This is a genomic window from Streptacidiphilus sp. BW17 (assembly GCF_041262485.1).
In the GTDB taxonomy this organism is placed as follows: domain Bacteria; phylum Actinomycetota; class Actinomycetes; order Streptomycetales; family Streptomycetaceae; genus Streptacidiphilus.
This window is the reverse complement of the sequence record NZ_JBGCCR010000014.1, coordinates 1-57,671: the sequence shown is the minus strand read 5'-3', so window position 1 is coordinate 57,671 and position 57,671 is coordinate 1. Positions and strand designations below refer to the sequence as shown.

The following is a 57,671-nucleotide window of genomic DNA, read 5'->3' as shown; positions in this document are numbered from 1 at the left end:
GATCCAGCTCAACGACGGGCACGTCTTCTGCACCCCGGACCAGGTCGCCGACGAGGCCGCCGCCGCACTGGAGCTGATCCGCCGCGCGTATGCCGCACTCGGCATCACCCCGAGCCGCTACCGGCTGTCCCTGCCCGGCCCCGGCGGCAAGTACGTGGCCGCGCCCGAGTTGTGGGAGCGGTCGACCGCGCTGCTGCGCGAGGTGCTGGACCGCTCCGGGCTCCCGTACGAGGAGGCCGAGGGCGAGGCCGCCTTCTACGGCCCGAAGATCGACGTCCAGGTCGTCGACAACGCGGGCCGCGAGGCGACCCTCTCCACCGTCCAGGTGGACTTCCACCAGCCCGAGCGGTTCGACCTGCACTATGTCGGCGCGGACGGGGCCAAGCACCGCCCGGTGATGGTGCACCGGGCGATCATCGGCAGCGTCGAGCGGGCGGTGGCGCACCTGATCGAGCAGCACGGCGGGGCGTTCCCGGCCTGGTTGGCGCCGGTGCAGGTCGCCGTGCTGCCGGTCGCCGAGGACCAACTGCCGCAGGCGGAGGCGTTGGAGGCGCGCTGCCTGGACGCGGGACTGCGCGTGGAGCTGCTCGGGCCGGAGCGCGGCAGCCTCGGCGCGCGGATCCGCGAGGCCCGGCTCGCGCCGTACCAGGCGGTGATCGGCGCCAAGGAGGCGGCAGACGACCACGTCGCGCTGCGGCTGCGGGACGGGCGCCGGATCGACCCGCTGCCCGCCGACGAGGTGCTCGCCCGGATCGGGGCCCTCGTCGGCGCGCATCGCGTCGAGTTGTGGGAGTAGCGCCGACCGGCAGGTCAGCCCAGGCGGCTGACCTCGGTGACCCGGAGCACGGCCCGCCCCTCCTCGTCGGAGGAGTGCAGGTCGACCTCGGCGCTGATGCCCCAGTCGTGGTCGCCCGCCGGGTCGTCGAAGATCTGCCGGACCAGCCAGGCCCCCTGGACCGACTCGTCGTCGATGAGGAGCATCTTCGGTCCGCGCGCGTTCGGGCCGGTGAACAGGTCGTCGTGCTCGTCCCAGTAGGCGTCCATCGCGTCCGCCCAGCGGTCGCCGTCCCAGCCGCCGTCCTCGGCGTCGAGCTCGCCCAGTGCGTCGTAGTGCTCCAGCGCGGCGAGCTCGACCCGGCGGAAGAGGGCGTTGCGGACCAGCACCCGGAAGGCGCGCGTGTTGGCGGTGACGGGAGCGGTCCGCTCCTCCAGCGACACCTCCAGCTCCTCCTCGTCCTCGGGGTTGGCGAGCTGCTCCCACTCGTCGAGGAGCGAGGAGTCCACCTGGCGGACCAGCTCGCCCAGCCAGGAGATCAGGTCGCGCAGGTCCTCGGACTTGAGGTGGTCAGGGACGGTGTGCTCGACCGCCTTGTACGCGGAGGCCAGGTAGCGCAGCACCAGGCCCTCGGTGCGCGGGAGTTCGTAGAAGCCGACGTAGTCGGTGAAGGTCATCGCGCGCTCGTAGAGGTCGCGGGCGACGGTCTTCGGGCGCAGCGGGTGGTCGCTGATCCAGGGGTGCGAGCGCCGATAGACCTCGTACGCGTGCTCCAGCAGCTCCTCCAGCGGCTTGGGGTAGGAGATCTCCTGGAGCCGCTCCATCCGCTCCTCGTACTCGACGCCGTCGCGCTTCATCTCCGCGACGGCCTCGCCGCGCGCCTTGTTCTCCTGCGCGTGCAGGATCTGGCGCGGGTCGTCCAGCGTGGATTCGACGACGGAGAGCACGTCCAGCGCGTAGCTGGGGGAGGCCGGGTCCAGCAGCTCGAACGCGGCCAGCGCGAAGGTGGAGAGCGGCTGGGTGAGCGAGAAGTCGTCCTGCAGATCGACCGTCAGCCGGACGATGCGGCCGGTCTCGTCGGGGTGCGGCAGCCGCTCGACGACGCCGCCCGCCTCCAGCGAGCGGTAGATGGCGATGGCCTCGCGGATGTGGCGGCGACGGGTCTTCGGGTCGTCGTCGTTGTCGGTCAGCAGGTGCCGCATCGCCTCGAAGGCGTTGCCGGGACGGTTGATGACGGACAGCAGCATCAGGTGGCTGACCTTGAACCGGGAGACCAGCGGCTCCGGCGCGGCGTCGATCAGCTTGGTGAACGTCTCCTCGCCCCAGGAGACGAAGCCCTCGGGGGCCTTCTTCCGGACCACCTTGCGCTTCTTCTTCGGGTCGTCGCCCGCCTTGGCGACGGCCCGCTCGTTCTCGATGACGTGCTCGGGCGCCTGGGCGACGACGGTACCCACGGTGTCGAACCCGGCGCGCCCGGCGCGGCCCGCGATCTGGTGGAACTCACGGGCGCGCAGCATCCGCACCCGCTGGCCGTCGTACTTGGACAGCGCGGTGAACAGCACCGTACGGATCGGCACGTTGACGCCGACACCGAGCGTGTCCGTCCCGCAGATGACCTTGAGCAGACCGGCCTGCGCCAGCCGCTCCACCAGGCGCCGGTACTTGGGCAGCATGCCCGCGTGGTGGACGCCGATGCCGTGGCGGACGAAGCGCGACAGGTTGCGGCCGAACTTGGTGGTGAAGCGGAAGTTGCCGATCAGCGCGGCGATGGCGTCCTTCTCCGCCTTGGTGCACATGTTGATGCTCATCAGCGCCTGCGCGCGCTCCACGGCCTGCGCCTGGGTGAAGTGCACGACATAGACCGGCGCCTGACCGCTCTTGAGCAGGTCCTCCAGCGTGTCGTGGATGGGAGTGCGCTGGTACTCGTAGAAGAGCGGGACCGGCCGCGTCGCCGAGGAGACGGTGGTGGTGTCCCGGCCGGTGCGGCGCTTGAGGTCCGCCTCGAACCGGCGCACGTCGCCGAGGGTTGCCGACATCAGCAGGAACTGCGCCTGCGGCAGCTCGATCAGCGGCACCTGCCACGCCCAGCCGCGGTCCGGCTCGGCGTAGAAGTGGAACTCGTCCATGACGACCTGCTGGACGTCCGCCTCTGTGCCGTCGCGCAGCGCGATGGACGCCAGCACCTCGGCGGTGCAGCAGATGATCGGCGCGGTCGGGTTGACCGACGCGTCGCCGGTCATCATGCCGACCTTCTCGGTGCCGAACATCTTGACCAGGTCGAAGAACTTCTCCGAGACCAGCGCCTTGATCGGCGCGGTGTAGAAGGTCCGCTGCCCGTTCGCCAGCGCGGCGAAGTGCGCACCGGCCGCGACCAGGCTCTTTCCGGAGCCGGTCGGGGTGTTGAGGATGACGTTGTTGCCCGAGACGATCTCGATCAGCGCCTCTTCCTGGGCGGGGTAGAGGGTGATCCCGCGCTCCTCGGCCCACCCGGCGAATGCCGTGAAGAGGTCGTCGGGCTGGGGCGCGGCGGGGATGAGATCAGTCAGGGTCACCCGCCCATTCTGCCTGCTCCGGGGTCCGGTCGGTCCCCTCCATCCCGTGCGCGTGTGGCGGGTGGGTGCCCTCCTCGCGGGACGGCCACTCGGCATCCACCCGGGCCCACCAGTGGAAATCGCTCAGATAAACACCCGAAACCGCTCACATAAACCGAGGCGACGGATCCAGGGCGCAGCAAATTGGCCCAAGGAAGGCGATAGTGGAATGGAGGAGGCCAATCGGCCTATATGCCACCAGAATCCTCCCGGGTCCGACCGCGACGCAGCTCGCCGACCCGTATGTCTGTATTTACCCGCGTTGCTCGAAGTAATGGTTGCCGCAGTGCATATCCGTGCGGTATGAATATTCGGATCTTCGAGCCCCTGCAAAGGGGCCCGCGAAGACGGCCACACTGTCGAGTACGCAGGGAGGCGCATTGAGTGACGTTCCCGGGCTCGCGACCCGGGCCGTCCGTTCCACCCGAGTGCATTCATCGAATCAATGTCATAGAGCCACAAGCTCGCATGCTTTCAGGTCAGCCCGGCCTGCACACATATGACAGGGATCCGTTTCCCATGACCTCCGGCTTCAAGAACTTCCGCTATCTGGTGGCGGGCAACGCCATATCCGCCTACGGTAGCTATTTGAATCTCGTGGCGCTCAATCTCTATGCACTGAGCACCACCGGGAGCGCCGCGCAGACCGGCCTCATTATGGCCGTGCGCCTGACCGTCGCATTCTGCATGGGCTTCGTGTCCGGCTCGATTGTCTCCCACTTCAATCGCAAGTACGTGATGATCTTCGGCGACCTGTCGCAGGCCGTCGCACTGACGGCACTGCTCACGGTGCCGGCAGGTGCTCGGCCCGCCCTGCTCTACGTGGTGGCCGTGGTCGCCGGGGTCGGCGGGACGCTCTCGAGTGTCTCGCTGCGCAGCAGCGTCCCGGTGATCGTCGGGCAGGACCAGCGGGTACGTGCCAACGGGCTGCTGACCTCGGGACGCTCGCTGGCGATGGTGGCGGGATTCGCCTCGGCCGGCATCGTGGTGACCGCCTTCGGCTTCCGGGCGGCGTTCGCGATCGACGCGGCCACCTTCGTCGTCTCCGCCGCGAACATGGCCCGGTTGCCGCTGAAGCTGCGCATGTCCGAGTCCCGGGCGCCGTCCGCAGGCGGCGGGTCGATCTCGCCGATGATCGGGCTGCGGATCCTGCGCGCCACCCCCGTACTCCTCGTGATGATCGCGATCCGTGCGGTGGACGGCCTGGGCTCGGCTTCGCACAACGTCGGCCTGCCGGTGTACTCGACGGCACTCAATCCGGCGCATCCCGCGGAGTTCGTCAGCCGCTTCTGGGCGATCTGGGCCGTCGGCAACATCCTGATGCAGCGCGGCCTGGTCCGGTATCTGAAGAAGAGCGGGCGCTCGATCGGCGAGAACGCCTTCTCCGTCGGCACGATCCTGATGTCCGCCTCGTTCATCCTCGCCTTCACCGGCCCGCCCCTGGTCGTGGGCATCGTCGTCGCGCTGTGTGCCGGACTCGCGGACGGATTCACCGACAACGCGTACGCGTCGCGCCTGCAGACCGTGAGCGACGACGACCGCGGCTATGTCTTCGGCTTCTCGTCGATGGCCGAGAACCTCGGCTTCGGCTCCGGCATGGTGATCAGCGCCCTGTTGCTCGACCATCACAGCCCGCTGTGGGTGGTCGGCGTCTCCCATGGCGTCGCGATCGGCTGCGGTGTCGCGTTCCTGAGCTACGTGCTCGTCTCCAGGCGGCGCGAGGCGCGCAGGTCCGGCAGCGAAAAGGCGGCCGCGGAGCTCGATGCGGCGACAGTGGGCGGGGACATAAGATGACGGACCGGCGCATTGCGGTCGTCGGCATGGCCTTCCGCTTCCCCGGTGCTGACGACGAGCTCTCCTACTGGCGCAACATCCGCGACGGCGTATGCAGCGTGCAGCGCTTCACCGACGAACAACTCGCCGCAGCCGGGGTGCCTCCCGAGGAGTACCGCGAGGCCGACTTCATCGGCGCGAGCGCGTTGATTCCGGGGATCGCGGAGTTCGACGCCGGCTTCTTCGGCATGAGCGGAAACACGGCGCGTGCCACAGATCCGCAGCAGCGGCTGTTCCTCCAAGTCGCCTACCACGCCCTCGAGGACGCGGGCTACGCGGCGGTCCCGGACGGCGTGCGGGTCGGCGTCTTCGCGGGCCACGGCTATCACCTGTACGGGCACCGGACGTACTTGGTCAGTAACCTGATTCCGGAGGGCTGGCCCGACTGGGTCTCCGGATCGCTGGTCACGAACGGCAACCACCCCGACTTCATCGCCACCCGAACCTCGTTCGCGCTCGATCTGACCGGCCCCTCGCTGGGTGTGCAGAGCGCGTGCTCGACGGCGCTGACCGGGGTTCACATCGCAAGCCAGTCGCTGCTCGCGGGGGACACGGACGTTGCCGTGGCCGGGGCTGCTGCCGTGCACGTCCCGCAGGTCCTCGGCTTCAGGCACGTCAGGGGTTCCATCCTCTCGCGCACCGGCGTCTGCCGCGCTTTCGACGCGGCGGCCGACGGGACGGTCGGCGGCAACGGCGTCGCGGCCGTCATCCTCAAGCGTCTCGATGACGCACTGGCCGACGGCGACACGATTCACGCCGTGCTGCTCGGCAGCGGCATCGGCAACGACGGCGCGTCCAAGGCCGGTTACAGTGCGCCGAGTGCGGAGGGGCAGCGGCGGACGATCCGCCGCGCACTCGCGTCCGCCGGGGTCTCCGCGGAGTCGATCGGCTACCTCGAGTCGCACGGCACGGGCACGTTCAAGGGCGACCCGATCGAGTTCGAGGGCCTGACGACGGCGTTCCGCGAGGACACCGACCGGGTCGGCTACTGCGCGCTCGGCTCCACCAAGGCCAACCTCGGCCACCTGGACGCCTGCGCGGGCCTGGCGAGCCTGATCAAGACGATCCTCGTGCTCAAGAACAGGACCATCCCGCCGATGGCGAACTTCAGTTCGCCGAATCCCTTGCTGCCGTTGACGAGCAGCCCGTTCGACATCCCGGCGCAGGCGCGGCCGTGGCCCGCCGGGGACGGCCCGCGCCGCGCGGGGATCAACGCCCTCGGGGTCGGCGGGACCAATGTGCACCTGATCGTGGAGGAGGCACCCGAGCGCCGCCGTCCGACCGCCACGGTGCCACCGCTGCCGTTGACGCCCGTGCCGATGTCCGCGAAGTCGCCGCAGGCGCTCGGAGAGCTGCGCGAGAGCTACCTCAGTCATCTGCGCTCCGACGCCGGAGCGCAGGCGGGGGACGTGACGCTCAGCGCGGCGGCCGGGCGGCCGCACTACGCGCACCGGACGGTCGCGCTGGGCCGCGACCTCGGCGAGGTGGCTGCCCAGTTGGAGAAGGCCGACGGTCCGCTGCAGGGTGTTGCACCCCTCGGGGAGGGTGGCATCGCCTTCGTGTTCTCGGGCCAGGGCAGTGCCTATCGCGGTATGGCGCGCGCACTTTGGGATCACTTCCCGATCGTGCGCGCGACGCTCGAGGACTGCGATCGGTATCACCAGGAGCTGACCGGCGCCTCGTTGCTGCCCGCGATGCTCGGAACCGGCGGCGACGCGCCGCCGGACGGCACGGACGTGTGGCCGACCGAGCTCGCGCAGCCCGCGCTGTTCGCTTACCAGGTCGCCCAGTGCGCACTGTGGGAGTCGCTGGGCGTCCGGCCGCGCGTGGTCGCGGGCCACAGCGTCGGTGAATACGCGGCGCTGTATGCGGCGGGTGCACTCACCGTGGCCGAAGGCATGGGCCTGACCGTGGAGCGCGGGCGGCTGATGCGCGACGCGAGTGTCGAGGCCGGCATGGTCGCGGTCTTCGCGGAGCGCGCGGACGTCGACGAACTGCTCGCCTCGGTGCCGGACCTCGACCTCGCCGCCGTCAACGGCCTTGCGAACCACGTGCTCGCCGGGTCCGCCCCGGCGGTGCGCAAGCTGCGCGAGCTGTTGGATGCCGGGGGTGTCGACTACGCGCCGCTCGCGGTGGACCGTGCCTTCCACTCCCGGCTTCTCGATCCGACGCTCGAGGCGTGGCGCGCCCAGGCCGCCGAGGCGAGCATGGCAGAGCTCGACATCCGATTCGTCGCCGGCCCGGACGGCGCGGTGTGCGAGCCCGGTTGGCGCCCCGACGCCGACTACCTCGTCCGCCAGACCCGCCGGCCCGTGCGCTTCGACCTGGTCCTGGCCGGGCTCGCCGACGTCGGCGCCGTCGTCGAGATCGGTCCAGGAACGACCCTCACCGGCCTCGCCCGCCGCGCTCTGCCCGAGGAGTCCGCGCTCCTGCTGCCCACGCAGCGGCGCGGGCGCGAGACGGAGACGCTGCTCGAGTCGTTGAGCGCGCTCTACTGCGTCGGGGCCGACATCGACTGGAACGCCCTCACCGCGGGACGCGGCGGCGGCCGCGTGCCACTGCCCCGCTACCCCTATCAGCAGCGAACCTACTGGACCGGACCGCTGCCGGACCCGTCCGTCTTCGAACCACGGCCCGGCACCCAGCCCGAAGGGAACAGCATGAGCAGCACCAGTGCGGCCACCACTTACGAGCAGCAGGTGCTCGGTCGGATCGTCGACCTGACGGTCCGCCACTTCGGCTGCGAGCCCGCCGCGGTCGAGCCGGGCGTCGCGTTCGTCGAGTTCGGTGCCGACTCGCTCCAGATGATCAGCATGGTGCGCGAGTTGGAGAAGGAGTACTCGGTCCGGGTGGGACTGCGCGAGGTTTTCGAGGAGGCCGGCTCGCCCGCGCTGCTCGCGGCGATGATCGCGAAGCGCTCCGGCGGCACGGCGAAGGCGGCCGATCCGGTGGCGGCTGCCGCTCCGACGCCTGCCACCCCGGCGGTCCCCGCGCCATCGGCGGCACCGGCGGTCCCCGCGCCCGCGATGGTGGCACCGGCGATCCCCGCGCCCGCGACGGTGGTGGCCACCGCGGCAAGCCCGGCGGCAGTGGCGCCGACCGGGGCGCCGACCGCGGCGCCGAGTCTTGAGGCGCTCGCCGAGCAGGTCAGGGTGCTGCAGCAGGTCCAGCTGCAGATGATGGAGCAGCTGTCCCAGCTCGTGTCGCTTCAGCTTGCGGGAGGCCGCGGTGAGCGTTGAGGACGCATCGGCGCGGATGCTCGCGCTGAGCAAGCAGATCTCCGCCCAGCTCGCCGAGGTGACGGGCGCGGCGCCAGCCCCCGCGTCGGCCGCGGGCACACCGGCCGCGAGCTCGGCGCGTCCGCAGGAGCACGGCCCGCGGGTCAGCGTGGCGCGCGAGTCCGGAATGGCCGGTTCCGCCGACGCGGCGCAGCGCGCGCACGTGGCCGGGCTCATCAGCAGCCTGACCGCGAAGACCCCGTCCTCCAAGGACGCGGCACAGCGCTACCGCTCCGTGCTCGCCGACAGCCGCGCGGTCGTCGGTTTCCGCAGCGCGACCAAGGAGATGCAGTACCCGATCGCGGGTCGGCGCGCGGCCGGCTCCTGCCTCGAGGACGTCGACGGCAACAGCTACGTCGACATCACGATGGGCTTCGGCACGCTGCTTTTCGGGCACGAGCCCGCCTTCGTCACCGAGGCTGTGCGTGAGCACCTCTCGCGCGGCCTGCAGCTCGGCCCGCGCAACATCGAGACCGGCGAAGCGGCCCTGAAGCTCGCCGAGATCACCGGGACGGAGCGGGTCGCCTTCGCCAACTCGGGCACCGAGGCCAACAGTGCGGCGATCCGGCTCGCCCGCAACGCCACCGGACGCACGAAGATCGTCATGTTCCACGGTTCCTACCACGGCCACGCAGACAACGTCCTGGGCCGCTCGGTGCCGGCCCCGGACGGCCGCCAGACGGTGCCGGTCTCCTCAGGCATCCCGGGCTCGGCGGTGGCCGACCTCATCGTGCTCGACTACGGCTCGCCCGAGAGCCTGCGGGTCATCGACGAGCTCGGGCCGCAGCTCGCCGCCGTGCTGGTCGAGCCCGTCCAGAGCCGCAAGCCCGCCTTCCAGCCGGGCGAGTTCGTCCGCGAGCTGCGGGCGCTGACGACGCGGCACGGAATCGTCCTGGTCTTCGACGAGATGCTCACCGGCCTGCGCCCGTGCCCTGGCGGCGCCCAGGAGTTCTACGGCGTGACCGCCGACCTGGCCACCTACGGCAAGGCGCTCGGCGGCGGATTCCCGATCGGCGCCATCGCGGGCCGCGCCGACATCATGGACGGCATCGACGGCGGATTCTGGCGCTACGGCGACTCCAGCTACCCACCGCGCGACACCACGTTCTTCGGCGGTACCTACATCCAGCACCCGGTCTCGATGGTGGCGGCGAACGCCGTGCTGACCCACCTGCTCGCCGAGGGGCCCGGGCTGCAGCAGCGGCTCAACGCGCGCACCGACGCGTTCGTCGGCGAGCTCAACCGGTTCTTCACCGATGAGGAGTTCCCGCTCCGCATCAACCACTTCGGCTCCATGTTCCGGTTCGAACACCTCGCCGACATGGAACTCCTGTACCCCCACCTCCTGCTCAAGGGCGTGCTGGTCTGGGAGTGGCGCAACTTCTTCCTCTCGACCGCGCACTCCGACGCGGACCTCGAATTCGTGACGAACGCCGTCAAGACCTCGATGCGCGAGCTTCGTTCGGACGGCTTCTTCCCCTCGGCCAAGGCGCCGCACACGCCCTCGGCCATGGCGCCGCACACGCTCTCGGCCAAGGCGTTGGACGCGCCCACGGCCGGCGCGCCCTCGGCCGGCGCGCCCTCGGTCGGCGCGCCCTCGGCCGGCGCGCCCTCCGTCGGCGCGGCGTCCGTGGCCGTCACCGAGCGCCCGACCGCCGCGCCCGATCCCGCGCAGGGCCAGGCCCTCGACTTCAGCGTCTACTTCTTCGGCGACTACCCGCGCGAGACCCCGGAGGAGGAGCGCTACGACCTCGTCGTCGACACCGCGCGCTTCGCCGATAGGCACGGTTTCCACGCGCTGTGGCTGCCCGAACGCCACTTCCACTCCTTCGGCGGCATATCCCCGAACCCCTCGGTGCTCGCCGCCGCGCTCGCCCGGGAGACCTCGCAGATCCGGCTGCACGCGGGATCCGTGGTGCTCCCGCTGCACGACCCGATCCGCGTCGCCGAGGAGTGGGCGATGGTCGACGCGCTCTCCGGGGGACGGGCCGGGCTCGGATTCGCGCCCGGCTGGCGGCCCGACGACTTCGTCTTCCACCCCGAGCGCTTCGGCAGTCATCGCGATCTCATGTACGAACAGCTCGACGAGGTACGTCGGTTGTGGCGCGGCGAGCAGGTGGAGCGTGCGTGCGGCAGCGGTCGCACGACCACCGTGCAGCTGTTCCCGAAGCCGGTCCAGGCCGAGCCGCCGATGTTCGCGGCCGTCGTCGGCAACCCGGTGTCCTACCGGCGCGCGGCACGGAACAACCTCGGGATCATCACGAACCTGATGAGCCAGACGCCCGAGCAGCTGGCGGACAACATCGACCTCTACCGCAAGGAGCGCGCCGCCGCAGGGCTCGACCCGGACGGCGGGCGCGTCGTACTGCTCCTGCACACCTACCTCGGCCGGGAGCTCGCCCCGGCGCGACGCGAGGCCTTCACGCCGCTCAGCCGATACCTGCGCTCCTCCCTGTCGATGTTCGGGGACGTCGCCAACAGCCTCGGTTTCAACGTCGACCTCGACCAGATGACCGAGGACGACCTCGACTTCGTCTTCGAGCGCGCGTACGACCGGTACTGCGACCAGCGCTCGTTGATCGGGACCGTCGAGTCCTGCACCCCGTTGGTGCGGCGGCTGCAGGAGGCTGGCGTGGACGAGATCGCCGCCCTCGTCGACTTCGGCGTCCCGGCCCGCGGCGCGGCCGCGAGCATGGAGGAACTCGACGCCCTGCGCAGGGCCGCGCAGCAGCCGGAGACCGGATCCGTGACGCCGACGGCCGCCCCGCGGATCGCCCCGCGTGTCGCCGTGCGTACCGCGCCGGAGCCCGTCGTCGCCCCGGCCTCCGCCGGCCAGCAGCGCATGTGGTTCTCGGAGCAGCTCCTGGCCGGGCGCTCGGTGCACAACGAGGCCAAGGCGATCCGGTTGCACGGCGCCGTGGACGTCGACGCCCTGCGCGCCGCGCTCGGTGGCCTGATCGAGCGGCACGCCAGCCTGCGCACGGTCTTCCGCGAGATCGACGGCGAGCTGTGCCAGATCGTGCGGCCCGCGGCCGAGCTCGACTTCGCCTTCGTCGACCGATCCGGCGCCGACGAGGAGACGGTGGCTCGCGAGGCGCTCGACGAGGAGGGCCGCCGTCAGTTCGACCTGGCCGAGGGGCCGCTGTTCGTCGCGCGGCTGATCCGTCTGGCCCCGGACGCGCACGTGATGGTCTGGTCGATGCACCACATCGTCATCGACGCCCTGTCCACCATCATCATGTGCCGCGACGTCTCGGCGCTCTACCGTGCCGCGATCGGGGGCCGTCCCGCGGACCTGCCCGAACTGACCGCGAGCTACGCGGACTTCGCCCGCGGACAGGCCGAGTCGGGTGACTCGGACCTCGCGCGCGCGGACCTCGACTGGTGGGTGCGGCAGCTGGGCGATCGGCTGCCCGAACCGCAGCTGCCCGCGGACCGGCCCCGGCCTGAGGTGATGACGTCCCGCGGCCGCGCCGTGTTCACCACCTTCGACCTCGAACTCACCGCCGCTCTCAAGGACCTGAGCCGCGCGCACGGCGTCACCCTCTTCACGCCGTTGCTCGCCGCGTTCGCCGCCATGGTGCGGCAGGTCGGCGCGGGCGGGGACGAGGTGGTGCTCGGTACGCCGGCCTCGGTACGCCCCGAGGGCACCGAGGATCTGGTCGGCTTCCTGCTCAACCTCCTTGCCCTGCGCATCGATCTGTCCGGCGACCCGACCTTCGCCGAGCTGCTCGGGCGGGTGCGCGGTGTCGTGCTGGACGCGTACGACCGCTCGGACACGCCCTTCGAGCGGATCGTGCACGCACTTGCGCTGCCGCGCCGCACCGACCGCACGCCGGTCTTCCAGGTGATCGTCGAGTTCGAGAACGAGCAGGTCTTCGACCTGGACCTGCCGGGGATCGAGGCCTCGGTGCTGGAGTTCGCGACCAGCCGCGCCGTCACTGACCTCACGGTGAACATGACCAACGGCACCAACGGCGTCCTGTGCCAGCTCGAGTACAACACGGACCTCTTCGACGCCGCGACGGTCGAGGGCTTCCTTGCGGTGTGGCGCTCGATCCTGCGCGCCGGCTCGGTCGATCCTGGCCTGCGGCTGTCCGAGTTGGCGGCCTTGCACGGCCGCGACGTCGAGGCCCCGCGCACGACCGTGCGCCGGTTGGTCGACGAGCAGGCCGTGCGCCGTCCGGATGCCGTCGCCGTCGAGTCGTCGCAGGGCGCTGTCAGCTACGGCGAGCTCGTCGGGCGCGCCGACCGGATCGCCGGGGCGCTCGCCGCGCGCGGCGTCGGCGCAGGCGACGTCGTCGCGCTGTGGCTGCCGCGTTCGGCGGATCTGATCGCGGCGATGCTCGCGGTGCTCGGGCGGGGCGCGGCCTACCTGCCGCTCGACCCGGCGCTCGGGCGGCAGCGGGTCGACGTCGTGCTCGCCGAGAGCGGGGCGCGGGTGGTGCTGTCCGATTCCGCAACGCACTCTGTGCGCGCGCCCGGGATCGCCGTGCTCGACCTCGCCGAGGCGCTGCGGGCCGCGCCGATCGCGCCGGCCCCGGGCAGCGCGGACGACGCGTGCTATGTCATCTACACCTCGGGCTCGACCGGTCGGCCGAAGGGCGTGGCCGCCACCCACGCGGGCGTGGTCAACCTCTGCGGCTGGCACCGCACGCGCTTCGGCTTCGGCGAGGACTCGCGTGCGGCGATGGTGTGCGGCCAGAGTTTCGACGCCTCCGTGCTCGAGGTCTGGCCCGCCCTGACCGCGGGCGGCACGGTCGTCGTCGCCGACGAGGCCGACCGGCTGGACACCCGCTCGCTGGCGAAGTGGCTGGGGGACAAGGAGATCTCGGTCTCGATCGTGCCCACACAGCTGGGAGCGGAACTGCTGACGCTGGGCGACGAGCTGCAGCCGGCGTCGTTGCGTCATCTGCTGCTCGGTGGCGAGGAGATGCGACGTCGGCCTCGGGCCGGCCTGCCGTACGAGGTCCTCAACGTCTACGGGCCCACCGAGACCACGGTCCTGGTGACGACAGAGACGGTCGCCGACGCGAGCGCGGAGGCCGGGCCGATCGCACTCGGCCGGGCGATCGACAACACCGCGCTGCACGTCCTCGACGAGCGCGGCCGCCGCGTCGCCCCGGGCGCCGAGGGGGAGCTTTGCATCGGCGGTCCCGGGGTCGCGCAGGGCTACCTGGGCCGACCCGAGCTGACCGCGGAGCGGTTCGTGACCACCGAATGGGGCCGGCTGTACCGCACCGGCGACCTGGTCCGGCTGCGCCCCGACGGCCGCCTCGAGTTCCGCGGCCGTGCCGACGACCAGGCCAAGATCCGTGGCTACCGGGTCGAGCCGGGCGAGGCCACGCACGCGCTGATCGCGCTGGAGGAGGTCGCGGACGCCTATGTCACCGCGCGCCGCGACCACCAGGGCGACGCCTATCTCGCGGGGTACGTCGTTCCGAAGTCTCCGACGACACAGTCCGCCGATGTCATAAGACGGGTACGCGAGCAGCTCACCGGGCAACTCCCGGCCTACCTGGTGCCGACGCGCTGGGTCGTGCTCGGGTCGCTGCCGCTGAACCCGAACGGGAAGATCGACAGGTCCGCCCTGCCGGAGCCCGGGCAGCAGCCCGCCCCCGAGCCGGCCTCGGCACCGGGGCCTGAGCGGGAGCCGGTGCCCGCGCCCGCGCCTGACGCCGCCTCGGCGGATCGGATCGTCGAGCGTGTGCGTGCCCTGTGGTCCGCAGAGCTCGGGCAACCGGTCGGCGAGGAGGCCGGCGGTTCCTTCTTCGACCTCGGCGGTCACTCGATCAACGCGATGCGCCTCCTCAACCGGGTCCGTGACGAGTTCGACTGCGACTACTCGATGATGGATTTCTACAAGGAGCCGACCATCGAGGCCATGGTCGCCGGGCTCGAGCGGAACACCGCGGGGCCGGTCGGCGATGCTCCCGAGCCGTCCCGCGTCCGCGGCACGCTGTAACGGGAGGACCGACACTCCATGCGCCTGTTCTGCCTGCCCCACGCCGGGGGCACCTCGCGGGTCTTCAAGTCCTGGCCGCAGTTCCTCGGCGGCCAGATCCTCGGCGAGGACGTCGAGCTCGTCCCGCTCGACGTCGCCGGACGTGGTACTCGGCTGCGCGAGAAGGGGCCGGAGTCGTTCGCCGCCGCGGCGGACGACCTGGCCCGGATCGTCGCCGAGCGCTGCGTCGGCGACGACTACGCCCTGTACGGGCACAGCATGGGCGCCCTGCTCGCCTACGAGGTGGCCCACCGGCTCGCCGAGCGGGGATGCCAGAGCCCGGTCCTGCTGTTCGCGGCGGCGTGCCGGCCGCCCGGCTACCGGCGGCCGGGTCCGATGCTGCACTCCTTCCCGGATGCGGCGTTCCTCGGCGCCCTCGCCGCGTTCGGCGGCCTGCCGGTCGAGATCCTGCACGACCGCGAGCTGACCGAGTTCTACGCCGGGCTGGTCCGGGACGACTACCGGCTCTACGAGGAGCACGCCGCCGTCGTGGCGCCGCGCCGACTGGCCTGCCCGATCTCGGTCATCCTCGGCACCGAGGACCCGATCGCACCGGCAGCGGCGGCGGCGGACGGCTGGCGCGCGGCCGCCGGTGGACCGCTCGACGTGCTCGCGCTCGACGGCGCGGGGCACTTCTTCGACGACCGGATCAAGGAGATCGGCGAGTTCGTGGCGCGCTCGCTGGACGCCTTCCGCGCGCCCGCCGTGCGCCCGGAAGCGGCCGAGCTGCTCGGTCGGCTGCGGCTGGCCGATGTGCGGCTGACCCCGGGCCCGTCCGGACTCGAATTCGACGCGCCCGCCGGCGCGGTGGACGACGCCCTCGCGTCGCTCATGGCCGAGCACCGCGACGAGCTCGCCGCCCTCGTCGAGGCCGGCGGCCCGGTCGTGCGCAGCGGGCCGCTGACGAAGGGTCAGCGCCGCGCGGTCCTGCGAGCCGAGACGACCCAGGCGCCGTCCGCGCTCAACGTCGCGTTCCGGCTCTCCGTGTCCGGTGCCCTCGACGTGCCGCGCCTGGAGCGGGCGCTCACCGCGCTCACGGCCCGGCACGGCGCGCTGCGCACGCGTTTCGCGCGCTACGGCGGGCACCTCGTCCAGGAGCACCTCGCACCCGCCCCGCTGACGCTCGCCGTGACGGACTTCGCCGGGCTCGAAGGGGACCGGCTGCGCACGAGCCTCGAAGAATGGTGCCTGGCCGCCGCCCGCACGCCCTTCCGCCTCGGCCGGGAACCGCTCTTCCGCGCGAGTCTGGCCTGTGCCGGCCCGCGGGCCTGGGAGCTGATGATCGTCATCCAGCACACGGTCTCCGACGGATGGTCGCACGCGACCATCCTGGAAGACCTCTCCGCGTTCTACCAGGACGGCGGCGCGAGCCTTGCCCCGCTCACGGCGGACGTCATCGACTTCGCCCGCTGGGAGGAGAACCGCCTGAGCGGGCCGAATCTCCAGGCGCTGCAGGAGTACTGGCTCCGTCTGCTCGGCGACGCCCCGCTCACCTTCGACCTCCCCTCGGACCGGCCGCGGCCGAAGGCACTGAGCGGACGCGGTGGCTTCCACGACTTCCTCGTTCCCGCCCCGCTCGCCGAGTCGGTGCACGCGTTCGCTCTCCGCACCCGCGCCACGGAGTTCGCGGTGTTCTTCGCGGTGTTCATGCTCTGGCTCGGCGAGCTCACCGGGCAGTGTGACCTGACGGTGCCCACCAACTACGTCAACCGGCCGCGCCGCGAGTTCGAGGACGTCGTCGGCCTGTTCATCAGCAACGTGCCGATCCGGGTCCGGACGCGCGAGGGGGAGCCCTTGGGCGATCTCGTGCGCCGTGTCGGTGCGGCCCTGTTCGAGAACGCCGACCACTTCCTGCCGCTCGACATGCTGGGCGAGGAACTGCGCTCGGTCGGCAATCCGGGGGTCGGGACCTTCCCGCAGGTGGTGACGGCCGTGCTCAACACGCCGCCGCTGCGGGTCTCGTTCGGCGACCTCGACGTCGCCGTGACGCACGTGCCGCCCGGCGGCGCGCCCGGCGAGATGTGCCTCATCTTCGAACCCGAGGACGGCGGTTGGCGCGTGATGGTGCCGTACTCGGCGGACATGTTCGACGAGGGGACGGTCGTCGGCCTGTGCGCCCGCTACACCGAGCTGCTCGAACGCCTGATGACCGAGGAGGAGGTCCGGTGACCGGCGCCCAACAGGCCGAACAGGCCGAACAGTGGGCCGAGGCCGCCGAGTTGCTCGGCCGGCTGCGGCTGGCCGATGTGCGGATGTCCGTGACCGCGGCGGGGCTCGGCTACGACGCCCCGGTCGGCGTCATGGACGACGCGCTGCTCGGGCAGATGGCACGGCACAAGGCGGCACTGACCGCGCTGGTCGCCGAGGGCGGGCCGGTGGAGGCCTCGGGGCCGGTGGCCTGGGGCCAGCGCAGGTCGATCGGTCGGCTGGAGGCGACAACGGAGCCGGCGAGCTTCAACATAGCCATGGCCCTGTCCATCACCGGCGCCCTCGATGTTCCGGCCCTGCGACGCGCGCTGACGCTGCTCACGGCGCGGCACGCCGGCCTGCGCACCCGCCTCGTCCGGCGCGGCGGGCACCTGGTCCAGGAGGTGCTGCCGACGGACCGGATCCCGTTGCCGGTCACGGATCTCACCGATGTGGCTCCCGAGGAGAGGGACGCCGCGGTCGACGCCTGGCGGCGCGAGGGGGCCCGGGTGGCCTTCCCACTCGGTGAGGGGCCGCTGCTGCGCGCAGCGCTCGCCGAGATCGGTCCCGGGTGTTGGGACCTGCTGATCCTCGTGCAGCACACCGTCTCCGACGCCTGGTCGAACTCGACGATGCTGCGCGACCTGAACGAGCTGTACCGCGGCGGCGTGCTCGATCCCACGCGGGCCGACCTGCTCGGCTTCGCGCGCTGGGAATCCGAGCGCTATCAAGGCCCGCGCCTCACCGCTCTGCGCGAGTGGTGGACCGACCTCCTCTCGGACGCGCCGCTGACCTACCGGCTGCCCGCCGACCGGCCGAGGCCCCCCGTGCTCAGCGGCCGCGGCGGACTGCACGAGTTCCTCGTCCCCGCACGGCTCGCCGATCAGGTGCGGGCCTTCGCCGACACGGCGGGCGCGACCGAGTTCGCCGTGCTGTTCGCGGCCTTCCTGCAGTGGCTCGGCGGCCTGACCGGCCAGGGCGATCTGACGGTGCCGGTCAACTACGCCAACCGGCCGCGGAGCGAATACGAAGACGTCGTCGGCTTCTTCGTGGACAACGTCGCCATCCGGATCGTGCTGGACGACGCGGAGCCCTTCGAGGCCCTGGTGCGGCGCGTCGGGGCCTCGCTGTTCGAGAACGTCGACCGGTTCGTGCCCTTCGGCATGCTCAACGAGATGCTGCAGGAGGCCGGCAAGGACGGTATCGGGGTCTTCCCGCAGGTGCCCTTCGTCGTGTTGAACACACCGCCGATGGATCCGGCGCTCGGCGACCTCGACGTGACCCTCACCCTGGTCCCGACCGGCGGGGCGAAGTCGGAGTTCTCGTTCATCCTCGAGCCCGAGGACGAGGGCTGGCACGGCTTCATCCCCTACCAGTCCGACATGTTCGACGCCGGGACCCTGGCCGGCTGGTGCGCCGGATACGTCGAACTGCTCGAACGACGCACGGCCGGGGAGGCGGAGTGATGAGCGCGCCCGAGAGGTTTCTCGACGCGGACGGAACGCAGATCGGCGCGATCCCGGCCGATCTGCTCGACCCCGAAACCCTCGTCGAGACCCATCACGCACTCGTCCTGGCAAGGCGTTTCGACATGCAGGCGGGGGTACTCGCGCGGCAGGGCAGACTCGTGGTCTACCCCTCCGCCCTCGGGCAGGAGGCCTGCCAGGTCGGCGCCGTACTCGCGCTCGAACCGGAGGACTGGTTCTTCCCCACGTACCGCGACTCGATGGCCATGGTCGTGCGCGGCATCGACCCCGTGGAGGTGCTGACGCCGCAGCGCGGCGACCGGCACTGCGGCCACGACCCGTACGAGCACCGCACGGCCCCGCCCTGCACCCCGCTCGCGACGCAGCTCCCGCACGCCGTGGGGCTGGCGATGGCGGCGCGCAGTCGCGGCGACAGGCTCGCCGTGCTGGCATTCTGCGGCGACGGCGCGAGCAGCGAGGGCGACTTCCACGAGGCGCTCAACTTCGCCGCCGTCTACCAGGCCCCCGTCGTGTTCCTGGTGCAGAACAACCAGTACGCGATCTCGGTGCCCTTCCGGGAGCAGACGCGGGCCGCGTCGCTGGCCGCCAAGGCCGACGGATACGGCATGCCCGGACGTCGGATCGACGGCAACGACGTGCTGATGGTCCGCCACGCGGTCGGCGAGGCGCTCGCTGCGGCGCGCGCCGGGGCAGGCCCGGCGTTGATCGAGGCGGTCACCTATCGGATGGGTCCGCACACCACAGCTGACGACCCGTCGCGTTACCGGGATCCCGAGGAGGAGCGGCTCTGGGCGGCGCGCGACCCGCTCGCGCGTTTCGGCGCGTTCCTGCGCGAGCGCGGCACGCTGACCGAGATCGTGGAGAAGGCCGCGGAGGCCGACGCCGAGGCGCTCGCCGACGACCTGCGGGCACGGCTCGAGCAGGAGCCGGTGTTCGACCCGGCCGACCTGTTCGAGCACGTCTACGCCGAGCCCACGCAGCGCCTGCGCGCGCAGGCCGCGTACCTGCGCGCCCAGATGGACGCCGAGCATGCGGCCGCCGAGGCAGCCGCCGAGGGGGCCCGCCGATGACCGGCTCGACTCTGGCAGGCGCCGTCAACTCGGCGCTGCGCGACGCCATGGCCGCCGACGAACGCGTCGTGGTGTTCGGCGAGGACGTCGGACGGCTCGGCGGGGTGTTCCGGGTCACCGACGGCCTGCGCGCCGAATTCGGCGCGGAGCGCTGCTTCGACACGCCGCTCGCGGAGGCCGGCATCCTCGGTGCCGCGATCGGCATGGCGATGTACGGGCTGCGGCCGGTCGTCGAGCTCCAGTTCGACGCCTTCGCCTACCCGGCCTTCGAACAGGTCGTCAGCCACCTGGCCCGGATGGGCAATCGCACGCGCGGCCGGATGCGCCTGCCGGTCGTCGTCCGCATCCCCTACGGCGGCGGTATCGGAGCGGTCGAACACCACTCCGACTCCTCCGAGGCCTATGCGGTACACACCCCGGGGCTGCACGTCTTCACCCCGGCGACCGTCGGCGACGCCTACGGCATGCTCCGCGCTGCCATCGCGTCACCGGACCCGGTGCTCTTCTTCGAGCCGAAGCGGCTCTACCACGTGCGAGCCGAGACCGATCCGGCCAAGGAGACGGTCGCGCCGATCGGAACCGCGGTGCTGCGGCGCGAGGGCGCCGACGCGGTCCTGATCGCGTACGGCCCGGCCGTTCCGATCGCTCTCGAGGCAGCCGCGGCGGCCCGCACGGAGGGCTGGGATCTCGCCGTCCTCGACCTGCGCACCCTGGTGCCCCTGGACGAGGAGACGATCTGCGATGTCGTGTCGCGCATCGGCCGCGCGGTCGTGGTGCACGAGGCGGCGGGCTTCGGCGGCTTCGGCGCCGAGCTCGCGGCGCTGATCGGCGAACGTTGCTTCGCGCGGCTCGCGGCGCCGGTGCGCCGGGTCACCGGCCTGGACATCCCCTATCCGCCGCCGCGGTGGGAGCGTCACCATCTGCCGAACGTGGACCGCGTCCTGGACGCCGTCGCGACGCTGGGCATCCGGTGAGGCCGGGCATCCCGAGGCTGGGCATCCGGTGAGGCTGAGCATCCGGTGGCTGGGCATCCGGTGAAGACGTGGGCGGGGGAGACCTCGGCGAGTGGGACGACGAAGACGGCGAAGGAGCACGGATCCATGAGCACCGAAGGCGGCGAGTTCCGGCTGCCCGATCTCGGCGAGGGCCTGACCGAGGCGGAGATCGTCGCGTGGCTCGTCCGGCCGGGCGACATGGTGGACCAGGACCAGCCGGTCGTGGTCGTCGAGACGGCCAAGACGACCGTCGAACTGCCCAGCCCCTGCTCGGGCGTGGTGGCGCGGATACACGGAGAGGCCGGCGACGTGGTCGAGGTCGGCAGTGTTCTGCTCTCGGTCTCTTCGCCCGCCCCGGTGCCGGGCATCGAGGCGCGCGCCGCGGTCCTCGTCGGGTCCGGGGCCGCGCCGGCATCCGGCGCGGCAAAGCGTGCCAGGGTGCTGCCACCGGGTGCGGCGTCGCCCACGCCGCCCGGCGCGCGCGACGCCCGCCCCGCGCCGCCCCGCGCCTCGGCCCACCGCCGGTACATCGCCGAGAAGTTGACCCGCGCCCAGCGCGAGGTCCCGGCAGCGACCTGCTGGGTCGACGCGGACGCCACCGGACTGCTGGCCGCGCGGGACCAACTGCGCGACGCCGGCGTGGGACTGCTCGCACTGCTCGCCCGGATCACCGTTTCCGGCCTGCGCCGCTTTCCCGAACTCAACGGCCGCTACGACGACGAGCGGGGCATTGCGGTGCCCGCTCCCGCCGTCCACCTCGGCATCGCCGTCGACACACCGCGCGGCCTGCTCGTCCCGGTCGTGCGCGACGCCCAGGACCTCGGGCTGACGGGCCTCGACGCCGAGATCAGAAGGCTGACGCTGGAGGCGCGCGAGGGCCGGATCGAGCCCGCGGCGCTGACCGGATCGACGATGACGCTGAACAACTTCGGCGCCTTCGGCGTGGACGGCTCGACGCCGCTGCTCAACCACCCGGAGGCGGCGATGCTCGGCATCGGCCGGATCGCCCGCAAGCCCTGGGCCGTCGGCGACGAGCTCGCGGTGCGCCACGTCGTGCACCTGTCGGTCACCTTCGACCACCGGGTGTGCGACGGCTCCGCGCCGAGCGGCCTGCTGCGCCACGTCGCCGACTGCGTCGAGCAGCCGCTGCGACTACTGCTGGACGAGGCCTGAAGGCGGGGAGGTGTTCGGCGTGAGCCACGAGGAGAACCACGACGGGAACCAGGGCGGGAATCAGGGCGTGAACCACGACGGAAGCGCGACCGTCGACCTGAACCGTGTGAACCTGTTCGACCCCCGGTTCCACGCGACGGGAGACCCGCACCGCGTGTGGGCCGCGATGCGCGAACGAGCCCCGCTGCATCGCCAGGAGCTGCCCGACGGCCGCTCCTTCTGGTCGGTCACGCGCTACCACGACGTGTGCCGCGTCCTCGGCGAGCACCGGGAGTTCACCTCGGAGCGCGGCAGCCTGCTGCATCAGCTCGGCACCAACGACGCAGCCTCCGGGCTGCTGCTGGTGGCCACCGATCCGCCACGGCACACGGAATTGCGGCGCCCGCTCAATCGGATGTTCTCCGCCACCGGACTTGCCGCGACGCGCGAGCGGATCCGCGCCGCGGTGCGCGGCATCCTCGCGCCCGCGCTCGACGTCGGCGAGTGGGACCTCGCCGAGTGCGCCGCGAAGCTCCCGATGGCAGTGGCGGCGCAGGTCATGGACATTCCCGAGGAGTACTGGCCCGACCTCGTCGCCTGGAGTGCGATGGCCGCCTCGCCCGAGGATCCGGCGCACGCGGTGCCCGACGGTTCCGCACTCCTGGTCGCCCACCACGGCCTCTTCGACTACTTCTCGCGCGAGTTCGACCGACGCTCCGGCACGCCCGGAGACGACGCGATCAGGCTGCTGATGACGATGCGTGGGGGTGAGCTGAGCCGCGAGGAGGTCGTCGTCAACTGCTACAGCCTCCTACTCGGCGCGAACGCGACGACCCCGCACACGGTGACGGGCACACTGCTGGCCCTCGCGGAGCGGCCCTGGCTCTACCGGCGCGCGGCCGCCGAGCCGGCGGCGATCCCGGGACTGGTCGAGGAGGGCCTGCGTTGGTCCTCCGCGGCGAGCTGCTTCCTGCGGCACGCCGTGGACGACGTGGAGATCGCGGGGGGCGTCGTCCCGGCGGGCGACCCCGTCGCCGTGTGGATCGGCTCGGCGAACCGCGACGCGACGGTCTTCCGCGACCCCGAGCTCTTCGACCCGACCCGCGGCGACAACCGCCACATCGCCTTCGGCTTCGGCCCGCACTACTGCCTGGGCGCGACGATGGCCCGGATCACGCTGCGCATCTTCTTCGAGGAGTTCCTCGGCCTCTTCGAGGAGATTGAACCCGCCGGCGAGCCGGTCCGCCTTGCCTCGAACTTCGTGTCCGGATACACGCGGGTTCCGCTGCGGACGCGCGTCCGGCGCTCCCTCGCCCGGCGCGCCGATGAGCCGATCGAGGCGACGTGCTGAATTCCACGGCCCCGCGCCTCGCCGAGCAGTGCGCGGAACCCGCGACGCACAGCACCGCGGTGCCCGGCGCCGCCGCGGCCGGCAAACGCTTCCGCGCCGCGGCGGGGGAGTTCCCGACGGGTGTCACGGTCGTCACGGCCGTCGTGGAAGGAGCCGTCTCGGGGATGACGGCGAATTCGTTCATTACGGTGTCCGTCGACCCCTTGCTGGTCCTGGTCTCCCTGGCGAACAGGAGCCGGCTGGCCCGCGCGGCGCACGCCGGGATGAAACTCGCGATCAGCGTCCTGACGCAGGATCAGCAGGAGATCTCCCGCTTCTTCGCCGACTCCGGCCGCCCCGTCGGCCAGGGTGCACTCGGTCCGAGTAACTGGACCGTCCAACGCGGCGCCCGGCTGCCCGTCGTCACCGACGCGGCGGCCTACTTCGACGGCCACGTCGACGCACTCGTACCTGCGGGCGACCACACCCTGCTGGTCGCTGCGGTGAGCGCCTTCAGCATGCCGGATCCGCGCGTCACGCCGCTCGTCTTCTGGCGCGGTGGCTATCACGCGGTCTCCGCCTGCCCTGGATAGGGGTCGGGACCAGGCGGGGTCGTTCCGACGATCTGTCGGCGTGATCCGACCGGCGCTGACGCTCCTCGGCGGTCAGCCGCGCACGTGCAGCCCGAAACCCGTGCGCCCCGCGGGCTCAATGGAGATGCTGGTGCTGGCCGCAGCCCCCGGAAGCCCCGCCGAGGACGGGCTGCGCCTACTCGCGGCCCTGGGCGCGGAGGGCGGCGACGCGCGCCACCGGGACGGGCATCCGGGCGACGCGCATCCCGATCACTTGGACGGGCTCTCGACCGTTGAGGTGCAGGCTTGACCAGCCGGGGCGTTGCGACGGTGTCAGTAGCCGAGGAGCCGAGAGGTGTCGAGTGCGAAGTTGAAGGGTTCGGGAACGTGGATCGGTTGGCCGAAGTCGGCGTCTTCCCGCATGCGGTAGCGGTCCCCGTCGATCTCCTGGAACAAGGTGACGGTCTTCTGCCTGGCGTCCACGATCAGGTAGAGCGGGATCCGCATGAGCGGGTAGTCCCGTAGCTTCCCGGTCCAGTCGTTCTCCGGGTTCGTGGGTGAGACGACCTCGACGGCGATCAGCGCGAGCTCAGCGGGTGTGGTGTTTTTCCCCGTCGACGCGGCGACCGCCGTCGACCAGGAGGTCGGCGCCGGTGACCCAGGACGCCTCATGGAGCTGCTGGTGCTGTCCGCCGCGCCCGGCAGCTCCACCGAGGACGGGCTGCGCCTGCTCGCGTCCCTGGGCGGCGCGGAGGGCGGCGACGCGCGCCACCGGGACGGGCATCCGGGCGACGCGCGTCCCGATCACTTGGACGGGCTCTCGACCGTCGACGTGCAGGCCTGACCGGCCGGTTGGCTTCCGCAGACGCGCAGTGTCACACCGGCCCCCGCGGCCGGGACCATGGGGGAGTAGTTGTCGTATCCCCAGTGGATGAGCGCCGTCGCGCGCTGGCCGCTTCCAGCGGAGATGACGGCGGTGTCCCCGGGGCTGCCGTTGGTGATCTTGGCCCAGGCGGCCTCGCAGTGCGGGCTGTAGCGCACATAGACGACCACCTCGCCGTCGTTGGCGGTGGTCAGGGTGCGCGCGTCGCTGTCGCAGCCCGACTCCTGCGGGTCCTTGCCCAGGCACCCGACGCCCTGGCACAGGACGCCGCCGCCCGCAACCGGCGATGCCGGGGCCGCCGCGGTGGTACGGGCAGGCGCACGGCTGACGCTGCCGTGGAGGAGGAACCATGCCCCACCCAGCACAAGTGCGACGGCGGGCAGGAGCAGGGCCAGCAAGGCGGCCACGGATCGGGACGATCCGCTCGGTGCTGGTGCTGGTGCTGGTGCTGGTGCTGGTGCCGGTGCCGGGTCGGCTTGGGCGACAGCTGGCGCACCGTCGTCCGCGGTCTGCGCCGGGCTCTCGCTCTCGCTTTCGCTTTCGCTCCCGCTCTCGACCTCTCTTCTGACGCTGTCCAGGAGGGCCCGTACCGTGTCGCGATCGCTGGCCACCACCGCCGTGAACCGGTCCAGCGCTTCGGGGGTGATGACGCGTTTGCCGTTGAGCCAGCGCTCCCAGGACGCTCTGCTGTAGTGGGTCTTGGCGGCGATGTCCGCCAGTGAGAGACCGCTGGCGTTCTTGAGGGCGCGGAGATGCTCCGCTAACGAACGTGCTGCCGGGGGCAGATCTGGCGGCAGGGGCTTCCGGTTCATGAAATTCGTCAACCTTGTCAGACGGCCTCCACCCTCGATTTTCGAGGGGTGAGGCTCTCCAATGCAGGCCCTTGTGAAGTATCAAATACGTGGTCAGAGCTCTGAGACAGCAGGCAGTGTCTCATGTCGATGTTCTGTCATCGAACTTGCTTGTGGCAAGGCTCCATAGTTGCCGACAAGCAGGCGGCAAACGCCTGCACTGTCAGAAGGAGACCCTGATGCGAGCACGAGCTCTTGTTGCCACGTTGGGCCTGCTGGGCGCCGCCGGTGCCGGCATCCTGGCCGGCGCGCCGGCAGCGATGGCGAGCGACGCGTGCCCGTCCGGCGCGACCTGCGCCTACACGGCACCGAACTTCACCGGTGACATGGGGCCGATCTACGGCAACAACAGCAACCTCACCATGTACAGCACCTTCCAGAACGTCGAGTCCATCTCGAACAACGGCACGCAGTGCGAGGACTGGGTGTTCCAGAACGTGAACCTGGGCGGCGCCTCGTTCGGGATCCCGATCGGCTACGTCAACAGCAACCTGTCCGGCACCGTGTTCTGGCACCACATCGACTCCAACCAGTGGTGCAACCAGTAGTGACGTCACGACACCTGCTGCCACTGCTCCTCGTGGCGCTGCTTGCCGCTTCCGGTTGCTCTGCGACCGGAAGCGGCAAGGCCGGGGCCACGACCACCGCCGGCACGACGCCCGCAGCCGCCGCGCAGTCCGGCGGCCGTCCCGTCGAGCCATTCGACGGCCTCGTCGAACAGCCCGCCGCCCAGCAGGCGTTGCTGCAGTTGGCGCAGAGCACGCTGACCGCTCAGTGCATGCGTCGCCACGGGTTCAGCTACCAGGTCGCGCGCCCGCCCGCGCTGGTCGACGACGCCGCCAACGGCGCCTACGACCTGGTCACCCCGGCGACCGCCGCCGCGGAGGGCTACGGCATCACGGACAACGCCCTGATCCGCCGTGCCGACAACGCCGTCGGGACGAGCGCCCAACCGGACGGCGACCGACCCGGTTTCATGTCGGCACTGGTCGGCACGGCGGCCCACCGGACCGTGCTCACCCTGCCGGACGGCTCGGACGTCTCGTACAACACGGACGGCTGCGTGACCACCGCCATCGTGCAGCTCTACGGGAACGCCTGGAACCCGGCGTACTACACCCTGGCCGACGCGACCCAGCAGATCCAGAACCAGGTCGTTCAGTCGCCGCTGTGGACCTCGGGCGTCAGCGCCTGGAGTCGTTGCATGAAGACCACCTACCGCGAGGACCTGGCAAGCCCTCAGGCGGCGCGCGCCGAGGCCGCCGCCTCCGTGGCCAACGCGGTGGCGAAAGCTCCGGCCGACGCCGGTCCGGCCTTCCTCGCCGGGGAACGCAGCAAGGAGATCGCCCTGGCATCGCAGGATGCCGCCTGTCAGGCCCAGATCGGCCTGGCCTCGGCGGCGGCCCGCGCGCAGCTCTCTCCCGAGCAGGCCGCCCAGGCGTCGTACCGCACGGACATGGCCACGTTCGCCGCCGATCTCCATACTGCTGTGGCACGTGCGCAGCAGTTGGTCGGCCGTTAGGCAATTGACCGAAGTCTCTTGGCATCAAGATCAGTTGACCGAAAGGACCGGAACTGGATGTTCACTTCTGACCGGGGGAGTCGCGTCCCCCGCTTACGTACCTGGCTCGCTGCGGTCGCGACCGCGTCGGCGGCGGGAGCGGGACTGCTCGCCTCAGCGGGACCCGCGCCGGCGTCGACCCCGCCCGCGCCGATTCCGCTGACGTCCGCATCCTGCCCGGCCGACATGACGCAAGGTGAGATCGACGGCTGTGTGACCGAGTTGCAGGACCTGCTCGACAGCCACGGCGCGAGTGTGGGCGTTGACGGTGACTTCGGTCCGGCGACGTTCACGGCGGTGGAGAACTACCAGGCGGCGCACGGGCTGTCGCGTGACGGCATCGTCGGACCGCTGACGAAGACGTCGTTGGACGCCACGACCGTTCCCGCGGCCGTCGCGTTGACGTCGGCGTCGTGTCCGACGGACATCGTCGAGGGCGAGATCGACGGCTGCGTGACCAAGCTGCAGCAGCTGCTCGACAGCCACGGCGCGAGTGTGGGCGTGGACGGTGACTTCGGTCCGGCGACGCTCGCGGCGGTGGAAAACTACCAGGCGGCGCACGGGCTGGCCAAGGACGGGATCGTGGGTCCCAACACCAAGGCGTCCCTGGACGGTTCCAGCACGTCGGCGCCCACGCCGATCGCCTTGACGTCCGCGTCGTGTCCGACGGACATGTCGCAGGGTGAGATCGACGGCTGTGTGACCGAGTTGCAGCAGCTGCTCGACAGCCACGGCGCGAGTGTGGGCGTTGACGGTGACTTCGGTCCGGCGACGTTCACGGCGGTGGAGAACTACCAGTCCGACCACGGGTTGTCGCGTGACGGCGTCGTCGGCCCGCAGACCAAGGCGTCGCTGGACGGGACGACCACGCCACCGCCTCCGCCGCCCGGCGGTGGGGTGTTGGCGAGGATCGTCAGCTATGCGCAGGCCATCGAGAACGGCGACGCCGAGACCGGCTGGGGCGGCGGCTACATCCAGTACGTCTGGGGCGGCGGCCACGAGGCTGCCCCTGGCCCGTCGACGGGCACCTGCGTCGGCGACCCGCAGTCGCTGGCCTGCTCCGACCCGGGCGCGATCGGCCTGGACTGCTCGGGTTTCGCACGCTGGGTCTACGACCTGGCCTATGGCAGCGACGTGCTCGGCTCTGGCGCCACCGGCGACCAGATCGCCGAGATGACCCAGGTCAGCTCGCCGGTCCCGGGTGACCTGGTGTTCTTCGGGAGCAGCGCGTCCAACACCGAGCACGTGGGCGTCTACATCGGCAACGGCCAGATGATCAACGCCTACGACACCGGCACGAACGTCCAGACCAACAGCATCTCGGCGGGCGGCAACCTGGTGGGCTACTACCAGTACTGAGTGACGCCGTACTCAGCCACGCCGGAGCTCGGACCACGACACAGGGCCCATCCCACTGTCTCCCGGTGGGATGGGCCTTCTCGGACCCGTATCGTGAACGCTATGACGACCATGTCCGAGCTCTGGGAGAGCTTCGAGCCTCCGGACGGCTGCCGTGCTGAGTACGTCGGCGGCAGGATCGTCATCCAGGCCAATCCGACCACGCTCCATGACGCCATCGCCCGCAACATCGCACGCCAGGTCCCCGACGGCCGTGCTCTGGAGGCCTGGCAGGGGCGCGGCATCGAGCTCCACGCGGAGTCAAAGCCGCGTGCCGACGTGGTGATTGCCCGGAGCGAGGACATTCCGATGGATGCCCGGGACTGGCCCGCTCAGATCGTGGAGGTCGTGGTCGAGGTCGTCTCGGGAGGCAGGGATGCCTGGAAGGACGACTTCCTCATGAAGCGCAGCGCCTATCAGGAGGCGCGTATCCCGCGTTACCTGATCGTGGACCCGCGTGGGGGAAGCTGGCACCTGATGGAACTGGACTACAGCCAGGCCACGCCGGTGTACGAGGAGACCGGCAAGGGCGTCTTCGGAAAGCCGATTCCCCTGGGAGTGAGTGACGCGGACGGTGAGTTGGTGCTGCAGACCGACACGTGGCACCCATACCCGTCCAGTCAGCGCTGACGCCCTCCGTCCGCCGGAGCGCGCATCCCGGCGCGGACCCGGCGACCGCCGTCGACGAGCAGGTCGGCGCCGGTGACCCAGGACGCCTCGTCGGAGAGCAGCCAGACGATCGCGCGGGCGAGGTCCTCCGGCTCGCCGAGTCGGCCCAGCGGGGTCTGCCCGGCGAGGCCGGGCTCGTCGCGTTCCCAATAGAAGCGGGCCAGTTCGGTGCGGACCAGGCCGGGGGAGACAGCGTTGACCCGGACGTCCGGCGCGAGCTCGGCCGCGAGGTGGCGGGTGAGCTGCATGAGCGCTGCCTTGCTGGTCTCGTAGGCGGCCAACCCTGGGCCCACGCCGTGCACGCCCTCGGTGACGACGGTGACCACCGCGCCGCCGTGTTCGCGCATCCAGCCCTCCCAGGCCGCCCGGATCAGGGCCAGCGGGCCGTGGACGTTGACCGCGAAGGTCTCCTCCCAGGCGGCAGGGTCGCACTCGACGGCCAGGCAGCCCAGCGGCTGGTTGGCGCCCGCGTTGCAGACGACGTAGTCGAGCCGGCCGAAGGCCTCCAGCGCCAGGCCCGCCCAGCGCCGCACGTCCACCGGATCGCCCGCCGAGCCGACCGCTGCCAGCAGTCGGCCGGGGGCCGGGCCGAGGTCGTCCAGCGCCTCGTCCAGTCCGTCCTTGCCGCGCGCGCCGATCAGCACCGACGCCCCGGCCGCGAGCAACTCGCGCGCGACCGCGCGCCCGATACCGCGCGAGCCGCCGGTCACCACGGCGGCCTTGCCGTCCATCCGCATTCGGCCATGGTGCGCCCCGGCGCACGACTCGTCCATACGGAAAGAGTGTGACTGGAAGGGGAGTTGACGCTCCGGTAGGTTGACGGACGACGGGGGTGAAGCACGACAAGGGGGATGCCATGCCGCTTTCCGACGACTCGCCGCCAGTCGACGCACCGCTGGCCACCGCACCGCTGGTCAACGACGAGGCGTTCAAGGCCGACGCGCACGCCCGCTACGCGGAGCTGCGCACCCACGGCCCGGTCCAGCGGGTCCGGCAGCCCAACGGGCTGGACCTGTTCCTGATCCTCGACCACGACCTGGCCCGTGCCGCGCTGATGCACCCGGACCTGCGCAAGGACCCCGAGATCGCCCGCGCCGCGCTGGACGCCGCCGGTGTCACCTCCTACCAGGGCCGGGGACAGGGCCTCGGGGCCAACATGCTGATGGCCGACCCGCCCGACCACAGCCGGCTGCGCGGCCCGGTCGCGCGCACCTTCACCCCGCGTCGGGTGGAGGCGCTGCGCTCCCGGGTCCAGGAGATCACGGACGTGCTGATCGACGCGATCGAGGCCAAGGCGGCGGCGGGTGAACCGGTCGACCTGGTCGAGGACTTCACCGCGCCGCTGCCGGTCATGGTCATCTGCGAACTGCTGGGCGTCCCGATTGACCGCCGGGACGACTTCCGACGCTGGACGCTGGCCGCCGTGGCGGGCAGCTCCTCGATGCCGTCCCCGGCGCAGCGCGAGGGCGCTGAGGCGCTCAACCGCTACTTCGCCGAGCTGTTGGCCGAGAAGTCCAAGGATCCCAGCGGCGAGGACCTGCTCTGCGCGCTGATCCGGCTCAGCCGCGAGGAGGAGGGCTCGCTCTCGGACGAGGAGCTGCTCGGTACCGCCGTCATCCTGCTCATCGCGGGCCATGAGACGACGGTCAACCTGCTCGGCAACGCCATGGCCGCGCTGCTGGACCAGCCCGGGCAGGCGGCGCTGCTGCGCGACCGCCCCGAGCTGCTGCCCGGCGCGGTCGAGGAGTTCCTCCGCTTCGACGCCCCCGTCGAACAGACACCGCTGCGGTTCGCCGCCGAGGACGTCGAGCTCGGCGGGGTGGTGATCCCGCAGGGCACGCCGGTCGTCGTCTCGCTGGCCGCTGTCGGCCGCGACCCCGGCACCGGTTCGGGCGGAGACCGGCTCGACGTGACCCGGGCCGACGTCAAGCACCTCTCCTTCGGGCACGGCATCCACTACTGCGTGGGCGCGCCGCTGGCCCGGCTGGAGGCCGTGGTCGCGCTCGGCACGCTGCTGCGCCGTCTCCCGCGGCTGGCCCCGGCCGTCCCCTACACGGAACTGCGCTGGACCGAGCGCGGCATCATGCACGGCCCGATCGCCCTGCCGGCGCTCATCGAGGGCGCCGAGGCCGCCGCCGAAACTGGGAAGTCAGCCGCGAAAGCTTAGAGAAATGTGACGGCACCCGGTTCTCCCTGGTCACGCGGGCAGGGGAGTGCTGGGATGGAACCATGCAGGAGAGCGGTGGTCAGCGGGGTGCGGGCACGCCCGTCGGGCGGCGGGTCGTGCTCGGCGTGCTCGCGCTCGGCGCGGCCGGGGTGGCGTTCGGGGCGCGGATCCAGAACGGGCTCGACAACGTGCTGGCCAACGTCAGCAGTCACGACCCGACGGGGCTGACGGGTCTGCTGCCGGGCGGTGACGGCTTCCGGTTCTACTCGGTCGCCGACTCCATCCCGCACCGCAGCGCCACGGACTACCGGCTCACCGTCGGCGGCCTGGTCGACCGCCCGGCCACCTACACGCTGGCCGACCTGCAGGCGATGCAGCAGACCCGGCTGGTCAAGGACGTGCAGTGCGTGACCGGCTGGCGGGTGCCCAAGGTGGAGTTCAAGGGCGTGCTGCTGAGCGACCTGTTGGACCTGTCCGGCGTCCAGGCCCAGGGCACGGCGCTGCACTTCACCTGCTTCGACGGCGTCTACACCGAGAGCCTCACCCTGGCCGAGGCCCGGCGGAGCGACGTGCTGGTCGCCCACGAGATGAACGGCGCGCCCGTCACCGACGCCCACGGCGGACCGGTGCGGCTCTATGTCGCGCCCATGTACTTCTACAAGTCGGCCAAGTGGTTGTCCGGGATCACCGTGACCTCGCAGGTCGAGCCGGGCTATTGGGAGCAGTACGGATATGACGTCGAAGCATGGGTCGGCAACTCCAACGGACGCAACGACGCCCCCACCTCCACCGGCTGACCCGGGGAGCGCGCCGGATCCGGAGTTCCTGCGCCGCTTCACCGTCGCCGAGCGCTGGGTGCACCGGACGACCTCGACGCTGATGATGGTCGCCATCCTCAGCGCCGCCTTCCTCTACGTGCCGCAGCTCGCCGAACTCGTGGGCCGCAGACGGCTGCTGGTGATCATCCACGAGTGGAGCGGGGTGCTGCTGCCGCTGCCGCTCGCCGTCGGCCTCTTCTTCCGCTCGGTCCGCGCCGACCTGCGGAGGCTGAACCGTTTCGTCCCCCAGGACCGGGGCTGGACCTGGCGCGCCATGCGCCACGGCACCCGCCGCGCGGGCCCGGCGGGCAAGTTCAACGCCGGGCAGAAGATGTACGCGGCGCTGATCACGGGGGCGACGCTGGTGATGGTCGGCACCGGGCTGATCCTCTGGTTCCCCAACCTCGCGGCGCTGGACGTCCGTACCGGGGCGACCTTCGTCCACGACTGGCTGGCGCTGGTCATCGGCCTCCTGGTGCTCGGGCACATCCGGATGGCCGCCAAGGACCCGGAGGCCCGCCGCGGCATGCGCACCGGCCGCGTCGGCCGCCCCTGGGCCCGCCGCGAACACCCGCTCTGGGCGCAGGAGATGGACGAACAGCGCCGACAGCAGGCGCAGCCGGGGGAGCCGGGGGAGCACCAGGCGGAGCCGGAGCAGCCCCCCTCGGACGGCGCCGCCTAGGCCCTGTCGTCAAACTCCCGCCGGGCCCGGTTCGCCTGGCACGCCCTTCTGCTGCGTTGTCGGATCGCCCAAGTACGGCCCAGTACGAGGGCGATCCTCCGCCTTGCAGCTGGCCGCACCAGACAACCCGGGCTGATCCGGCGCGAGTTTGACGACAGGGCCTAGGGCCTCTCGGAAGAGAGGCCCTCACCCTGCCCGGCTCGTTCGATCTTCGCCGCGACGCCGTCGAGGAAGGTCGCCAGCGTCATCCGGAACACCTCCGCGTCGTCGCGGAACAGCGCGGTCAGCCGGGGCGCGCTCTCGTGCAGCAAGGGGTACTCGTCCTCGGGCAGCATGCCGTACCTGACCGCCCAGGCGGCCTCGTCCTTGGCCTGCGTCGCCTTGTCGAGGGCTGAGAACGCGGCGCTGTACTGGGTCATCGCCAAGGTCATGTCCAGCAGCGAACGACAGCACTCCGCGGACTCCACGACCGGCAGGCCCGCCCGGTGCAGGACCGAGATCAACAGCTCGACGCTGTGTGTCTCGGCGGGGGAGGCGGTGGTGCGGGCGGCGGCGAGGACCGCGAGGGCGGGGCGGGCCAGGTAGGAGGCCCGGATGCTCTCCGCCGTGACGGTCAGCCAGGCACGCCAGTCGTCCGACGGTCCGTCGGGCAGGGCGGCGCGGGCCAGTTCGACGCCCTCCTGGATGGTGATGTCGGCCATCGCCAGTACCAGTTCGTCCTTGTCACGGAAGTGCCGGTAGACCGCTGTAGGGTCGGCGCCGAGCTCCTTGCCGAGCCGACTGAAGGTCAACTGGCCACCGCTCTCGGGGGAGCAGAGCCGAAGGGCTGCCTCCAGGATCGACTCCCGGGTGAGCGCGACGCGTCGCTTCGCCGTCTCGCCGTCCGCCTCTGCGCGTGCCGCCACGCGGGCCTCACTTCCTCGTGCTCGTCGGTTCGTTCACTGCCATCGGTGACTGCCATCGATGACTGCCGCCGGTCACTGCTGCTGACTACTGCATCCGATCGTAACCATGGGTCATTGTCAATGCCATTGACAGCAGCGTTGTCACGGGCTTTGCTACTCCACACATCCGGCAGAGCTTCCCCCGGTTCTCCCCGTCCCTGCCCTGGAGTGCGCCCGTGCACCGTGATCACCTCCCCGCTGACCTGGTCTTTCTCGGCGGGCCCGTCTACACCGTCGACCCCGCCCGTTCCTGGGCCGGAGCCGTCGCCGTCCGCGACGGCCGCATCGTGGCCGTCGGCCAGGACCACGAAGTCCGCCCCCTGATCGGCCCCGACACCGAGGTCGTCGACCTGGCCGGCCGGCTGCTGCTGCCCGGCTTCCAGGACGCCCACGTCCACCCGGTCCTGGCCGGGACCACCCTGCGCAGCTGCGACCTGCACCAGCTGGAGACGGCCGACGCGTATGTCGCGGCCGTCGCCACCTACGCCGCCGCCCGCCCCGAGGTCGCCTGGATCACCGGCGGCGGCTGGAGCATGGAGGCGTTCCCCGGTGGGACCCCGCACCGCGCCCTGCTCGACGCGATCGGCGCCGTCGGCGACAGGCCGGTCGCGCTCCCCAACCGGGACGGCCACGGCCTGTGGGCCAACAGCCGCGCGCTGGAGATCGCCGGGATCACCGCGGACACCCCCGACCCGGCCGACGGCCGGATCGAGCGCGACGCCGACGGCAGCCCGACCGGCATGCTCCAGGAGGGCGCCGCCGAACTGGTGCTGCGTCACATCCCCCCGATCACCGAAGAGGACTTCTACCAGGGGCTGTTGGCCGGTCAGGCCTACCTGCACTCCTTCGGCATCACTGGCTGGCAGGACGCGGCGGTCGGCCCGGCCTTCGGCCCCGGCGACGTCTACGGCGCGTACCTGCGCGCCGACCGCGAGGGCACGCTCACCGCACGGGTGCGCGGCGCGCAGTGGTGGGACCGGGCAGGCGGGTTGGAGCAACTGCCCGGCTTCCAGGAGCGCCGCGCCGAGGCCGAGCGCAACGGCGAGCGGTTCCGCGCCGGGTCGGTCAAGATCATGCTCGACGGCGTCGCGGAGAACCACACCGCCGCCATGCTGGAGCCCTACCTCGACGGCTGCGGCTGCTCCTCCGGCAATGCCGGGCTCGACTTCGTCGACCCCGAGAAGCTCGGCGGGTACGTCGCCGAGCTCGACGCCGCCGGGTTCCAGGTGCACTTCCACGCGCTCGGCGACCGCGCCGTGCGCAACGCGCTGGACGCGGTCGAGGAGGCGCAGCGGCGCAACGGCGACCGCGGCAACCGGCACCACCTGGCGCACCTCCAGGTGGTCCACCCCGACGACGTCGCCCGCTTCCGGAGCCTCGGCGCGACCGCCAACATCCAGCCGCTCTGGGCCTGCCACGAGCCGCAGATGGACGAGTTGACCATCCCCTTCCTCGGTGAGCGGCGGGCCGGGTGGCAGTACCCGTTCGGCTCGCTGCTGCGTGCCGGCGTCATGCTCGCCGCCGGTTCCGACTGGTCGGTCTCCACGCCGGACGTGCTGGCCGGCGTGCACGTCGCGGTCAACCGCACGGGGGAAGAGGACCCGAACCGGGTCTTCGGACCCGAGGAGCGGATCGACCTCGGCTCCGCGCTCGCCGCCTACACCGCGGGCACCGCCCGGGTGAACCACCTCGACGACGTCACCGGTTCGATCCGGCCGGGCACCTACGCCGACCTGGTCGTGCTCGACCGCAACCCCTTCGACGGACCGTCCCAGGCCATCGCCGAGACCCGGGTGCTGCGCACCTACGTCCAGGGCGCCCTGGTCCACGCCGCCGACAGCCCAGCCGACGCCCCCTCGAACTGACCCGACCGCCGAGGAGACCCCCACCATGACCTCAAGGACCTCCAGAACCTCCGGACCGCTGCTCCGCGCCGTGCTCTCCGGTACCGCGGTCGCCCTGCTCGCCACCACCACGGCGTGCAGCTCGGGCGGCGGCAGCACCCCGGACGCGAAGAGCAACTTCTCCACCGCGCAGGTGACCACCGCGCCCGGGACCAAGGCGCTGTCCTCGCTCACCTGGTCCGGCGACTACCGCGCGCCCTACTCCGAGGACCCGATCAAGACGGCCGACTACCCCGAGGAGACCATCCTCGGCAACGTCTGCGAGCCGCTGATCCGGGTCGCCGCCGACTACTCGATGCATCCCGGCATCGCCAAGTCCTGGACCCAGCCCGACCCGGAGCACGTCGTGGTGAACCTGGACCCGCGTGCGAGGTTCAGCGACGGCAAGCCGGTCACCACCGCCGACGTGGTCTACAGCCTGGCCCGCAACATGGACCCCAACGAGGCCAGCAACTACGCCGACTCCTACAACGACGTCGCCTCGATCAAGGCGACCGGCCCGGAGCAGGTGACCGTCGCGCTCACCAAGCCGGACTACATCTTCACCCGTCAACTCGGGATCCTGGGCGCGGCGATCGTCGAGAAGGCATTCGCCGTCAAGGCCGGAGCGAACTTCGGCAACGCCAACGTCGGCGTGGTCTGCTCCGGCCCGTACACCATCGCCTCCTTCGACGGCACCAACGAGATGGTGCTGAAGAAGAACCCGGACTACTGGGACCCGAGCCACGCGGGCAAGGCGGACACGGTCACCTTCACATTCCTCTCCGACCCGTCCGCGCTGGCCAACGCGCTCTCCTCGGGCTCGCTCCAGGGCGCGTTCGACCTGGCCGCGTCGACCATCCCGCAGCTGAGCAAGGCCGCCGCGGGCAAGCTCTACATCGGCGGCGCGGGCTCGACGACGCAGAACATCGATCTGGTCGTCTCCAGCTTCAGCGGCGGCCTCGCCGACGCCCGCACCCGGCAGGCGCTGTCCATGGCCATCGACCGGCAAGGCATCGTCAAGGCGCTCTTCGACGGTGCGGCCGATCCGCTCTACTCCGTTGCCGGTCCCGGCTTCTGGCTGGGCAACCCGGCGCAGTCCACCTACCAGGCCGCCTACGACAAGCTGGTCAAGGGTCCGGACGTCGCCGGCGCCACCAAGCTGGTGCAGCAGGCGGGCGCGACCGGAAAGACCGTCACCATCGCCTACGCGGCCAGCACGCCGTCCCAGGCGCAGCTCGCCGAGGTGCTGCAGCAGACCGGCGAGCAGATCGGCCTCAAGGTCAAGCTGGCCGGCCTGCCGGACCAGCAGTACGGCAACCTCTTCACCGACCCCAAGGCGCGGTCCGGCTACGACGGCTTCCTGACCATCAACTACATGGAGTTCCCCGAGGCCGCGACCATGTACGCGAGCTACGCGGCCAAGACCGGGGTGCAGAACTTCAACGGCTACGCCAACCCGGCCGTCCAGGCCGCGCTCGACGCCGCCCAGGCCACGAACGACCCGACGGCCCGCGCCCAGGCCGTCATCAAGGCGCAGGACATCCTGGGCACCGATCTGCCCTGGATCCCGATCGTGGCACCGCGCGCCCTGCTCTTCCAGAACAACGGCGTCACCGGCGCCCCGCTGACGTTCTCCTACATGGACAACGCCTGGGTCAGCGCGATCGGGGCGCCCTGATGGGCCGGCTCCTGCTGCACCGCCTCGGTGGCCTGCTCACCACGCTCTTCCTGTCCAGCATCCTCATCTTCGGCAGCCTCTACCTCGCGCCCGGCAGCCCGGAGAACGTGCTCTTCGGCAACCGGATGCCGAGCCCCGCAGTCCGTGCGGCGGTCCGGCACCGGCTGCACCTGGACCAGCCGCTGCCCGTGCGCTACTGGGACTGGCTGACCGGTGTCGTCCACGGCGACCTCGGCACCTCGATGGTGACCGGCCAGCCGGTCGCCGACCGGATCGGCGCAGGGCTCGGCAACACGCTGCTGCTGGTGCTGATGACGATGGTGCTGGTCGTCGTGCTCGGCATGGGCATGGGTCTGGCCGCGGCGCTGCTGCCCGGCCGCGTCGACGGCGCGGTCAGCGCGCTCACCTCGGTCTCGGTCACCGTCCCGCCGTTCGTCGCGTCCGCGCTGCTGATCTCGGTCTTCGCGGTCAAGGCGGGCTGGTTCCCGGCCTCCGGGATCGGCGACGGCCTGGGCGGCAAGCTCGACGGGTTGGTGCTCCCGGCCGTGGCCATGGCCGTCATCTCCTGCGGCTTCCTGGCCCGGGTCACCCGCAACGCGGTCCGCGAGCAACTGGAGCGCGAGCACGTGCAGACCGCGTTGGTGCGCGGCCTGCCGCGGACGACCGTGCTCCGCAGCCACGTCCTGCGCAACGCCATGCCACCGATCATCACCGCGATCGGCCTGCTCACCGCCGGGACCTTCGCCTCGACGCTGGTCGTCGAGTCGGCGTTCGCGGTGCCCGGGATCGGGCAGCTGACCATCCAGTCGGTCGCGCAGAAGGACTTCCCGGTCGTCCAGGCCGTGGCGTTGATGCTGGTCGCCGCGTTCGTGCTGTGCAACGCGGCCAGTGACCTGATCCAGGCCCTCGTCGACCCGCGCCTGCGCGAGGCAGGGAGCAGCTCATGAAAGCCGGGCACCTCATGAAGGCCTTCTTCACGCGTACGTACGGCCAGTTGGGCCGCTCCGGCACGGTCGCCGCGGTCTTCCTGGCCGTGGTGCTGCTGGTGGCGCTCGCCGCGCCGCTGGTCGCCCCGGCCGACCCCAACCAGGCCAACCTGCTGGACGCCTACGCCGGTCCGTCCGGCAGCCATCTGCTGGGCGCGGACGGCATCGGCCGCGACATCCTCTCCCGGCTGATCTACGGCTCGCGGACGAGCCTGCTCGGCCCCGCGCTGGTCGTCGGCGTGGCCCTGCTGATCGGCATTCCGCTGGCGCTGGCGGCGAGTTGGTACGGCGGGCTGGTCGACGGCGTGGTGGCGCGGATCTTCGACCTGGTCTACGCGCTCCCCGGCCTGCTGCTCGCCGTGCTGACGGTGGCGCTGTTCGGGCCGGGGCTCACCCCGGCGGTGGTGGCGCTGTCCATCGCCTACATCCCCTTCCTGGCCCGGATCGTCCGAGCGGCGGCGCGGCAGCAGCGGGTCAGCCCGTACGTCGACGCGCTGGCGGTGCAGGGCTTCGGCGCGGTCCGGATCACGGTCCGTCACATTCTGCGCAACATCATGCCGGTGGTCGTCGGCCAGGCCGCCATCGCCTTCGGCTACGCGCTGCTGGACCTGGCGTCCCTGTCCTATCTGGGGTTGGCCGTCCAGGCGCCCACGCCCGACTGGGGCGTGATGGTCAGCGACAGCGACGCGCTGCTCAAGGGCTACTGGCTGCCGGTGATCGCGCCGGGCGTGCTGATCGTGCTGACGGTCCTCGCACTGACCGTGCTGGGCGCCCGGATCAGCGGCGAGAAGCCGCCGGGCTACCTGCGCCGGGCCAGGAGGCAGCGGACGGCTCCCGCCGCGGTGGGAGCCGCTGAGTCGAACGACAAGACCCCGGTGGGAGCCGCGAGATGAGTACACCCCTGCTGGAACTGTCCGGCCTGACCGTCGACTTCGCCACAGACGACGGCGGCTCGCGGACCCTGCTCGACGGCGTGGACCTGACCCTCGCGCCCGGCGAGGCGCTCGGCCTGGTCGGCGAGTCGGGCTCGGGCAAGTCGATGACGGTCCGCGCGGTCACCCGGCTGCTGCCGCCCGCCGCGACCGCCTCCGGGACCGTCCGCTTCGAGGGCCGCGACGTCGGAGCGATGGACGCCGCCGCACTGCGCGGTTACCGCGACGGCGGTGTCGGCATGGTCTTCCAGGACCCCCGCGCCCACATCAACCCGACCCGGCGGATCGGGGCCTTCCTGATCGAGGCGCTGATCAAGAACCGCGGCCTGAAGAAGAAGGAGGCGCTGGCCCGGGCCGAGGCGGTGCTCGCGGACGTCGGCATCGACGACCCCGCGCGGCGACTGCGCCAGTACCCGCACGAGGTCTCCGGCGGCATGCTCCAGCGCGTGATGATCGCGTCGGTGCTGCTCGCCGAGCCCCGGCTGATCCTGGCCGACGAGCCGACCACCGCGCTGGACGTCACCATCCAGCGCGAGGTCGTCGCGATCCTCGACCGGCTGCGCCGCGAGCGCGGCATGGGGATGGTCTTCATCACCCACGACCTCGATCTGGCCCTCGCCGTCTGCGGGCGCGTCGCGGTGATGTACGCGGGACGGATCGTCGAACTGCGCAGCGCCGAGACGCTGCACGAGCGCGCCGCGCACCCGTACACCTTGGGCCTGCTGGGCTCGCGTCCGGCGATCGACGAGCGGGCGGAGCGGCTGCGGGCCATCCCAGGCCGCCCGGTCTCGGCCTTCGAGGCGGGCCCCGGCTGCGCCTTCGCACCGCGCTGCGGCTACGCGGTGGAGGACTGCCACAGCACTCCGCAGCAGCTGACGGAGTTCGACGGCGGCCTGGTCCGCTGCGGTCGGCTCGCGGAGATCCACCCGGACCGCATCAGTGAGGAGGCGACCGCATGAACGCCGTTGAGGTGCGGGGCCTGAACAAGTTCTTCAAGGCCCACCACGCCGTCGTCGACGTCGACTTCACCATCCCGGCGGGCGGCTCGCTCGGGATCGTGGGGGAGTCGGGCTCCGGCAAGACCACTGTCGCCCGGATGCTGGTCGGCCTGGAGCGCCCGAGCAGCGGCACCATCGCGGTCATGGGCCGCGACCGGAGCCGTCCCGCGCGCGGCGGCGGCGAACGCAACGCCCGCGCGCGGGAGCTGCAGATCGTCTTCCAGGACCCCTACACCTCGCTGGACCCGAGCCAGAGCGCGCGGGCGGCGGTGGAGGAGGTGCTCCGTCACCACGGCGGCCTTTCCGCCGCCGAGCGTGCGGAGCGGCTGACCGAGCTGGTCGACCAGGTGGGCCTGACCGAGCGTCAGGCCCACGCCAGGCCACGCGACCTCTCCGGCGGCCAGCGTCAACGCGTGGCCATCGCACGAGCGTTGGCGGCCCGGCCGAAGGTGCTGGTGCTGGACGAGGCGGTCTCGGCGCTGGACGTGTCGATCCAGGCGCAGATCCTCAACCTCCTGGCGGACATCCGCCAGGAGACCGGGATCGCCTACCTGCTGATCTCGCACGACCTGGCCGTGGTCCGGCAGCTGTGCGACACCGCGCTGGTGCTGCGGCGCGGGCAGGTGGTCGAACAGGGCGACTGCGCGCGGATCCTGGACGATCCGGCGGAGGAGTACACCCGCGCCCTGCGCGAGGCGGTCCCGGTCCCCGGCTGGACCGTGGGGGGCTGACCGTCAGGCGGGCCGGACGGTGACCGTCAGCACGGTCCCCGGCCGGGCCGACGGGACGGAGATGTCCGCCGTCCCGTACCGGCCGTCGTGCGGCTGGCGGACGTCGAGGTGGGTGCGGGCCGACCCCGCGCCGGTGACCGCGATCGCCGCGCCGCCGGGGTAGACCGAGGGCGGCAGCACGACCTGGGTGGGGGCCTTCACCGTGCTGGTGCGGTACTGCAACGTCCACACCCCGGTCGCCGCGTCGTACGAGTCGCTGACCGGGCTGCCCGCCAACGCCCGTGCGTAGGGCGCGAAGACGGGCGCGTCGCCGGGGTGCGGGGTGCCGTCGGGGCCGAGCGGGGTGTAGCCGCCGTTGCCCTCGCCCCAGTACCACATGGTCCAACCGGCGGCGAACTGCCGCATGGCCGCGACCTGTTGGGCGACGAGCTGGGTGTTGCCCGGTCGGTCCGCATCCGGCGGCCCCCACTCGCCGACCAGGACCGGCATGTGGTGCGCCGTCGGATAGGCGGTGATGGCGGAGAGGTAGTTCTGGATGAAGCCGTCCGCCGGGTTCCAGTCCTGGCCGTTCTCCACGTTCGTGTCGTAGAAGTGCGGCGCGTACCCGATCCGTGGCGCGCCGTGCCGGGGATCGGTGAAGCCGGGCAACTGCGTCGGGACGCCCTCGCCGACCAGCACCGTCGGCTCGACGAAGATCCAGGAGCCGGAGTCCTGGCTGCGCACCGCCGCGATCAGCCGCCGGTACATCGCCGCCAGCCGTCCCTGCTCCAGCGCGGCTGAGGCGGCGATCTGGTTCGCCGGGTCCGTCGGGTCGCCCGCGATCGGGCCGCTGGGCTCGTTGAACAGGTCGTAGCCCAGCAGCGAGCGGTGGCCGCGCAGTTCGCGGGCGACGTGGGCGTAGAAGTCGGCCTGGTCGAGCCGCAGATCGGCGTCGTCGTAGAGGTGGGTGAAGGCGCGCTGGACGGCGGGCTGGAAGTACCCGGCGAACCAGTCGCTCGGGTCGGGCACAAAGGGCAGGCCGTCGTCCCGGGTGGCCCAGAGCGGCGCGCCGTCCGGGCTGCCGCCGTCGTACTTGGGGCCGAAGACGTCCTGGTGGAAGTCGATCACCACACGCAGTCCGTAGCGGTCGGCGGCGTCCAGCAGGGTCTGCAGCTTGCGGAACTCCGCTTCGTCGTAGACGCCGCGCTGCGGCTCCAGCCGCGCCCAGGTGATGTCGAGACGGATCAGGTCGAAGCCGTGCGCGGCAATGGCACGGATGTCGGCGGGGGTGGTCTCGTCGTACTTGTCGACGTTGAAGCCGCGCAGGCCGAGCAGCCGCCCCTGGTCGTCGGTGAACCCCAGCGGCCCGGCGGCGGGGACGGACGCTGCGGCGACGGCTGGAACAGTGGCCGGGCGGGCGGTGGCGATGGCGGGTGCAGCGAGGCCGGCGGCCAGTGCGAGGGCGATCACTGCTGCGGAGCGACGGGCGCGCAAGGGCACCTCCGAAGGGGGCGGGCCGGGGGAAGCAGTCCGATGGCCGCCGATCATGCTCCCCGGCTCCCGCAGGCGCAAGGCTAACGCGAGTATTCCTCATGTTTTCTTGTCGACGCCGCTCCCTGCCGCGCCTCCTTCTCCGCCTCCTTCTGCCCCGGCTTCCACGTCCGCTGCCGGGCGATGTCAGTGCCGTCCCCGATACTCGGACCCATGACCGCACCGGAGCTCGACCCCGCCCACCTGCGCGCCTGGTGGGCACACCGCCAGGGTCTCGACGGCTCGCTGTCCGGGGCCGACCCGGCCACCGTGCTGACGCGCTCCGGCTGGGCCAGGTCCGTGGGGGGCGCCGCTCCCTACCTCGGGCTCTTCGCCCGTGCCGGGCTCTCGCGCGAGGTCGTGGACGAGGCCGTCGCCGCGCTGGAGATCCACGAGCTCCCCTCGGCGCGCGGCTGCACCTATGTCCTCCCGGCCGCCGACTTCGCCCTCGGCCTCACCCTCGGCGCGGGCGCGCCCGAGGGCGAGCTCGCGGCAGCCCGCAAGCACCTGGGTGTGACCGACGCCGAGACCGACGCGCTGCGGGCCGCCGTGCTGGCCGCGCTGGAGTCGGCTCCCGGCCCGCTCGACCCTGCCCGGATCAAGGACGCCGTCGGCGACGCGGTCCGCAGCCTGGGTGAGGCGGGCAGGAAGCGCGGCACCGCGACCACGCTCCCGCTCGCCCTCGGGCTGCTCCAGGCGAGCGGTGAGATCCGCCGCGCCCCGGTCAACGGCCGACTGGACCAGCAGCGCTACGGCTATGTCCGCTGGCAGGCAAGGCCGGTGGGGGTGGCGGAGGCCGACGTCGAGCTGGCCCGGCGCTACTTCGCCTGGGCCGCGCCGGCCTCGCTCCCGCACTTCCGCTGGTTCTCCGGTTTCACCGCCGCCCGAGCCAAGGCCGCGATAGCGCCGCTCGGCCTGGCCCCGGTCGAGGGCACGGACCTGCTGCTCCCGCCCGAGCTGGCCGAGGAGTTCTCGGCCTACCGACGTCCCGAGAAGCCGCACTACGCGCTACTGGCCGGGATCGACGGTATCCACCTGCTCCACCGTGACCTCGTCCGCCTGGTCGACCCCGCGGACGCCGAGCGGCCCGTCCCGGGCGCCAAGGCCGGGCGGGTCTTCGGCTCGGACGCCGACCCGCAGTGCCACCTCGTGGTCGACCGCGGCCGGATCGTGGGGTTCTGGGAGTACGACACCGAGCGGTCCGAGCTGGTCCACCAGCTCTTCGTCCCGCTCGACGCCGCACTCCAGGACGCGCTGACCCGCACCGAGGCCTTCGTCCGCGACCAGCTCGGCGACGCCCGCGGCTTCAGCCTGGACTCGCCCAGGAGCCGCGTGCCCAAGATCGCCGCGATGCGCGGGGCGGGCGGCAACGGCTGAGGAACCTCCGCCGTACAGCGGGCTGACAGTGCACGGCCATGCCCCTATGCTGACGCCACCTCCAGCAGAGGGTCCGTCAAGGGAGCACTGGGAGCAGCCGTGACGGTGAGCACCGGCAGTCCGCTCCACCCGGTCGGTCAGCTCAGTCCGCTCAGCCCGGCCAATCCGCTCAGCCCGGTCGTGCGCCTCGCCATGGTGGTGCCCCGGACGCTGGGCGCCGCCTACGCCGGACTGCTGCTGACACTCGCCCCCTCACACACGGACCTGCTCTTCGCCTGGACCATGTCCCCGGTCACCGCCACCCTGATCGGCGCCGGGTACGCGGGTAGTTGCGCGATGCTCTGGCTCTGCGCCGCCCGTGCCCGGCAGTGGGCCCAGGCGCGGGTCAGCGTGCTCAGCTCCTCCCTCTTCATGCTGCTGATGCTGGCCGCGATCCTGCTGGACCGCGGCACACTGCACTTGACGGGCGGTCAGCTCTTCGCCGTGCTCGCCGCGTACGGCTGGCTCGGCTTCCATCTGCTCGCGCCGCTGAGCGGAGCGGTGGGGCTTGGCGTGCAGCGGTTCGGGGCTGCCGGTCGTTCGGTGTCCCGCACGGCTCCGCGGCCCGGGCCGATGCCGTGGTGGGTGGCGCTGCCGACCGTCTCCTCAGGCTTCTTCCTGGCCGTCCTCGGCGGCCTCCTCTTCGCCTCACCCGGCTGGGCCGCCCGGAACTGGCCCTGGACGGCGGGTCAGCTCGACATCCGGGTGCTCGCCGCGTTCGCGCTGACGTTCGGTATCGCGATGCTGATGACCGTCCGCGACCGGGAACTGCAGCGGGTACGCCACGGTATGGTCGCCCTGGTGGTCACCGGGCTGCTCGGGTTGGCCGGTCTGCTCCGCTACGCGGACCAGGTCCGCTGGGGCTCGGTCGGCGCGTCGGGCGTGGTCGCGGTGCTGATGCTCCTCCTCGGCCTGGGTATGTCCGGCCTGGGGCTCTCCGTCGTGCTGCCGCAGGCCCTGCCGCCGACCACGCGACGGAATGCATCGCCGACCGCACCGATCGCGCCCCCGGTTGCACCCTCGGTCGCACCGTCGGGAGCCCTCGGCGGACCGGAATCCGGTGCGGGCAACCCCGCTTGAGTAGGTGTCAGTGTTGCGGGGTACTCTCTCCAACTGGACGGACAGTTGCACACCGACCTCACGGGGCGGATAGGCTTCGCACACGGCCCTGGTGCCTTCCAAGGGGTGGGACATGGAACAGATGCAACAGCTGCGCAGGCCGCGCATTCCTGCGGTCCAGTGCGGCACGGGTGTGGCGAGCCGTCGGCTCGACCGGCACCTCGCGGTGCTCGGCGCGCCCGCGCTGCCGCAGATCGAGGTCGCCGAGGCGGTCGGCCTGATAAGGGAGCTGACGCCGCGCGGCATTTCCGTCAACGAGCCTGCGGTTGCGGCACGCCCCAACCGCTTCTCGCGCACGGTCCTGCTGGCTCCGCTGCGTCGGCTCTCCCGTTCGCTCTTCGGCAGCCGGGGGCGGTAACCCGCGGCTCCGCCGGGCCACGGCGGGTGGGGCGTCCCCGTGACGCGCTACTCCGCCGTGGCCTGCTTCAGCACGACCTGGTACGCCTTCTCCTCGCCCCGCTCCGCCAGCCGCCACCCCGCCGCGGTGCGCACCAGCCGGTCGACGTACCAGAGCCCGCACTGCAGCAGTCCGCCCTCGTCGGGCAGCGGCATCGGGTTGTGACACATCGTCCGCGCGGTGGCGTGGTCCCCGTCGATCTCGACCAGCATGTTCGCCACCAGATGCTGGGTGGCCGGGAACATCGGCAGCACCGACTCCAGGAACGCACAGATCTCGGGCACCGTCCCGCGCGGCCCGCCCATCGCCGTGTAGTCCACGACGGCGTCCTCGGTGAAGACCTCTTTCAGTGCCGCCCAGTCGCGGCTGTCCACGGCATGCGCGTAACGCGCGAACAGTTCCTGGATCTCCAGGCGGTCGGAGATCTCCTGAAGCGTCAACATGCGCGCCAGTGTGGGCGGGAGGCGCGGAGAAGTGAAGACCAGGGCACTGACGGGCTGTGAGGTGATCACCGGATCGGGCTAGCGCAGGGGGCGCGGGGTCGCAGGCGCTCCTACGTTCGGAGTGGTAGGGACCACGACGAGAGGCGCCAGTCATGCTCACACACCGACGTCCGACCATGCTCCTGCTGTGCGGCCTGACCGCGGCGACGCTCGCCGGCACGGCGGGCTGCTCCAGCAGCACGAAGGCGGCGGTCGGCAGCGCCGCCAGCGGCAAGGCCTCCTCGATCGCCTCCGCCGCGAAGTCCGCGGCGGAGGGCGCGGCCGCCGGCGTGAAGGCGAGCGTAAAGGCCAGCGTCTCCGCGAAGGCGTCCTCGAAGGCGCTCGTGAAGGGCGTGACCGCGGGCGCGTTCTGCTCGGTGAGCGGCGAGAACGGCGAGACGCGCTCCGGCCAGGCGATGACCTGCAAGAAGGACTCCGCAGGCAAGGACCGCTGGACCTCCGCGGTGAACGCGTCCGCTTCTGCCTCGGCGGGCCAGTTCTGTGCGACCTCGGGCGCGACGGCGACCAACGGCAGCACGAAGCTCGTCTGCAAGGCGGGCTCCGACGGCCGCGACCGCTGGACGAAGCAGTAGGCAGTTCCTTCCGCAGCTGGGAGGCTGCACTATCCAGGGGCGCGAGGCTCTGCTGATGTGCGGCTCCGCCGCGTGGGCGCGACGAGCGGGGCGTGTGCGGCCACCTGCGGGAGCGAACGTGCAGATGACGAACTCGTAACGAATACCCGTGAGTTCACCGGACGCTGCTCCGCGCCGGTGCCCGTCAGGGCCAGAGGCGTTCCCGCGTCCAGGGGCGGGTTCCGGGCCGCGCGGCCCGGTAGCGGAGGCGGACGTGGCCGCGTGCCTGGACGCCCTGCCAGAACTCCACCGTGGTCGCGCGGAGCGTGAACAGCGCGTGCTGCGGATCCACCGCATCCGGCTCCGCCTCGACGCGGGCCAACGCGCCCGCGAACGCGCGTGGCAGCTCTGCCGGGTCGCGCAGCACCTCGCTCTGGTGACCGACCAGGCTCGCCGCGCGGGAGCCCGGGAGGCGGCTCAGGAAGTCCGCCGCGGCCGTGCCGGCGTCCGCTCGCTCCACCGGGCCGCGGATGCGGATCTGGCGGGCCTGTTCGCGCCAGTGGAAGCCGAGCGCGGCGTGCGGCTGTCCGGACAACTGCCGCGCCTTGGGACTGCCCGCGTCGGTGGCGAAGGTCCAGCCTCGCTCGTCAGCGTCGCGCAGCGCGACCACCCGCAGATCGGGGACGCCGTCGGCGTCCACCGTGGCGAGCGTCATCGCGTGCGGCTCCCGGACACCCTCGGCGACGGCGCGGGTCAGCCAGGCGAGGAACAGCGGAAACGGTTCCTCGGGCGCCTGCCCGGGGTCGTCGGGGTCGAACCCGGGCAGCTCGCCCGCCATCATCGGCACGCCGAAGAGCAGCCGTCGCACCGGGCCGAGGCCCTCCCGAGGGTCCACGGCGTCGCCCGCAGGGCTCCCGCTCATGCGCGCAGCGCTGCGGCGATGGAGCGGGCCAGCCGCTCCAGGTACTTCTGGGTCACCGGCTCCCGGGTCACCAGCAGGTGCCAGTAGAGCGGGCCGGCGATCAGGTCCAGGGCCAGGTCGGGGTCGGTGCCGGTCGGGAGCTCGCCGCGGTTCATGGCCCGCTCGACGAGCGCGGCGCTGCTCTCGCGCTGGCTCTCGCGCAGCGCCAGGGCCAGCGTCCCGGCGATGTCGGGGTTGCGTGCGGCCTCGGCCAGCAGGTCGGGGACGATCTGCGCGGCCAGCGGGTGGCGCAGCACCCGGTAGACGACCTGGATCAGCAGCCGCAGGTCCAGCTCCAACGAGCCCGTGTCGGGGAGCACGACGCCGGTGGTGACCAGGTCGGAGACGACCTCGATCACCATCGGCAGCTTGGAGCGCCAGCGCCGGTAGACCGCCGTCTTGCCCACCCCGGCGCGTCGTGCCACGGCCTCGATCGACAACCGGGCGTAACCGGTGGTGGCCAGCTCCTCGAACACGGCGGCGCGAATGGCTTCGGTCACATCGTCGCGCAGCACCGCCGCCCCCGTGGGCTGCCGTTTCGCCTCTCCGGCCGCCGGGCTGGACGTTGCCTGTGAATCCGCTGGATCCGCAAGGGCGGCAGGCGTCGACTGAGTTCCCATATGCTCCCCTGTCAGCACTGGTGAGTGTCCGGCTCCGTTTTGTGAAGCCAACGCTACGCCAGCGTTGCGACGTTACGGTTGCGTTCCGTCGCCAGTCCCCGTTAGCGTCTCTTCAGGATGAGACGATACCGTTTCGTCCTGTCCAGTGGGACGGATGCTTGGGAGTAGCGTGTCCACGGTGTATGAGCAACGGGCGGCAGACATGGCCGACCCGGACGCGGGGCTCAGCCCCGCCGAGCTGGCGGCGAAGTACGGCCTGAAGCTGAGCGGCAAGCGCCCTTCGCTGTTCGAGTACTCCCGGCAGCTCTGGGCCCGGCGGTTCTTCATCGGCGCGTATGCCACCGCGAAGCTCGTGGTGCAGTACTCGTCGTCGAAGCTGGGCCAGGTCTGGCAGGTCCTGACGCCGCTGCTGAACGCGGGCGTCTACTTCCTGGTCTTCGGCATGCTGCTGGGGACGAGCCGGGGCATCCCCGACTACATCCCGTACCTGTGTACGGGTGTCTTCGTCTTCAACTTCACCCAGCAGGCGGTGCTGAACGGCACCCGTGCCATCTCGGACAACCTGGGCCTGATCCGCGCGCTGCAGTTCCCGCGTGCCTGCCTGCCGATCGCCTTCACGATCAACCAGCTCCAGCAGCTGGTGATCTCGATGGGCGTGCTCGGCGTGATCATCCTGGTCAGCGGCCTGCCGATCACCATGCACTGGCTGCTGGTGATCCCGATCCTGATCCTCCAGTCGTGCTTCAACGCGGGTCTGGCCATGTGGATGGCCAGGATCGGCGCCAAGACCAGCGACATGGCCCAGCTGATGCCGTTCATCATCCGCACCTGGATGTACCTGTCGGGCATCTTCTGGTCGGTCAGCACGGTCACCGCGCACCTGCCGCACCCGGCCGCCGTGGCGATCGACCTGAACCCCGCGCTGATCTTCAACGAACTGATGCGCTACGCCCTGATGGACTCGGTGCCGGCGAGCAGCCTGCCGCACCACGTCTGGGTGATGGCCGCTGCCTGGGCCGTGATCGGTGGCCTCGGCGGATATGTCTTCTTCTGGAAGGCTGAGGAGGAGTACGGCCGTGGATGACCAGGAGATGATCGACAGCGTGCTGGAGCCGGAAGGCCCGCCGCCCGCTCCCGACGAGAAGATCCCCACGGTGGTCGTGGACGACGTCCACATCATCTACAAGATCTACGGCGCCGGTGCCGGCAAGGGCTCGGCCACCTCCGCCCTGTCCCGGATCATGATGCGCAAGGCCTCGCCCGCGCTCAGCGAGGTGCACGCGGTCAAGGGCATCAGCTTCACCGCCTACAAGGGCGAGGCGGTCGGCCTGATCGGCTCGAACGGCTCCGGCAAGTCCACCACCCTCGCCGCCATCGCGGGCCTGCTCCCGCCTGCCTCCGGCGCGATCTACACGGACGGCCAGCCCTCGCTGCTCGGCGTGAACGCGGCGCTGATGAACGACCTGACCGGCGAGCGCAACGTGGTGCTGGGCTGCCTGGCGATGGGCATGACCTACGCCGAGGTGCGCGAGAAGTACCAGGAGATCGTCGACTTCTCCGGCATCAACGAGAAGGGCGACTTCATCTCGCTGCCGATGCGCACGTACTCGTCCGGCATGAGTGCGCGTCTGCGGTTCTCCATCTCGGCGGCCCGTACCCACGACGTGCTGATGATCGACGAGGCGCTGTCCACCGGTGACGCGGCCTTCCGCAAGCGGAGCGAGGAGCGCATCCGCGAGCTGCGCAAGGAGGCCGGTACGGTGTTCCTGGTCTCGCACAGCAACTCGACCATCCGCGAGACCTGCAACCGGACCATCTGGCTGGAGCACGGCGTCATCCGGGCCGACGGCGACACCGAGGACGTCGTCAAGGAGTACGAGGACTGGACCGCCACGCGCAAGTAGGACGCGTTCGACGGGATTTCGTCCGACCAGGACGTACCCGCACGTGTCCGACCCACGGGCCGACACCGACAGCCGCCGCGAGTACCCCTCGCGGCGGCTGTCGGCGTGAGGTCGTAGGCTGCGTGGACGTAGGGTGTGAACAAGATCGAAGCTATGTGTGAAGCGGCATGCCGTCATGCCCGGCGACGGGGTGAGGGGCCGGGCCAGGCGGTGGCCGCTGACCTGCAAGGCGTGTCCCCTGTGGGCAGCCTGTCAAGATCGGTGTAGAACGGGGGGGTGGCGGTCATGACGATGCGTCGGCAGCAGTCCGGTGAACACATGTCCGAGGAGTCCGCCGGGGAGACCCGGGCCGGCTCCTCCAGTGCGGTGCTCGACAAGGCGACTCGGGAGAACTTCCCGGTCGCCCCCTTCTTCCTGCCGTCCTACATGCGCCAGGGGCTGATGGCCGTCTACGGCTTCGCCCGGCTGATCGACGACGCGGGCGACGGCGACCTGCCCGACCCGCGCGGCACTGCCGAGCTGCTGGGCGTGGACTGGCAGCAGGAGCGCGACGAGGCGGCCGAGACGGCCTTCCGGCTGGCCCTGCTGGACGCCCTGGACGCCGACGTGGACGCCGCCTTCGAACGCGTGCTGCGCGGCAGCGGCGAGGGGCCGCGGCATCCGCTGATCGCCGCGCTGGTGCCGGTGATCGACGAGCACGGTTTGACCGTCGAGCCTTTCCGCGGCCTGATCGAGGCCAACCGGGTGGACCAGCGGGTCGCCACCTACCAGACCTTCGACGACCTGATGGGCTACTGCGAGCTGTCCGCCAACCCGGTGGGACGCCTGGTGCTCCAGTTGGCCCATCTGGCCACCCCGGAGCGCGTCCGCTGGTCCGACTCCGTCTGCAGCGCGCTCCAGGTGGTCGAGCACCTCCAGGACGTCGCCGAGGACCGGGCCAGGGGCCGGGTCTACCTGCCGCAGCAGGACATGAAACGCTTCGGCGTGACCGAACGGGAGCTCGACGCGCCGCACGCGGGTACGGCCCTGCGCGGCCTGGTGCTGTTCGAGTCCGATCGGGCCCGGGCGCTGCTCGACGAGGGCGCGCCGCTGATCGGCTCGGTCTCCGGACGGCTGCGGGTGCTGCTGGCCGGTTTCTCGGCCGGTGGCTACGCCGCGCTCGGGGCCGTCGCGGCAGCCGGGTACGACGTGCTCGCGGGAGCTCCCAAGGCCGGCAAGGGCCGACTCGCCGCAGAGGCGGCGCGCGCCCTGCTGCCCGGTAGGCCGGCGCGGGGGATTCGACCGGCGCGCGGGACCGGCAGTGGGGCGGACCGGCACGACGACGCGCTGCGGCGCAAGGAAGCGAAGGGTACGAGGTGAGTCGGCAGACCACGGCGTCCGACCCGGCGGCCGAGCCGCTGTCACCCCAGGTGGCGGCGGCCTACCGGTACTGCGAGGCGGTGACGGGCAGCCAGGCCAAGAACTTCTCCTACGGCATCCGGCTGCTGCCGGTCGCCAAGCGCCAGGCCATGTCCGCGATCTACGCCCTGGCCCGCCGGATCGACGACATCGGCGACGGCGGCTGGTCCGACGCGCGCAAGTTCGAGGAGCTCGGCGCTACCCGGGGCCTGCTGGACCGGATCCGTGAGGGCGCGGTCGAGCCGGAGGACACGGACCCGGTCAAGGTCGCGCTGGCGCACGCCTGCTCAGTCTTCCCGATTCCGTTGGACTCCTTCGACGAACTGATCGACGGTATGGAGATGGACGTTCGAGGCACCTCGTACGCCAGCTTCGAGGAGCTGCGCCACTACTGCCGCTGCGTGGCGGGCACCATCGGCGTGCTCTCGCTCTCCGTCTTCGGCTGCACGGACCCCAAGCGCGGCGCCGAGTACGCCGACACCCTGGGCCTCGCGCTGCAGCTGACCAACATCCTCCGCGACGTCCGCGAGGACGCCCTCAACGGCCGGGTGTACCTGCCCGCGGAGGACCTGGCCCGGTACGGCTGCGAGCAGGGCTTCGGCCTGGACACGCCGCCGCCGGGGGCCGACTTCCGCGGCCTGGTCCTCTTCGAGGCGCGCCGCGCCCAGGGGTACTTCGACGAGGGCCTGCGGCTGCTGCCGATGCTCGACCGGCGCAGCCGCGCCTGCGTCGGCGCGATGGCCGGGATCTACCACCGGGTGCTGGAGCGGATCATCGCGGAGCCGGAGGCCGTGCTGCGCGGCCGGGTCTCGCTGCCCGGCTGGGAGAAGGCCTATGTAGCACTCTCGGGGCTGGTCGGAGGGCGTAGCTCTTGAACAACCGCCCGATCGTGTCCAAGCCGTTTGCCCGCTCGGCGTGGTGGGGAACCACTCGACGCCGCGCGGCGTCGAGGCCGACGCGGGTCGGCGAAGGGGGGTGGCCCGTATGAGCGGGCGGCTCGGCATGCGCAGGGCACTCGTCGTCGGGGGAGGTCTGGCGGGCATCACCGCCGCGCTGCGCCTGGCCGACGCGGGACTTTCCGTCACGCTGGCCGAGTCCCGGCCGCGGCTCGGCGGCCTGGCGTTCTCGTTCCAGCGCGGCGCGCTGACCGTCGACAACGGCCAGCACGTCTTCCTCCGTTGCTGCACGGCCTACCGCGGCCTGTTGCAGCGGCTCGGCGTGCGCGACGAGGTCTGGCTCCAGCCGCGCCTCGACGTGCCCGTACGCGACGTCAACACCGGCCGCTCGGGCAGCATCCGGCGCGACCCGCTGCCGGTGCCGCTGCACCTGGGCCGCGGGCTGGTCCGCTACCCGCACCTGAGCCTCGCCGAGCGTGCGGCGACCGGCAAGGCCGCGCTCGCGCTCAAGCAGCTCGACCTGGCCGACCCGGCCCTGGACCAGCAGTCCTTCGGCGACTGGCTGCGCGAGCACGGCCAGTCCGCGCGCGCCGTCGAGGCGCTGTGGGACCTGGTCGGCGTCGCCACGCTCAACGCGACCGCCGACGAGTCGTCACTGGCGCTGGCCGCCATGGTCTTCAAGACCGGCCTGCTCTCCGAGCCCGGCGCCTCCGACATCGGCTTCGCCCGGGTGCCGCTGGGCCGGATCCACGACGACATGGCGCGCGCCGCACTGGAGCGCGCCGGGGTGCGGGTGCTGCTGCGCGCCCGCGCGGTCGAGGTCAAGCCCGACGGCGAGGGCCGCCACCTGGTCCAGCTGGAGGGCGAGCGTCTGATCGGCGGCGCCGAGACGATGACCGACGTGGACGCCCTGGTCCTGGCCGTGCCGCAGGACGCCGCGCACGCGCTGCTGCCGCCCGGCTCGCTGGCCGAGCCGGAGAACCTGCTGCAGCTCGGCTACGCGCCCATCCTCAACGTGCACGTCGTCTACGACCGCCCGGTGCTGGACCGGCCGTTCCTGGCCGCGCTCGGTTCGCCGGTGCAGTGGGTCTTCGACCGCACGTCGTACTCCGGCCTGACGGGCCCCGGCCAGTACGTCGCGCTGTCGCAGTCCGCCGCCCAGGCGGAGATCGACCTGCCGGTGGCCACGCTCCGGCAGCGCTACCTGCCCGCGCTGGAGCGGCTGCTGCCGCGCGCCCGCCAGGCGGAGGTCACCGAGTTCTTCGTGACCAGGGAGCGCACCGCGACCTTCGCGCCCGCGCCCGGCACCGCCCGGCTGCGGCCGGGGCCGCGCACCTTGACCCCGGGTGTCCACCTGGCCGGTTCGTGGACCGCCACCGGGTGGCCCGCGACCATGGAGAGCGCCGTGCGCAGCGGGACGGCCGCGGCTCGTAGCGTCCTGAGGGAGCTGTGATGACCGACGTTCAGACGCAGGCCGAAGAGCACAATGCCGAGCACAACACCGGGCAGCACGAGCCCAGAGCGAACGGAGAGGGTACGAGCGTGGTAGCGCGCCCCGATCAGGCACCGACGGCGGAGGCAGTCGACGTGCTGTCCCTGCTCGACCACGGCAGGACGCTGTGCACCCCGGTGCTCAGGGAGGCGGTCGCCCGCCTCGCGCCGCCCATGGACGCGGTCTCCGCCTACCACTTCGGCTGGACCGACGCCGAGGGGCGCCCGACCAAGGGCGACAGCGGCAAGGCCGTGCGTCCGGCGCTGGCGCTGCTCTCGGCCCGTGCCGCGGGTGCGCCGGCCTCCGTGGGCGTCCCCGGCGGCGTCGCGGTGGAGCTGGTGCACAACTTCTCGCTGCTGCACGACGACCTGATGGACGGCGACGAGACCCGCCGTCACCGGGCCACCGTGTGGACCGTGTTCGGCCCGGCCCAGGCCATCCTGGTCGGCGACGCGATGATGGCGCTGGCCAACGCGATCCTGCTGGAGACCGCGACGCAGGGCACCGCCACCGCGGTCGACGCCGGGCGCGCGGTGCAGCGGATCACCACCGCCACCCTCAAGCTGATCGACGGCCAGGCCCAGGACCTCTCCTTCGAGCACCGCGACCGGGTCAGCGTCGAGGAGTGCCTGGAGATGGAGGGCAACAAGACCGGCGCGCTGCTGGCCGTCTCCGCCTCCATCGGCGCGGTGCTGGCCGGCATGGACGACAAGGCGGCGGACGCGCTGGAGCGGTACGGCTACCACCTGGGTCTCGCCTTCCAGGCCGTCGACGACCTGCTCGGCATCTGGGGCGAGACCGAGGTCACCGGCAAGCCCAACTTCGGCGACCTGCGCCAGCGGAAGAAGTCCCTCCCGGTGTCCGCCGCGCTGGCCGAGGGCGGCAAGGCCTCCCTGCGTCTGGCCGAGCTGCTCGCCGACGAGGAGGGACGAGGTCACGAGGACGAGGAACAACTTGCGGTGCGCGCAGCGCTGATCGAGGAGGCGGGTGGCCGCGCCTGGACGGCGGAGGAGGCCCGTCGACAGCACAGCACGGCGCTGGCGGCGCTGGACGAGGTCGCCATGCCCGCCGAGGTGCGGGCACAGTTCGCCGCGCTCGCCGAGTTCGTTGTGGTTAGGGAGAGGTGACGACATGACAGCATCCCCGGATGGCCGGCTCGACCCACAGCACGACGCGGAGCCGGCCGCGGAGGGCACCACCGGGAGCACTGCACACACCGACAGCACTGCAAGCACCGAGGCAACTGCAAGCACCGAGACGGACACCGACCAGGTCGCGCGCGAGACACTCGACCGCGCCGTCCAGCACCTGTTGGGCCTGCAGGACGAGGCCGGCTGGTGGAAGGGCAACCTGGAGACCAACGTCACCATGGACGCCGAGGACCTGCTGCTCCGTCAGTTCCTGGGCATCCGCACCGAGGAGCAGACGCGCGCCACCGCGGACTGGATCCGTTCGCAGCAGGGGGCGGACGGCACCTGGGCCACCTTCTACGGTGGCCCCTCCGAGCTCTCGACCACGGTCGAGGCCTATGTGGCGCTCAAGCTCGCCGGGGACGACCCGGAGGCACCGCACATGAAGCGGGCCTCCCGGTGGATCCGCGAGCAGGGGGGAATCGCCGCCACCCGGGTGTTCACCCGGATCTGGCTGGCGCTGTTCGGCTGGTGGCCCTGGGAGCGGCTCCCGGAGCTGCCGCCGGAGGTCATCTTCCTGCCGCGCAACTTCCCGCTGAACATCTACTCGTTCGGTTGCTGGGCGCGGCAGACCATCGTGCCGCTGACGGTCGTCTCGGCGCACCGCCCGGTCCGTCCCGCGCCCTTCGCGCTGGACGAGCTGCACACCGATCCGGAGAACCCTTTCCGCAGTCGGCCGATCGCCCCCGCGTACACCTGGGACGGGTTCTTCCACCGGCTCGACAAGGCGCTGCACTACTACCACCGGATGCCGGTCAAGTCGTTGCGCCGCCTCGCGCTGCAACAGGCGGCCCGGTGGATCGTGGAGCGGCAGGAGGCCGACGGCTGCTGGGGCGGCATCCAGCCTCCGGCCGTCTACTCGCTGATCGCGCTGCACCTGCTCGGCTACGACCTGGAACACCCGGTCATGAAGGCCGGGTTGGCCGCCTTCGACCGGTTCACCGTCCACACCGACGAGGGCCACCGCTGGATCGAGGCCTGCCAGTCGCCGGTCTGGGACACCTGCCTGGCGCTCACCGCGCTGGCCGACGCGGGCCTGCCCGCCGACCACGAGGCGCTGGTCCGGTCGGCCGACTGGCTGATCGGCGAGGAGGTCGTCCGCCGCGGCGACTGGGCCGTGCAGCGTCCGGATCTCCCGGCGGGCGGCTGGGCGTTCGAGTTCGACAACGACAACTACCCGGACATCGACGACACCGCCGAGGTGGTGCTGGCGCTGCGCCGGATCGCCCACCCGGAGCCCGGCAAGATCGGCGCGTCCACCCGTCGCGGCGTGGACTGGGTGCTCGGCATGCAGTCCAAGAACGGCGCCTGGGCGGCGTTCGACGTCGACAACACCAGCACGCTGCCGAACAAGCTGCCCTTCTGCGACTTCGGCGAGGTGGTCGACCCGCCGTCCGCGGACGTCACCGCGCACGTGGTGGAGATGCTGGCCGCCGACGGCAAGGCCGGGGACGTGCGGACCCGGCGCGGAATCGACTGGCTGCTCAAGGAGCAGGAGGCGGACGGCTCCTGGTTCGGCCGCTGGGGCACCAACTACGTCTACGGCGTCGGTTCGGTGGTCCCCGCGCTGGTCGCCGCCGGGCTGCCGACCGACCACCGGGCGATCCGCCGGGCGGTCGACTGGCTGGAGGAGAAGCAGAACGAGGACGGCGGCTGGGGCGAGGACATGCGCTCCTACCAGGACAAGTCCTGGGCCGGTCGCGGCACGTCGACGGCCTCGCAGACCGCCTGGGCGCTGATGGCGCTGCTGGCGGCGGGGGAGTCCGGCTCCTGCGTCGACCGCGGCGTGCGCTGGCTGGCGGAGACCCAGCTGCCCGAGGGCACCTGGGACGAGCCGGAGTTCACCGGGACGGGGTTCCCGTGGGACTTCTCCATCAACTACAACCTCTACCGGCTGGTCTTCCCGGTCACCGCGCTCGGCCGCTACCTGTACGGCACCCCGCACCTGACGCCGAGTGAGGACACCGTGGGGAGCGCCACCGGGAGCGCCGTCAGCGGTGCCGCCGGTTCGCGACGCGGTCTGCCGGGCCCGGCGGGCGGGCAGGAAGCACCGGTCTCGCGTCGGCTGCTGCCCTCCCTGGCCGGGCGGCGGTTGCGGTGAGACCCGGTCCGGACGCGGGTCCGGATCCCGACCCGCCCGGCGCACCCCTGGTGGCGTGCGCGCTGGGCATCGAGGCGCGCGCCCTGCGGGGCGCGCGCCCGGGCCGGGGAATGCGCCCGCGCCCGGTCCTGCGCACCGGCATGGGCCCCGCTCGGGCGGAGCGCGCCGTAGGCGACGCGCTCGCCGCTGCGGCGCACGCGCCGTGCGGACTGGCCTTCGCGGGCCTCGGCGCTGCCGTGGTCCCGGGAACACGCCCCGCCGACGTCCTGGTCGCCACCGAGGTGCGCGACGATCAGGGCGTGGCCGCGCGAACCGACGAGGGCTGGGCCGAGGCGACCGCCGAGGCTCTGCGCGCGGCCGGACTGACCGTGCGTCACGGTGTGCTGCGCTCCAGCGACCACGTGGTCAGGGGCGCCGAGCGCGCCCGGCTGGCCGAGTCCGGCGTGGTCGGCGTCGACATGGAGACGGCGGCGGCCTTTCGAGTGGCCACCGGACTGCCGTTGTTGGCCGTTCGCGTCGTTGTGGACACGCCCGAGCACGAGCTGGTCCGGCCGGCCACCCTCGTGCACGGCCCCCGCGCGCTGCGCGCGCTCAAGCAGGTCGGGCTGGTGCTCGCGACCTGGCATCCGCAATTCTGCTGAGTTCTGCTGAGGAGTTCTGCCATGACCGCCGTGTCCTTCGGAATGCCGTCCGTGCCGGTCGAGCTGTTGGCTCCGCGTCGTCAGAGCCGTCGGATCATGGTGGGGAATGTCCCGGTCGGTGGGGGTGCGCCGATTTCGGTGCAGTCGATGACGACGACGGTGACGTCGGATGTGAATGCGACGCTGCAGCAGATCGCGCAGTTGACGGCGTCGGGGTGTCAGATCGTGCGGGTGGCCTGCCCGTCGCAGGATGACGCGGACGCGTTGCCGATCATTGCGAGGAAGTCGCAGATCCCGGTGATCGCGGACATCCACTTCCAGCCGAAGTACGTGTATGCGGCGATCGACGCGGGTTGTGCCGCGGTGCGGGTGAATCCGGGCAACATCCGGCAGTTCGACGACCAGGTCAAGGAGATCGCCAAGCGCGCGTCGGACGCGGGCATCCCGATTCGGATCGGTGTGAACGCGGGGTCGTTGGACAAGCGGTTGTTGGAGAAGTACGGGCGGGCGACTCC

At 71.7% G+C, this 57,671-nt stretch carries 48 protein-coding genes (1 of these 48 running past the window's edge); 39 read left to right on the top strand and 9 right to left on the bottom strand.

Features of this window, described 5'->3' with window-relative positions; genetic code table 11:
- On the top strand, positions 1-796 hold the 3' portion of the coding sequence (gene thrS, locus ABH940_RS18965) for a threonine--tRNA ligase (RefSeq protein ID WP_370105792.1). The gene continues 476 nt to the left of window position 1, outside the view; only the last 796 of its 1,272 coding nucleotides appear in the window; the start codon falls outside the window, past its left edge; the stop codon is at positions 794-796.
- Positions 797-810: 14 nt separating this feature from the next.
- Here thrS and ABH940_RS18960 read toward each other — a convergent pair whose 3' ends face one another.
- Complete coding sequence (locus tag ABH940_RS18960; RefSeq protein ID WP_370070241.1) at positions 811-3,327, bottom strand: DEAD/DEAH box helicase; 2,517 nt, start codon at positions 3,325-3,327, stop codon at positions 811-813.
- 558 nt (positions 3,328-3,885) lie between these two features.
- Between ABH940_RS18960 and ABH940_RS18955 the strand changes: the two genes are divergently transcribed.
- The 11 genes from ABH940_RS18955 (at position 3,886) to ABH940_RS18905 (ending at position 23,584) form a co-directional block, all read left to right on the top strand.
- Positions 3,886-5,160 (top strand): MFS transporter, encoded by a 1,275-nt coding sequence (locus tag ABH940_RS18955; RefSeq protein WP_370105791.1) that lies wholly within the window; start codon positions 3,886-3,888, stop codon positions 5,158-5,160.
- Positions 5,157-8,438, top strand: coding sequence for a type I polyketide synthase (locus tag ABH940_RS18950; RefSeq protein WP_370070237.1), 3,282 nt, complete (start codon positions 5,157-5,159; stop codon positions 8,436-8,438). The genes ABH940_RS18955 and ABH940_RS18950 overlap by 4 nt, the downstream gene beginning before the upstream one ends.
- Positions 8,428-14,442, top strand: coding sequence for a MupA/Atu3671 family FMN-dependent luciferase-like monooxygenase (locus ABH940_RS18945; protein WP_370105790.1), 6,015 nt, complete (start codon positions 8,428-8,430; stop codon positions 14,440-14,442). The genes ABH940_RS18950 and ABH940_RS18945 overlap by 11 nt, the downstream gene beginning before the upstream one ends.
- Positions 14,443-14,460: 18 nt before the next feature.
- A complete protein-coding gene (locus ABH940_RS18940) occupies positions 14,461-16,650 on the top strand; it encodes an alpha/beta fold hydrolase (protein ID WP_370105789.1) in 2,190 nt (729 codons plus the stop codon).
- A complete protein-coding gene (locus ABH940_RS18935; protein WP_370105788.1) occupies positions 16,647-18,134 on the top strand; it encodes a condensation domain-containing protein in 1,488 nt (495 codons plus the stop codon). The genes ABH940_RS18940 and ABH940_RS18935 overlap by 4 nt, the downstream gene beginning before the upstream one ends.
- Positions 18,134-19,225 carry a pyruvate dehydrogenase (acetyl-transferring) E1 component subunit alpha gene (gene pdhA, locus ABH940_RS18930; protein WP_370105787.1) on the top strand — a complete coding sequence of 364 codons (1,092 nt, stop codon included), beginning with the start codon at positions 18,134-18,136 and terminating at the stop codon, positions 19,223-19,225. Before ABH940_RS18935 ends, pdhA begins: the two co-directional genes overlap by 1 nt.
- Positions 19,222-20,199, top strand: coding sequence for an alpha-ketoacid dehydrogenase subunit beta (locus tag ABH940_RS18925; RefSeq protein ID WP_370105786.1), 978 nt, complete (start codon positions 19,222-19,224; stop codon positions 20,197-20,199). The genes pdhA and ABH940_RS18925 overlap by 4 nt, the downstream gene beginning before the upstream one ends.
- A gap of 126 nt (positions 20,200-20,325) precedes the next feature.
- Positions 20,326-21,393: a dihydrolipoamide acetyltransferase family protein gene (locus ABH940_RS18920; protein WP_370070225.1), complete on the top strand. Its 1,068-nt coding sequence runs from the start codon at positions 20,326-20,328 to the stop codon at positions 21,391-21,393.
- Between the two features lie 19 nt (positions 21,394-21,412).
- Complete coding sequence (locus tag ABH940_RS18915; RefSeq protein WP_370070223.1) at positions 21,413-22,723, top strand: cytochrome P450; 1,311 nt, start codon at positions 21,413-21,415, stop codon at positions 22,721-22,723.
- Complete coding sequence (locus tag ABH940_RS18910) at positions 22,717-23,295, top strand: flavin reductase family protein (RefSeq protein ID WP_370070221.1); 579 nt, start codon at positions 22,717-22,719, stop codon at positions 23,293-23,295. Before ABH940_RS18915 ends, ABH940_RS18910 begins: the two co-directional genes overlap by 7 nt.
- Before the next feature lie 130 nt (positions 23,296-23,425).
- Entirely contained in the window at positions 23,426-23,584 is a 159-nt protein-coding gene (locus ABH940_RS18905) for a hypothetical protein (protein ID WP_370070399.1), read from the top strand.
- Between the two features lie 23 nt (positions 23,585-23,607).
- Here the strand turns inward: ABH940_RS18905 and ABH940_RS18900 are convergent, their stop codons facing one another.
- Positions 23,608-23,946: a Uma2 family endonuclease gene (locus ABH940_RS18900; protein WP_370070219.1), complete on the bottom strand. Its 339-nt coding sequence runs from the start codon at positions 23,944-23,946 to the stop codon at positions 23,608-23,610.
- Here ABH940_RS18900 and ABH940_RS18895 point away from each other — a divergent pair.
- A complete protein-coding gene (locus tag ABH940_RS18895) occupies positions 23,945-24,118 on the top strand; it encodes a hypothetical protein (protein ID WP_370070217.1) in 174 nt (57 codons plus the stop codon). The two genes, ABH940_RS18900 and ABH940_RS18895, sit on opposite strands and share 2 nt — an antisense overlap.
- Here the strand turns inward: ABH940_RS18895 and ABH940_RS18890 are convergent.
- On the bottom strand, positions 24,079-24,969 hold the full coding sequence (locus tag ABH940_RS18890; protein WP_370105785.1) for a DUF2690 domain-containing protein: 891 nt from the start codon (positions 24,967-24,969) through the stop codon (positions 24,079-24,081). The two genes, ABH940_RS18895 and ABH940_RS18890, sit on opposite strands and share 40 nt — an antisense overlap.
- Positions 24,970-25,187: 218 nt before the next feature.
- Here ABH940_RS18890 and ABH940_RS18885 point away from each other — a divergent pair, with 218 nt between their 5' ends.
- The 4 genes from ABH940_RS18885 to ABH940_RS18870 all read left to right on the top strand — a co-directional run bounded on the left by ABH940_RS18885 (position 25,188) and on the right by ABH940_RS18870 (position 28,597).
- The gene (locus tag ABH940_RS18885; protein WP_370070210.1) at positions 25,188-25,556 is read left to right on the top strand and encodes a peptidase inhibitor family I36 protein; all 369 of its coding nucleotides are present in this window, start codon (positions 25,188-25,190) and stop codon (positions 25,554-25,556) included.
- Positions 25,556-26,530, top strand: a complete 975-nt coding sequence (locus ABH940_RS18880; RefSeq protein WP_370070208.1) for a hypothetical protein — start codon at positions 25,556-25,558, stop codon at positions 26,528-26,530. Before ABH940_RS18885 ends, ABH940_RS18880 begins: the two co-directional genes overlap by 1 nt.
- A gap of 252 nt (positions 26,531-26,782) precedes the next feature.
- Positions 26,783-27,928, top strand: a complete 1,146-nt coding sequence (locus ABH940_RS18875; protein ID WP_370105783.1) for a peptidoglycan-binding protein — start codon at positions 26,783-26,785, stop codon at positions 27,926-27,928.
- A 102-nt stretch (positions 27,929-28,030) separates the two neighbouring features.
- Positions 28,031-28,597 (top strand): Uma2 family endonuclease, encoded by a 567-nt coding sequence (locus ABH940_RS18870; RefSeq protein ID WP_370105782.1) that lies wholly within the window; start codon positions 28,031-28,033, stop codon positions 28,595-28,597.
- Here ABH940_RS18870 and ABH940_RS18865 read toward each other — a convergent pair.
- Positions 28,588-29,373, bottom strand: a complete 786-nt coding sequence (locus ABH940_RS18865; RefSeq protein ID WP_370070202.1) for an SDR family oxidoreductase — start codon at positions 29,371-29,373, stop codon at positions 28,588-28,590. The two genes, ABH940_RS18870 and ABH940_RS18865, sit on opposite strands and share 10 nt — an antisense overlap.
- A 119-nt stretch (positions 29,374-29,492) precedes the next feature.
- Between ABH940_RS18865 and ABH940_RS18860 the strand changes: the two genes are divergently transcribed.
- The 3 genes from ABH940_RS18860 (at position 29,493) to ABH940_RS18850 (ending at position 32,303) form a co-directional block, all read left to right on the top strand.
- Positions 29,493-30,803: a cytochrome P450 gene (locus ABH940_RS18860; protein WP_370105781.1), complete on the top strand. Its 1,311-nt coding sequence runs from the start codon at positions 29,493-29,495 to the stop codon at positions 30,801-30,803.
- Positions 30,804-30,865: 62 nt separating this feature from the next.
- Complete coding sequence (locus ABH940_RS18855) at positions 30,866-31,600, top strand: molybdopterin-dependent oxidoreductase (RefSeq protein WP_370070198.1); 735 nt, start codon at positions 30,866-30,868, stop codon at positions 31,598-31,600.
- Positions 31,536-32,303: a cytochrome b/b6 domain-containing protein gene (locus tag ABH940_RS18850; protein ID WP_370070196.1), complete on the top strand. Its 768-nt coding sequence runs from the start codon at positions 31,536-31,538 to the stop codon at positions 32,301-32,303. Before ABH940_RS18855 ends, ABH940_RS18850 begins: the two co-directional genes overlap by 65 nt.
- A 161-nt stretch (positions 32,304-32,464) precedes the next feature.
- Here the strand turns inward: ABH940_RS18850 and ABH940_RS18845 are convergent, their stop codons facing one another.
- Positions 32,465-33,208 (bottom strand): TetR/AcrR family transcriptional regulator, encoded by a 744-nt coding sequence (locus tag ABH940_RS18845; RefSeq protein WP_370070193.1) that lies wholly within the window; start codon positions 33,206-33,208, stop codon positions 32,465-32,467.
- A gap of 215 nt (positions 33,209-33,423) precedes the next feature.
- On the opposite strand from ABH940_RS18845, the gene ABH940_RS18840 reads away from it, so the two are divergent.
- From ABH940_RS18840 to ABH940_RS18815, 6 genes are read left to right on the top strand one after another with little or no spacing between them, the layout of a single operon-like run.
- Positions 33,424-35,112: an amidohydrolase gene (locus ABH940_RS18840; protein WP_370070191.1), complete on the top strand. Its 1,689-nt coding sequence runs from the start codon at positions 33,424-33,426 to the stop codon at positions 35,110-35,112.
- Positions 35,113-35,137: 25 nt separating this feature from the next.
- Positions 35,138-36,811 (top strand): ABC transporter substrate-binding protein, encoded by a 1,674-nt coding sequence (locus ABH940_RS18835; protein ID WP_370070189.1) that lies wholly within the window; start codon positions 35,138-35,140, stop codon positions 36,809-36,811.
- On the top strand, positions 36,811-37,758 hold the full coding sequence (locus ABH940_RS18830) for an ABC transporter permease (protein ID WP_370070187.1): 948 nt from the start codon (positions 36,811-36,813) through the stop codon (positions 37,756-37,758). Before ABH940_RS18835 ends, ABH940_RS18830 begins: the two co-directional genes overlap by 1 nt.
- The gene (locus ABH940_RS18825; RefSeq protein WP_370070185.1) at positions 37,755-38,690 is read left to right on the top strand and encodes an ABC transporter permease; all 936 of its coding nucleotides are present in this window, start codon (positions 37,755-37,757) and stop codon (positions 38,688-38,690) included. The genes ABH940_RS18830 and ABH940_RS18825 overlap by 4 nt, the downstream gene beginning before the upstream one ends.
- Positions 38,687-39,688 carry an ABC transporter ATP-binding protein gene (locus tag ABH940_RS18820; protein WP_370105780.1) on the top strand — a complete coding sequence of 334 codons (1,002 nt, stop codon included), beginning with the start codon at positions 38,687-38,689 and terminating at the stop codon, positions 39,686-39,688. The genes ABH940_RS18825 and ABH940_RS18820 overlap by 4 nt, the downstream gene beginning before the upstream one ends.
- On the top strand, positions 39,685-40,458 hold the full coding sequence (locus ABH940_RS18815; protein WP_370070181.1) for an ABC transporter ATP-binding protein: 774 nt from the start codon (positions 39,685-39,687) through the stop codon (positions 40,456-40,458). The genes ABH940_RS18820 and ABH940_RS18815 overlap by 4 nt, the downstream gene beginning before the upstream one ends.
- A gap of 3 nt (positions 40,459-40,461) precedes the next feature.
- Here ABH940_RS18815 and ABH940_RS18810 read toward each other — a convergent pair whose 3' ends face one another.
- Positions 40,462-41,931 (bottom strand): cellulase family glycosylhydrolase, encoded by a 1,470-nt coding sequence (locus ABH940_RS18810; protein ID WP_370105779.1) that lies wholly within the window; start codon positions 41,929-41,931, stop codon positions 40,462-40,464.
- A gap of 210 nt (positions 41,932-42,141) precedes the next feature.
- On the opposite strand from ABH940_RS18810, the gene ABH940_RS18805 reads away from it, so the two are divergent.
- The 3 genes from ABH940_RS18805 to ABH940_RS18795 all read left to right on the top strand — a co-directional run bounded on the left by ABH940_RS18805 (position 42,142) and on the right by ABH940_RS18795 (position 44,860).
- The gene (locus ABH940_RS18805) at positions 42,142-43,344 is read left to right on the top strand and encodes a DNA glycosylase AlkZ-like family protein (RefSeq protein WP_370070177.1); all 1,203 of its coding nucleotides are present in this window, start codon (positions 42,142-42,144) and stop codon (positions 43,342-43,344) included.
- A 99-nt stretch (positions 43,345-43,443) separates the two neighbouring features.
- Complete coding sequence (locus tag ABH940_RS18800) at positions 43,444-44,463, top strand: hypothetical protein (RefSeq protein ID WP_370105778.1); 1,020 nt, start codon at positions 43,444-43,446, stop codon at positions 44,461-44,463.
- Between the two features lie 112 nt (positions 44,464-44,575).
- Positions 44,576-44,860: a hypothetical protein gene (locus ABH940_RS18795; protein WP_370070173.1), complete on the top strand. Its 285-nt coding sequence runs from the start codon at positions 44,576-44,578 to the stop codon at positions 44,858-44,860.
- A gap of 47 nt (positions 44,861-44,907) precedes the next feature.
- On the opposite strand, the gene ABH940_RS18790 is transcribed toward ABH940_RS18795, so the two are convergent.
- Positions 44,908-45,342, bottom strand: a complete 435-nt coding sequence (locus ABH940_RS18790) for a nuclear transport factor 2 family protein (RefSeq protein WP_370105777.1) — start codon at positions 45,340-45,342, stop codon at positions 44,908-44,910.
- Between the two features lie 152 nt (positions 45,343-45,494).
- Between ABH940_RS18790 and ABH940_RS18785 the strand changes: the two genes are divergently transcribed.
- On the top strand, positions 45,495-45,974 hold the full coding sequence (locus ABH940_RS18785) for a hypothetical protein (RefSeq protein WP_370105776.1): 480 nt from the start codon (positions 45,495-45,497) through the stop codon (positions 45,972-45,974).
- A gap of 184 nt (positions 45,975-46,158) precedes the next feature.
- Here the strand turns inward: ABH940_RS18785 and ABH940_RS18780 are convergent, their stop codons facing one another.
- Positions 46,159-46,875, bottom strand: coding sequence for a pyridoxal 5'-phosphate synthase (locus ABH940_RS18780; RefSeq protein WP_370105775.1), 717 nt, complete (start codon positions 46,873-46,875; stop codon positions 46,159-46,161).
- Positions 46,872-47,534, bottom strand: coding sequence for a TetR/AcrR family transcriptional regulator (locus ABH940_RS18775; RefSeq protein ID WP_370070165.1), 663 nt, complete (start codon positions 47,532-47,534; stop codon positions 46,872-46,874). Before ABH940_RS18775 ends, ABH940_RS18780 begins: the two co-directional genes overlap by 4 nt.
- 202 nt (positions 47,535-47,736) lie before the next feature.
- Between ABH940_RS18775 and ABH940_RS18770 the strand changes: the two genes are divergently transcribed.
- From ABH940_RS18770 to ABH940_RS18730, 9 genes are all read left to right on the top strand, one after another.
- Positions 47,737-48,618: an ABC transporter permease gene (locus tag ABH940_RS18770; protein ID WP_370070391.1), complete on the top strand. Its 882-nt coding sequence runs from the start codon at positions 47,737-47,739 to the stop codon at positions 48,616-48,618.
- Positions 48,619-48,625: 7 nt separating this feature from the next.
- Positions 48,626-49,438, top strand: coding sequence for an ABC transporter ATP-binding protein (locus ABH940_RS18765; protein ID WP_370105845.1), 813 nt, complete (start codon positions 48,626-48,628; stop codon positions 49,436-49,438).
- Between the two features lie 318 nt (positions 49,439-49,756).
- Positions 49,757-50,797, top strand: coding sequence for a squalene synthase HpnC (hpnC, locus tag ABH940_RS18760; RefSeq protein WP_370070387.1), 1,041 nt, complete (start codon positions 49,757-49,759; stop codon positions 50,795-50,797).
- The gene (gene hpnD / locus ABH940_RS18755) at positions 50,794-51,711 is read left to right on the top strand and encodes a presqualene diphosphate synthase HpnD (RefSeq protein WP_370105774.1); all 918 of its coding nucleotides are present in this window, start codon (positions 50,794-50,796) and stop codon (positions 51,709-51,711) included. The genes hpnC and hpnD overlap by 4 nt, the downstream gene beginning before the upstream one ends.
- 109 nt (positions 51,712-51,820) lie before the next feature.
- Positions 51,821-53,185 (top strand): hydroxysqualene dehydroxylase HpnE, encoded by a 1,365-nt coding sequence (hpnE, locus tag ABH940_RS18750; RefSeq protein ID WP_370105773.1) that lies wholly within the window; start codon positions 51,821-51,823, stop codon positions 53,183-53,185.
- Positions 53,185-54,351, top strand: coding sequence for a polyprenyl synthetase family protein (locus ABH940_RS18745; RefSeq protein ID WP_370070159.1), 1,167 nt, complete (start codon positions 53,185-53,187; stop codon positions 54,349-54,351). Before hpnE ends, ABH940_RS18745 begins: the two co-directional genes overlap by 1 nt.
- Positions 54,352-54,355: 4 nt before the next feature.
- Positions 54,356-56,515, top strand: a complete 2,160-nt coding sequence (shc, locus tag ABH940_RS18740; RefSeq protein ID WP_370070157.1) for a squalene--hopene cyclase — start codon at positions 54,356-54,358, stop codon at positions 56,513-56,515.
- Positions 56,512-57,156 carry a 1-hydroxy-2-methyl-2-butenyl 4-diphosphate reductase gene (locus ABH940_RS18735; protein WP_370070155.1) on the top strand — a complete coding sequence of 215 codons (645 nt, stop codon included), beginning with the start codon at positions 56,512-56,514 and terminating at the stop codon, positions 57,154-57,156. The genes shc and ABH940_RS18735 overlap by 4 nt, the downstream gene beginning before the upstream one ends.
- A 21-nt stretch (positions 57,157-57,177) precedes the next feature.
- A partial coding sequence (locus tag ABH940_RS18730) for a flavodoxin-dependent (E)-4-hydroxy-3-methylbut-2-enyl-diphosphate synthase (protein ID WP_370105772.1) occupies positions 57,178-57,671 on the top strand: 494 nt, incomplete at its 3' end.

Excerpts from the sequence above, each read along its gene's own strand:
- ABH940_RS18825 (WP_370070185.1), top strand. The coding sequence starts at position 37,755 with ATGAAAGCCGGGCACCTCATGAAGGCCTTCTTCACGCGTACGTACGGC.
- ABH940_RS18885 (WP_370070210.1), top strand. The coding sequence starts at position 25,188 with ATGCGAGCACGAGCTCTTGTTGCCACGTTGGGCCTGCTGGGCGCCGCC.
- ABH940_RS18870 (WP_370105782.1), top strand. The coding sequence starts at position 28,031 with ATGACGACCATGTCCGAGCTCTGGGAGAGCTTCGAGCCTCCGGACGGC.
- pdhA (WP_370105787.1), top strand. The coding sequence starts at position 18,134 with ATGAGCGCGCCCGAGAGGTTTCTCGACGCGGACGGAACGCAGATCGGC.
- ABH940_RS18850 (WP_370070196.1), top strand. The coding sequence starts at position 31,536 with ATGACGTCGAAGCATGGGTCGGCAACTCCAACGGACGCAACGACGCCC.
- ABH940_RS18920 (WP_370070225.1), top strand. The coding sequence starts at position 20,326 with ATGAGCACCGAAGGCGGCGAGTTCCGGCTGCCCGATCTCGGCGAGGGC.
- ABH940_RS18805 (WP_370070177.1), top strand. The coding sequence starts at position 42,142 with ATGACCGCACCGGAGCTCGACCCCGCCCACCTGCGCGCCTGGTGGGCA.
- ABH940_RS18815 (WP_370070181.1), top strand. The coding sequence starts at position 39,685 with ATGAACGCCGTTGAGGTGCGGGGCCTGAACAAGTTCTTCAAGGCCCAC.
- ABH940_RS18940 (WP_370105789.1), top strand. The coding sequence starts at position 14,461 with ATGCGCCTGTTCTGCCTGCCCCACGCCGGGGGCACCTCGCGGGTCTTC.
- ABH940_RS18955 (WP_370105791.1), top strand. The coding sequence starts at position 3,886 with ATGACCTCCGGCTTCAAGAACTTCCGCTATCTGGTGGCGGGCAACGCC.
- ABH940_RS18770 (WP_370070391.1), top strand. The coding sequence starts at position 47,737 with ATGGCCGACCCGGACGCGGGGCTCAGCCCCGCCGAGCTGGCGGCGAAG.
- ABH940_RS18950 (WP_370070237.1), top strand. The coding sequence starts at position 5,157 with ATGACGGACCGGCGCATTGCGGTCGTCGGCATGGCCTTCCGCTTCCCC.
- ABH940_RS18780 (WP_370105775.1), bottom strand. The coding sequence starts at position 46,875 with ATGAGCGGGAGCCCTGCGGGCGACGCCGTGGACCCTCGGGAGGGCCTC.
- ABH940_RS18830 (WP_370070187.1), top strand. The coding sequence starts at position 36,811 with ATGGGCCGGCTCCTGCTGCACCGCCTCGGTGGCCTGCTCACCACGCTC.
- hpnC (WP_370070387.1), top strand. The coding sequence starts at position 49,757 with ATGTCCGAGGAGTCCGCCGGGGAGACCCGGGCCGGCTCCTCCAGTGCG.
- ABH940_RS18785 (WP_370105776.1), top strand. The coding sequence starts at position 45,495 with ATGCTCACACACCGACGTCCGACCATGCTCCTGCTGTGCGGCCTGACC.
- hpnE (WP_370105773.1), top strand. The coding sequence starts at position 51,821 with ATGAGCGGGCGGCTCGGCATGCGCAGGGCACTCGTCGTCGGGGGAGGT.
- ABH940_RS18765 (WP_370105845.1), top strand. The coding sequence starts at position 48,626 with ATGATCGACAGCGTGCTGGAGCCGGAAGGCCCGCCGCCCGCTCCCGAC.
- ABH940_RS18900 (WP_370070219.1), bottom strand. The coding sequence starts at position 23,946 with ATGAGGCGTCCTGGGTCACCGGCGCCGACCTCCTGGTCGACGGCGGTC.
- ABH940_RS18895 (WP_370070217.1), top strand. The coding sequence starts at position 23,945 with ATGGAGCTGCTGGTGCTGTCCGCCGCGCCCGGCAGCTCCACCGAGGAC.
- ABH940_RS18860 (WP_370105781.1), top strand. The coding sequence starts at position 29,493 with ATGCCGCTTTCCGACGACTCGCCGCCAGTCGACGCACCGCTGGCCACC.
- ABH940_RS18790 (WP_370105777.1), bottom strand. The coding sequence starts at position 45,342 with ATGTTGACGCTTCAGGAGATCTCCGACCGCCTGGAGATCCAGGAACTG.
- ABH940_RS18865 (WP_370070202.1), bottom strand. The coding sequence starts at position 29,373 with ATGCGGATGGACGGCAAGGCCGCCGTGGTGACCGGCGGCTCGCGCGGT.
- ABH940_RS18745 (WP_370070159.1), top strand. The coding sequence starts at position 53,185 with ATGACCGACGTTCAGACGCAGGCCGAAGAGCACAATGCCGAGCACAAC.
- ABH940_RS18925 (WP_370105786.1), top strand. The coding sequence starts at position 19,222 with ATGACCGGCTCGACTCTGGCAGGCGCCGTCAACTCGGCGCTGCGCGAC.
- ABH940_RS18890 (WP_370105785.1), bottom strand. The coding sequence starts at position 24,969 with ATGAACCGGAAGCCCCTGCCGCCAGATCTGCCCCCGGCAGCACGTTCG.
- ABH940_RS18820 (WP_370105780.1), top strand. The coding sequence starts at position 38,687 with ATGAGTACACCCCTGCTGGAACTGTCCGGCCTGACCGTCGACTTCGCC.
- ABH940_RS18795 (WP_370070173.1), top strand. The coding sequence starts at position 44,576 with ATGGAACAGATGCAACAGCTGCGCAGGCCGCGCATTCCTGCGGTCCAG.
- ABH940_RS18855 (WP_370070198.1), top strand. The coding sequence starts at position 30,866 with ATGCAGGAGAGCGGTGGTCAGCGGGGTGCGGGCACGCCCGTCGGGCGG.
- ABH940_RS18775 (WP_370070165.1), bottom strand. The coding sequence starts at position 47,534 with ATGGGAACTCAGTCGACGCCTGCCGCCCTTGCGGATCCAGCGGATTCA.
- shc (WP_370070157.1), top strand. The coding sequence starts at position 54,356 with ATGACAGCATCCCCGGATGGCCGGCTCGACCCACAGCACGACGCGGAG.
- ABH940_RS18835 (WP_370070189.1), top strand. The coding sequence starts at position 35,138 with ATGACCTCAAGGACCTCCAGAACCTCCGGACCGCTGCTCCGCGCCGTG.